Consider the following 43,425-nt stretch of genomic DNA (forward strand, 5'->3'; position numbering starts at 1 on the left):
GTGGTGTACTCCTCGATGCCCTCGGCGCCGCCCTCCCGGCCCAGGCCGGACTCCTTCACGCCGCCGAACGGTGCAGCGGCGTTGGAGATCACACCCACGTTCAGGCCCAGCAGGCCGTACTCGATGCGCTCGCCGATGCGCAGCGCGCGGGAGATGTCCTCAGTGAAGACGTAGGAGGCCAGGCCGTACTCGGTCTTGTTGGCCAGGCGCACGGCGTCGTCCTCGTCCGTGAACGTGATGACGGGAGCCACGGGACCGAAGATCTCCTCGGTGAACACGCGGCACTCCTCGGTCACGCCGGTGAGCAGGGTGGGCTCGAAGAAGTAGCCGGGGCCGTCCACGGCCTTGCCACCGACCTCCGCCTTCGCACCCTTGTCCAGGGCGTCCTGCACGAACTCGGCCACGCTGTCGCGGGCCTTCTTCTCCACCAGGGGGCCCACGGTGGAGTCCTCGTCCAGGCCGTTGCCGGGCTTGAGCGCGGCGAGCTTTGCGGCGAACTTCTGCGAGAACTCCTCAGCCACGGACTCGTGCACCAGGAAGCGGTTGGCCGCGGTGCAGGCCTCGCCCATGTTGCGCATCTTGGCGGCCATGGCGCCGTCCACGGCCTTGTCCAGGTCCGCGTCCTCGAAGACGATGAACGGACCGTTGCCGCCCAGCTCCATGGAGGTGCGCAGCACGTGGTCCGTGGCAGTCTTCATGAGCTGCTTGCCCACGGGGGTGGAGCCCGTGAAGGAGACCTTGCGCAGCCGCGGGTCCGCCATGATGGGCCCGGACACGTTGGACGCGGAGGCCGAGGAGACGACGTTGAGCACACCGTCGGGCAGGCCAGCCTCGACCATGAGCTTCGCGAAGAACTGGGAGGTCAGCGGGGTCAGGCGTGCGGGCTTGAGGACCATGGTGCACCCGGCGGCGACGGCGGGCGCGACCTTGCGCGTGGCCATGGCCAGCGGGAAGTTCCACGGGGTGATCAGCAGGCACGGGCCCACGGGCTTGTGGGTCACGATCATCTTGAGGTTGCCCTCGGGGGTGGACGCGTAGCGGCCGTAGTGGCGCACGGCCTCCTCGGAGAACCAGCGCAGGAACTCGCCGCCGTAGACGACCTCCCCCTGGGCCTCCTTGAAGGGCTTGCCCATCTCCAGGGTCATCAGCAGCGCGAGGTCGTCCTTGTGCTCCTGCACGAGGTCGAATGCGCGGCGCAGGATGTTCGAGCGCTCGCGGGTGCTCGTGCGGGCCCAGGACTCCTGGGCGTCCGCGGCGGCGTCCATGGCCGCGCGCGAGTCGTCCTCCGTGGCCGAGGCCAGGGTCGCGAGCACCTCGCCGGTCGCGGGGTTCTCGACGTCGAACGTCCCGCCGTCTGAGGCGTCGCGCCACTCGCCGTTGATCAGCAGTCCCTTGGGTGTGGCGTCGAGAACTTCCGACACCTTGTCCTTGATGCTCAAATCTCGTTCCTTTCAGAATCCGCGCGCGGTCGGTTCACGTGCGCTCGCGGGGGTGTGCGGACAGACTCCTTCTTGACCATCGTATGCCCGGGGGCAAGGGGCGGTTCAGCGTTCGTGCTTGCGTGACTCGACGGCTCGCACGAGACGGTGCTCGGCGTCCTCCCCGGGAAGGTGCAGCGCGGCGAGCCCCAGGCACAGCACCACCGAGAGGACACCGTTGGCCGTGCCGCCGTGACCCCTGCCCCCGATTCGGTACGGGCGTACCAGCTGCGGCTCGCGCCGGCGCAGCAGCACGAACACGACCGAGACGAGCGGACGGGCCGCGAGGCTCGACGGTCAGCCCGAGTCCACGAGCAGCACGTTGGCCATCACCACGGAGTGGAAGAGCGCGTCGAACGCTTCCGCTGCGGCGATGTCCGCGCCAGCCAGGTCCTCGGCGCTCATCGCGGAGGACGTCGTGAGGATGACCATGGCGTACCAGACGGTCGCGATCAGCACGGAGGTCGCGATCGTCCCGCCGAGCTTGAGCGGCGGCAGGTGCATCTCCTCGCAGACCTGGGGGATCACGTCGAAGCCCACGAAGAGGAACGGCACGACGACGAGCTCCAGGAAGAGGATCACGAAGATCTGCACGGTGGACGCCTGAGTCACACCGCGCAGGTTGATCCCAGTGATGACGACGGCGCTTAGCACGCCCACCAGGGCCCAGGCCAGCTTCGAACCCGGCAGCGGTCCACAGGGGTACGTTGCTCAGGTCCGGGAAGATGTACTCCACCGTGTGGAGCACGGCCACGGCCTCGAGCCCGTCCCCGGCCGGTACGTGCTCTCGCGTCATGGGGTCCCTCCCGGGGCTCTGTGGCGCTGGTCGCGGCGATGTGCTGGTGCGGGGGGGGGGGCGTGACACGTGTGACCTATCGCCCTGCGTGAACGCCCTGTCGAAGCGGTGTGACGCCGCATAGGCTCGCACCATGGCTTACGCAACGATCAACCCCGCCACGGGGGAAACCGTCAAGGAATTCGAGACCGCCTCGGACCAGGAGGTGCGCGACACCGTCGCCCGCTCCGCCGAGGAGTACAAGAGCTGGCGCAACGTGCCGGTGGCGGAGCGCGCCGCCATGATGCACCGCATGGCCGAGCTCTACCGCGAGCGCCAGGACGAGCTGGCCGCTCTGATCACACTGGAGATGGGCAAGCCCGCCCAGCAAGCCGCCGGTGAGGTGCAGATCGCGGCCGCGATCTACGACTACTACGCGGACAACGCGGAGGAGTTCATGAAGGGCCGCACCCTCAACCCGTCCACGGGCGGGGAGGCTCGCGTGGTGCTGGACTCCACGGGCGTGCTGCTGGGGATCATGCCGTGGAACTTCCCCTACTACCAGGTGGCGCGGTTCGCGGCCCCGAACGTGATGCTGGGCAACACGGTCATCCTCAAGCACGCGGGCAATGTCCCGCAGTCCGCGCTCGTGCAGGAGCAGCTCTTCCACGAGGCGGGCTTCCCCGAGGACGTTTACATCAACGTGTTCGCGTCCAACGACCAGGTCGCGGAGATCATCATCCCGGATCCGGCGGTGCAGGGCGTGTCCCTGACCGGTTCGGAGCGGGCGGGCGCGTCCGTCGCGGCCACCGCCGGCAAGAACCTCAAGAAGGTTGTGCTGGAGCTGGGCGGCTCGGACCCGTTCATCGTGCTGGACGACTCCAACGTGGAGCGCACCGTGAAGCAGGCGGTCTCCGGGCGCATGAGCAACAGCGGCCAGGCCTGCACGAACTCCAAGCGCTTCATCGTGCTGGAGGACGCCTACGACACGTTCGTGGAGAACTTCGCGCAGGCCGTGCAGGGCATCACCCCGGGGGATCCCACGGATGAGAAGACCTTCGTGGGCCCGGTGAGCACCGTGGGTGCCCGGGACGAGATCATGGAGCAGGTCCAGGACGCCGTGGCCAAGGGCGCCACCGTGCTGGCCGGTGGCGGAAAGCCCGACAAGCCGGGCGCCTGGATCGAACCCACCCTGCTCGCGGACGTCACCCCCGAGATGCGTGCGTACGCGGAGGAGATCTTCGGTCCCGTGGCCGTGGTCTACAAGGTCAAGGACGTGGACGAGGCTGTGGAGCTCGCCAACTCCTCGCCGTTCGGCCTGGGTGGCTCCGTGTTCGGCGCGGACGAGGCCGCGGCCCTGGAGGTCGCGCAGCGCGTGGACTCCGGCATGGTCTTCGTCAACGCCGTCACTGACACGGCCCCGGACCTGCCCTTCGGCGGCGTCAAGCGCTCCGGCGTGGGCCGTGAGCTCGGCCCGTTCGGCATCGAGGAGTTCGCCAACAAGAAGCTGATCCACACGCCCAAGAAGAAGTAGGGCCCCGGTCGACGATGCCCCCGCACCGTGGTAGGTGCGGGGGCATCGTCGCATTCTGGCGGGACGAGGATCTCGCCGTGAAAGACGCCTCGTGTCACGGGCCAACGAACCCCGGAGGGCCCCATGAACCCGCTCGTTCCGTCACCGATCGCCCAGTTCATGTTCGCCCTGGGTGCGGTAGCCGCGGTCCTGTGGCTCGTGGCGATCTGGACGCCCGCGAAGAACAAGGCCGCGCACGCCCGCTCAGCAGCTGCTGTTGACACTGGCGGCCCGTCATCGGCCCGGCACTGTGGCTGACCGCCGGCCGACGTGCGGGTGCGACGCCTGCAGGTGAGCGCCTGACTGCCCGGCCATGTCCGGCACTGAGCCCCCGCGCGGAAGGCGGGCGACATCGCTCTGTGCCGTGCGCGGGCGACGTCGCCGCGTACGGCGAGCGGGCGGCGTCGCCTCCGAGGACGACGCCGACCGGCGCGGTCTCCGCGCCCGCCTCAGTCCTCGCGCTGGTAGCGGATCTGGGCGCCCACCACGGTGGTGCGCACCGCGGTGTCCCGCACGGCCTGCGCGTCCTCGGCGAAGACGTCCCGGTCCACGCACACGAAGTCCGCGAGCATCCCGGGGGCGAGGCAGCCCTTGAGGTTCTCCTCGTAGGAGGCGCGGGCCACGGCGTGGGTGTAGTAGTCCACGGCCTCGGGGCGCGTGATGGTCTCGTGGGGCTGCCAGCCGCCCTCGGGGAGCCCGTCGCGGGTGCGGGTGATGGCGGCGTGGATGCCGTAAAACGGGTTGGGGTCCTCCACCGGGGCGTCCGAGCCGAAGACGAGCTCGGCTCCGGCCGCGCGCAGACTGTTCCACCCGTAGGCCACGAGGTCCCGGCCCTCCAGGAAGCCGTTCATGGGCATGTCCGAGGTGCAGTGCATGGGCTGCATGGACGCGGTGACCCCGAGCTCCCGCAGCCGGGGGACGTCCCCGCGCTTGATGTACTGCGCGTGCTCGATGCGGTGGCGCAGCCCGAACGCGCGGGAGATGGAGCTGGTGGTGGCGATGGCGTCGAGGGCCTCGCTGGCGGCCTGGTCCCCGATCGCGTGCACCGCCGAGGCGATCCCCGCCGCGGCGGCCAGGTGGATCCAGTGGTCGAGCTCAGCGGGCTCCATGACGCTCATCCCGTGGTCCTGGGTGCCGGGCCACGGCTCGGACATGTGGCACGTGTGGGAGCCCAGGGCGCCGTCCGCGAAGAGTTTGAGGGGGCCCATGGAGATCCACTCGTCACCGGCGCCCGTGCGGATCCCGCGGCGGATGAACTCGTGGATCTGCTCCTGGCGCAGGATCTTGTGCACGCGGATGTCCAGCTCACCGCGCTCGCGGAGCTTGCGGTAGGCGTGGAGGCAGTCCACGCCGTCGATGTCGTGGATGGACGTGATGCCGCGCTTCAGCAGCTCGCGCTGCCCGAGGGGGAGGTAGCTGTCGATGTCCCCGGACACGTCCGACTGCATGAGCCCGTCCCGGATGGGGATGGCCGCGGCCTCGCGCAGCACACCCGTGAGCTCGCCGTCCTCGTAGCGCTCGAACTCGCCGCCGTCCGGGTCCTTCACGGTGCGGTCCAGGCCGAGCTCCTGCAGCGCCTTCGAGTTCAGCCACAGGGTGTGCAGGTCCAGGGAGCTCAGGGCCACGGGAATGTCCGGGGCCACGGTGTCCAGGACATGGCGGTCCGGCAGCTCGGTGGTGGTCCACGCGTTGATGTTCCACTGCCCGCCGAAGATCCAGGTGATCGACTCGTCCGCCATGGCCCGCTCCACGAACGGGCGCAGGACCGCCAGCGCGGAGTCCAGGTCCGTGCAGTGGCGCATGTCCGGCTCGATGAGCGAGCGGGAGTACATGGCGGAGTGGATGTGGCCGTCCCCCATGCCCGGCATCACGAACCCACCGCCCAGGTCCGTGCGCTCCGTGCCCAGCGGCGCCTGGTCCTTCAACTCGCGGTAGTCGCCCACGGCCAGGATGCGGTCCCCGGAGGTCAGCAACGCGTTCGGGTGCGCCATGCTGTGGGACTGCCACTGGCCCTGGGGCGTCCAGCCGGTGGCCGGGTTCATGGCGTGGACCGTGGCGTTGTGGAACAGGCGGTGCATGGTGGGACTCCTCGTGGTGCGCCGAGCACGGCAGCGGCTGGTGGCCGCCGATCGTCACGGACCACCCTACGGCGACCCCGTCGCAGACCCGAGGGGTGCGGTACGCCGCCGTTGCGGGGACAGCTACATGCCGGGCAGCAGCTTCGCCGGGTCCGCGACCACGTGCACCACGGCCGGGACCCGGTCCTCGGTGACGGCGCGCACGGCGTCGGTGATGACGCCCTCGATGTCCTCGTTGCGCTCCAGCCGCGCACCGTGCGCCCCGTAGCCGCGGGCCACCGCGGCGAAGTCCGGGTTGCGCAGCTGCGTGCCGGAGACCCGGCCGGGGTAGTGGCGCTCCTGGTGCGCACGGATGGTGCCGTACTGGCCGTTGTCCACAACCACGATCAGCGGGCGCGCGCCGTACTGCACCGCGGTGGCGAGCTCCTGCGAGTTCATGAGGAACTCGCCGTCCCCGGAGACCGAGAGCACGAAGCGCTCGGGCTGGGCCAGGGAGACGGCGACGGCGGACGGCACGGAGTAGCCCATGGTCCCGTTGCGCACCGAGAAGTGGCACGGGTAGCCGCCCTTGGGCACGTAGCGCTGCGCCCACGCGGTGTGGTTGCCCGAGCCGGTGGTCACGGCGGTGTCCTCGGGCAGGTGGGGCAGCAGCGCCTTCACCACCAGCTCCATGTCCGCGGTCCCGGGAGCGTTGTTCCCGGCGGACGACGGGATGCGCATGTGCTCGCGGTGCGCACTTGCGGCGGGTTCGAGCCAGCCCGTCCAGTCGGGGTGCTCACCGAGTTCCATGCCGGCGACGGCGCTCCCGAAGGCCACGGGGCTCGCCAGGATGTGCCGGGTCACCGCCCCGGAGTGCTGGCGCAGCCCGGCGTCCACGTTGACCACCCAGTTGCGCGCCGAGTGCTGCTGGCGCAGCGTGAAGCCGTCGGTGGGGATGTCCGAGAGGGTGGTGCCCACCACCAGCAGCAGGTCCGCTTCCGTGAGCACACGCACGGTGTCCTCGGTGCGGCTGTAGCCGAGCTCGCCCACGGCCACGGGGGAGTCGGTGCGGATCCTGTCCCCGGCGCGCCAGTCGGAGACCACGGGGATGCCGTGGCGCTCCGCGAAGCCGGTGACCAGCGCGGCGGCCTCGGGGGTCCACCGCGGCCCGCCGAGCATGATGGCCGGCCGTTCGGCCGTCTCCAGTGCGGCTGCCAGCTCGGAGAGCTCCTCCGCGGAGACCGCGCCCTCGGCCACGGGCAGCGGCGGGACCACGGGGGCGTCCGTGCGCTGGGTGATGACGTCCTCCGGCAGTCCCACCACCACGGGGCCGGGGCGCCCGGAGCTCGCGGCGAAGAACGCCTCCGCCACGTACTCGGAGGCCCGGTCCGGGTCGTCCAGGACCATCACCCGCTTGGCCTGGGAGCCGAACCACTGGTGCGGGTCGAACTCCTGGAAAGCCTCCTTCTCCCGGTGCGCCACGGGCACCAGGCCCACGAAGAGCACCAGGGGAGTGGAGTCCTGCCACGCGAGGTGCACGCCCACGAACGCGTTGGACGCGCCCGGTCCGCGGGTCACCATGGCCACGCCCGGGCGGCCGGTCAGCTTGCCGTGGGCCTCCGCCATGTAGGTCACCCCGCCCTCCTGGCGGCACACCACGTTCTGCACGGACGAGTCGTGGAGCCCGTCCAGCACGTCCAGGAAGCTCTCCCCGGGCACGGTGAACACGCGGTCCACGCCGTGGGCCTCGAGGGACTCGACGATCAGGTGGCCGGCCGACTGCTCGGGCATGTCTACTCCTGTGTGTCCTGGTGGGATGGCTCGGGGCACCGGGGTCCCGTCATCCGGGGGCGGGATGACCCGCACCACGTGGGCGGTGGTCCAGCGAGCCTACCGCTGCGCCGTCGAGGCCGGCCGACGGCGCGTGCGCTCACAGGCTCCCGTGGACCACCTCGCCACCGATCACCGTGGCGGTGACCCCGATGTCCTTGATGCTCGTGGGGTCCACCGCGTAGATGTCCTCGGAGAGCACCACGAAGTCCGCGAGCTTGCCCACGCTCAGGGATCCCTTCTCGTGCTCCTGGTGGGAGGCCTGCGCACTGGCCACGGAGTAGGCGTGCAGCGCCTCGTCCACGGTGATGCGCTCCTCCGGGACGAAGTCTGCTCCGGAGGCGGTGCGGCGGTTGACCATGTCGTGGATGTTGGACAGCGGCGGGTAGTCCACGATGGGCGCGTCCGTGGAGGCGGGCACCGTCATGCCGGCCTCCAGCAGGGACTTCATGCGGTAGCAGAACCGGGTGCGCTCGGGCCCGAGCGCACGGGCCATGCCATCGCCGAGCTCGTTGACGAACCTGCCCTGCGGCACGGGGACCACGCCGAGCGACGCCGCGCGTGCCACCTGCTCCTCGCTGGCCACTCCGAAGTGCTCGATGCGGTGGCGGCAGTCCTCGCGCGGGAACCGGCGCTGGGCCTCCTCGATGATGTCCAGGACCACGTCCACGGCGCCGTCGCCGATGGCGTGGACGGCCAGCTGCCAGCCGTTCTCGTGGGCGGCCACGAGTCGGGCCTCGAGCCACTCGCGGGGGAACTGCAGGTATCCGAGGTTCTCCTCCGCGGCGCAGGAGTGGGGCTCGCCCTCCGCGGACAGAGCGTCGTCCGCGGGGGAGGTCTCGGGCTCGTAGCCCACCGTCATCAGCGCGGAGCGCCCGATCAGCGAGCCGTCCGAGAGCACCTTGACCGCGCCGATGCGCAACCACTCGTCGCCCATCCCGGAGCGGATGCCGAGGTCCAGTCCGAACCCCTGGCCCTCGTGCGGGTACGGCTCGGCCACCGTGAGCCCGGTAGGGTCCACGGGGTGCAGGGTTGTGAGGTAGGGCATCACGGTGGCGCGCACGCGCAGCAGCCCCTCGTCCCGGGCGAGCTGGTAGGCGGCGATGTCCGTGGGGGACTGACCCAGGTGCGCGGGGGCCCCGAGCCCCGGTTCGGTGATGGACGTGATTCCCGCGGCCACGGCGACGTCGCCCGCGGCCCCGATCTGCTCGGCCACCGCGCGCGTGGTCTTGGCCGGGAGGTGGTCCGAGACCAGCGCGCGGGCGGTCTCCTCGAGCAGGCCCTGTGCCGAGCCGTCGTCGTCCAGCGGGACGCGGCCGCCCTCCGGGACGGTGAAGCCGGCGCGCCCCGGGTAGCCGGCCACCGCGAAGGCGGCCGAGTTCGCTACCGCCATGTGGCGCGAGTTGTGCCACAGCCACACAGGGTTCAGCGGGGCCACGGCGTCCAGCTCCACAGCCAGCGGGTGGTGGCCGTCCAGGTAGTTCTGGTCGTAGCCCTGGCCCATGACCCACTCGCCCGGCTCCGAGTCTCGCGCGGCCGCGCCGATCCGCTCCAGCAGCTCCGCCATGGTGGGCGCAGCCCGCGGGCTCACGTCCACCTGCACGAGCGCCTCGCCGAGCAGACTCAGGTGGCAGTGCGCGTCGTGGAAGCCCGGGACCACCGTGGCGCCGCGCAGGTTCACCACTCGGTCGAAGGCCTCACGGGGCAGCTGCTCGTCCACGCTCACGATCCTGCCGCCGTGCACCCCCAGCGCGTGCACCAGGGGGTGCCCGGGGTCCTGCGTGTGGATGGAGCCGTTCGTGAAGATCACGTCGAGTGCCATGGTGGTGCCGTCCTCGGGGTCGTGTGCGTGGTCCGCGCACCGGGTTCCGGGCACGACGTCGTGCTCGGGCGAGCGGGCGAGTCCGCCCATCGTCTCGCGCGGGTGTGCCCCGTGTCACGCGACGTCACGGGCCATGACGGGCCGTGACCCGGCGGCGACCGACCGTGACCGGTGACCACGCGCGGCCCCCGGCCCGCTCACCCGGCCCGCGCCCGGGAGGGGCTGACGCAAACCGGGGTCGCCCCCCGCGCGGCGACTACCCTCGAGGCAACGGCATCGGCCACCCCCGCCCCGGGGTGTGGACGGGCCACTGGCCTCCCGCACGGATGTGCCCCACCTCGCACAGCAGGAGAACACCATGCCCTTCGATCCACAGGCCCCGGCCACCGGCCCCATGCCCGTTTTCCACGAGAGGGGGGACCAGGGGTACAAGAAGTCCCTGGGCCACTTCCAGATCCAGATGATCGGCATCGGTGGTGCCATCGGCGTGGGTCTGTTCCTGGGCATCGGCGGGCGCCTCGCGACGGCGGGCCCCGCGCTGGTCGTCTCCTACCTGGTGGTCTCCGCCGTGGTGTACCTGCTCATGCGCGCCCTGGGGGAGCTCGTGATCCACCGCCCCACCACGGGCGCGTGGGTCTCCTACGCGCGCGAGTTCGTGGGCGACCGCTTCGCGTTCATGACGGGGTGGATCTATGTAGCGCTCTCCGCCGTGGCCGGGGTGGGCGAGATCGCCGCGCTCGCGGTGTACGTGCAGTTCTGGTGGCCAGAGATCCCGGGATGGATCCCGTCCCTGGTCGCGGCGATGACGATCGTGGGCTGCAACCTGCTCAGCGTGAAGCTCTACGGGTTCATCGAGACGTGGGCGGCCATGGTCAAGGTGCTCGCGATCCTGCTTTTCCTGGCGGCGGGCCTCGTCCTGGTGGTCGCCGGTGACATCTTCCACGCCCCCACCGCGGCGTCGGTCACCAACCTGTGGAGCGGCGGCTTCGCCACACGGGGAGTGCTCGTGCTGGTGGTCGTGATGACCGGCGTGGTCTTCTCCTTCTCCGCGATCGAGATCGTGGGCGTGTCCGCGGGTGAGGCCAAGGACCCGGAGAAGTCCATGCCCAAGGCCATCAACTCCGTGGTGCTGCGCATCGCCCTGTTCTACATCGGCTCCATCCTGGTGCTTTCCATGCTGCTGCCCACGGACGAGTACTCCGGAGACGAGTCCCCGTTCGTCACCGCGCTCGCCTCCCTGCACATCCCCGCGCTGGCCGGGATCATGAACTTCGTGGTGCTCACGGCGGCGATCTCCGGCGTGAACGCGACCCTCTACGCGAGCGTGCGGCTGCTGCGCAACCTCTCCGCGCACGGCCAGGCGCCCAAGGTGATGGCCTCGGTGGGTCACCGCGGTGTGCCCACGGGGGCGCTGCTGTGCATCTTCGGCTTCGACCTGGTCGGCATCGTGATGATCTACGCGCTGGGCGCCTCGGACGCGTTCGAAGTGGTGCTCAGCGCCTGCTCAATCTTCGTGCTCTTCGGTTGGATCTCCATCTTCGTCTCCCACCTGGGCTACCGGCGCCAGGTCGCCCGCGGGCAGGTCGCGCCCGTTCACTTCAAGATGCCCGGTGCGCCCGTGACCAACTACGTGTGCCTGGTGTTCCTCACGGTGCTCTCCCTCTACATCATGTTCGACTTCAGCAACCCCCACTGGTACTACAGCCTCCTGGCCGGTGTGCTGATCCTGGTGGCCACGAACATCGGCTACGAGATCTCCCGACGCCACGTGCGCCGCAACGGCCTGCCTGACCTCACACCCTCGAACGAGGAGCACGACGACGAGGCAGGGCACCACGACGCCGTGGGGAACGGTGCCGCCGAGGGCGAGGGGCGGGGCCCCGGCACGCGCTGAGCACCGTCGTCCCCCGGACCGTGGACGTGAGCCGCGCCACGGCCCCCGGACCCGCCGGAATCGGTTGCCCTGCCGCTAGGGTGGAGCACTGGTAAATCCGGGGCGCCGCGAAAAGCGGCGGGACCGAGGCTGGAGGAGCACATGGACAACATCAACAACCTGCCGTCCGCGAGCGTGGACGAAATCCCCGCGGGCGCACCCGTGCTGGACGTGCGCGAGCAGGACGAGTGGGATGCCGGGCACATCGAGGGCGCCCAGCACCTGCCGCTCTCGCAGCTCGCCGAGCGTACCGACGAGGTGCCGCTGGACGTGGACGTCTACGTGATCTGCCGCTCCGGCGGTCGGTCACTGCGCGCCACGGCGTACCTCGCGCAGTACGGCTACGACCCCGTGAACGTGCTGGGCGGCATGGGTGCGTGGGCGGACGCAGGCAGACCCATCGTGTCCGAGACCGGGGAAACGGCGCGCGTTCTGTGAACGCGGCGGTCTCCGGCGTGGCCCCGGGTCCCTCGGACCCGGGGCCACGCGCCCGTCGCTACGCGTTCCTCGGTCCTGAGGGCACCTTCACCGAAGCCGCACTGATGCAGGTTCCGGGGGCGTCGGACGCCGAGTGCATCCCCATGAACTCGGTGCCGGCCGCACTCGCCGCGGTGCGCGAGGAGACGGTGGACGCCGCCGTCGTGCCCCTCGAGAACTCGGTGGAGGGCGGGGTGAGCGCCACCCTCGACGACGTCTCCTTCGGCGCCGAGCTGCGGATCTTGCAGGAGATCCTCGTGCCCATCCGCTTCGTGCTCGTGGCACCGGACGGCGTGCGGCTGCAGGACGTCCGCACCGTCTCGACCCACACGCACGCGTGGGCGCAGATCCGTGGCTGGGCCGAGACGAACCTGCCAGGCGTCACGTACGTCCCGGCGCCGTCCACGGCGGCCTCCGCGGTGGCCATGCTCGACGGCCGCGGCGGGGTCAGCACCCAGGGCCTGGGATACGACGCCGGGGTGTGCTCGCCGGTGGTCGTGCAGCGGCACCCGGAGCTGCAGGTGCTCGCGGAGGACATCAGCGACAACGAGAAGGCCGTGACCCGCTTCGTGCTCGTGGCCCGCCCGGACGCCACCATGCCCGCCCCCACCGGCGCGGACAAGACCTCGCTCGTGGTCCCCCTGTGGGAGGACCGCCCCGGGGCGCTGCTGGAGATCCTCGAGCAGTTCGCCACCCGCGGCGTGAACCTCACCCGTATCGAGTCCCGCCCCACCAAGACCCACCTGGGCGACTACTTCTTCTCTGTGGACATCGACGGCCACATCCAGGACGACCGCGTCGCAGACGCCCTCATGGGCGTGCGCCGGATCTGTCCCCGCACCCGTTTCCTCGGCTCCTACCCCCGCGCGGACAGGCGCGAGGTCCGCGTGGCGAAGCACCACAGTGACGCCGCGTTCATCCAGGCCCGCTCGTGGGTCGACAACCTGAAAGGACAGTGACGTCCATGGACATCGAGGGCTGGAGCCAGACGCTCACCGCAGGCCCCCTCCTGCTCATCGCAGCGGCGGCCATTGCCGTGCTGCTGGTGCTCATCATCAAGCTGCGCGTGCACGCGTTCCTGGCACTGATCATCATCTCGGCCCTCACGGCCTTCGCCACCGGGATCCCCACGGACCAGGTGGTCCCCGTGATGCTTGACGGCTTCGGCAAGACGCTCGCGAGCGTTGCGCTGCTCGTGGGCCTCGGCGCGATGCTCGGGCGCCTGCTGGAAACCTCCGGCGGCGCGCAGGTGCTCGCGGACCGGCTGATCCGGGCCTTCGGCGAGAAGCGCGCACCGCTCGCGCTCGGCGTGGCCTCCCTGCTGTTCGGCTTCCCGATCTTCTTCGACGCAGGCCTGGTGGTCATGCTTCCCGTGGTCTTCTCGGTGGCCCGCCGCCTGGGAGGCAGCGTGCTGACCTACGCGCTGCCCGCCGTGGGCGCGTTCTCCGTGATGCACGTGTTCCTGCCACCGCACCCGGGGCCCGTCACCGCGGCCACGTTCTTCGAGGCCAACGTGGGCTACATCATCCTGGTGGGCCTGATCTGTGCGATCCCCGCGTGGTACGTGTCCTCCTACCTTTTCGGCAAGGTGGTCGGACGCCGGATCTCCCTGCCCGTGCCCACGATTTTGGGCGAGGCCGAGGACGTGCGGAACCCGCCGAAGGTGGGCACCGTGGTGGCCATGCTGCTGCTGCCCATGGTGCTGATCTTCCTCAACACCGGTCTGGGAACCCTCGCGAAATCCGGGGCGGTGTCCCAGGAGACCGCATCCCAGACATGGTTCCAGCTGCTGCGCTCCCTCGGCGAGACCCCCCTCGCGCTGACCATCACACTGATCGTGGCCGCGCTGTGCATCGGCCGGGCCCGTGGGCTCAGCGGCACCGCGATCGAGAAGACGTTCGACTCCGCACTGGGTCCCGTGTGCTCGGTCATCCTCATCACCGGCGCCGGCGGGATGTTCGGTGGCGTGCTGCGCACCTCCGGGATCGGTGCCGCCCTCGAGGACGTGCTCGCGGATCTGGGGATCCCCGTGATCCTCGCGGGCTTCCTGATCGCCGCTGTGATGCGCGTGGCGCAGGGCTCGGCCACCGTGGCCCTGACCACTGCGGCGGGGCTGATTTCTCCCGCCGTGCTCGCGGGCGACTTCAACGGCGTGCAGCTGGCCGCGATGGTCGTGGCCGTGGCGGCCGGTTCCGTGGTGCTCTCCCACGTCAACGACTCCGGGTTCTGGCTCGTGGGCCGGTTCCTGGAGATGGACGTGCGCACCACGTTCAAGACGTGGACGGTGCTCGAGACCATCATCGGCGTGCTCGGCTTCGCGCTCGCAGCCCTGCTGTTCGCGGTGGCCGGGGCCTTCTGACCTTGCCCCCGGCGGGGGTGACGACGGCCACGTCGTCGCGTCCCGTTCCGGCCGCGCCCGGCCGCGGTCCCCGGGCGGTGCCCGCGAGCCCCTGACAGGAGGACCCGGCTCTCCCAGGAGAACCGGGTCCTCCTGTCAGCCGGGCTGGGTCAGTCTGCCTGGGAGGGTGGCACGCGGACCCGCAGGGAGCGGTGGTCCACGATGGACTCCAGGGCGGTGATGCTGCCGAGCAGGTCCCCGTCCACCTCGCACTCGATGGGCTCGTGGAACTCCACGCGCACGGACTTGCCGCTGTAGAAGTCGATCACCGGCAGGTCGTGGCGGTGGCGGAAGGCCACCTTGGCCACCATTCCCAGCCAGCCAAGGACCGAGCGCGGGGACATCACCACGAGGTCCAGGTAGCCGTCGTCCAGCTTGGCCTTCGGCACCAGGATCAGCCCGGCGGTGAGCTCGCCGCAGTTGCACACCATGACGGAACGCACCAGGCGGGACTCCCACGGGCCGCCGTCCACGCTGAAGCGCGCCCACCGTGGGTGGCTGAACAGATGGCGCATCCCGGCCTCGCCGTAGGCGGCCCACCCCACGAGGTTCTTGAGGTCGTCCTTGGTGTCCGCCATGATCTGGGCGTCGAAGCCCGCGCCGCCCATGACCAGGAAGCGGTGGTCCTCCGTGCGCCCGTCCTCGGTCTCCAGGTGCATGGTGATGGAGTCGATCGCCTTCTGCGAGCCGAACAGCGCCACGTCCACGGAGTGGTGCGGGTCCGTAAGGTCCGCGTGCAGGTTCCGGGCCAGCAGGTTGCCGGTGCCGAGCGGCACGAGACCCAGGGGAATCTCCCCGCCCACCAGAGACTCGCCCACCGCGCGAATGGTGCCGTCCCCGCCCGCGGCCAGCACGACGTCGGCACCGGACTCCACAGCGCGCCGCGCCATGGAGAATCCGGGGTCGTCGATCTCAGTCTCGTAGATCACCGGGTCTGCCCAGCCGGCCTTGCGGCACGCCACGATCAGCGCATCCCGGGCCACTCCCGCCTGGGCCTTGATCGGGTTGACCACCATGGCCACTCGCTGGGGCTGCCACTTGTTGTCCGGCACTGAGTCCCTTCCGGGGATCGGTTCACGCTGGTTGTCGACAGCGGCAAGTCTACGGGTCCGGCCTCCCCGTTCCCCGGGACACCGCCCGGTTGGATACCCTGGAAGGGTGATCGACATCAACGACCTGCGCGCCGACCCCGAAACCTACCGTGCCTCCCAGACCGCCCGCGGGGCGGACGCGGGGCTCGTGGACCGCATCCTGGAGGCGGACTCCCGGCGTCGCAGTGCGATCACGGACTTCGAGTCCCTGCGCGCGGAGCAGAACGCCTTCGGCAAGAAGGTGGCCAAGGCCCAGGGTGAGGAAAAACAGCAGCTGCTGACCCAGGTCAAGCAGCTTGCCGCGGATGTGAAGACCGCGCAGGCCACCGCGGATGATGCACAGGCCCAGCAGCAGGAGCTCGTGGCACAGTTCCCCAACGTCATCGTGGAGGGCATCCCCTCCGGCGGTGAGGACGACTTCGTGCTGCTGCGCACCGAGGGCACACCCCGGGACTTCGCGGCCGAGGGGTTCGAGCCCCGCGACCACCTGGCGCTCGGGGAGCTGCTGGACGGCATCGACATGGAGCGCGGTGCGAAGGTCTCCGGCTCCCGGTTCTACTTCCTCAAGCGGGACGTCGCCCGCCTGGAGACCGCGCTGCTGATGGCTGCGCAGGACCTCGCCCTGGACAACGGGTTTGTCCCCATGACCACGCCCAATTTGGTGCGCCCGGCCGTCATGAACGGCACGGGCTTCGACGTGGAGCACGACGACGAGATCTACCGCGTGGGCAAGGATGACCTCTACCTGGTGGGCACCTCCGAGGTGGCGCTGGCCGGGTACCACCAGGACGAGATCCTGAACCTCTCCGACGGCCCGCTGCGCTACGCCGGGTGGTCCTCGTGCTACCGACGCGAGGCCGGTTCCGCGGGCAAGGACACCCGCGGCATCATCCGCGTGCACCAGTTCAACAAACTGGAGATGTTCGTCTACTGCCGTCCGGAGGACGCCGCCGCCGAGCACGAGAAGCTGCTCGCGTGGGAGGAGCAGATGCTGCAGGCCTGCGGTCTGAGCTACCGTGTGATTGACACCGCCGCGGGGGACCTCGGCACCTCCGCCGCCCGCAAGTTCGACTGCGAGGCCTGGATCCCCACGCAGGGCAAGTACCGCGAGCTGACCTCCACCTCCAACTGCACCACCTACCAGGCGCGCCGGCTCAACATCCGCGAGCGGCTGCCCGAGACCACGGACGCTAACGGCAAGGTTAAGAAGGGCGGCACGCGCGCCGTCGCCACCCTCAACGGTACGCTCGCCACCACCCGCTGGCTCGTGGCGCTGCTCGAGACCCACCAGCAGACGGACGGCTCCGTGACGATCCCGCAGATCCTGCGCCCGTACATGCGCGGCCAGGAGGTCATGCGCCCCGTCGCGTGAGCAGCCGCGCCCCCCGCCCGACGACGCTGCTCTCCGACGATGTCGCCCGCCCGCCGTGCCCGCGCACGGTGCGCGGGCGTCGTCGTTTGCCGCCCCGTGGCCCGGACGTCACCCGCAGGTCACCGGGGCGTCCACCGCAGGACGTGCCGCCATGGTGATGTGACACCATGACTGTCATGACTGATACCCGAACCGGCATCGACGACCGGCACACCGACGAGCGCGCGAAGAGCGCGGCCGACGCCTTCGCGCCCCTGAAGGTCCAGACCCCTCGCACCAGCTCCTGGACCCGCGAGGAGGGCGCACGCTACCTCGTGGCCCTGGACGTGGACGGCACCCTCGTGGACCACGACGGCCGGATGTCCCGCGGCGTGAAGGACGCCCTGCGCGCCGTGGTGGCCGCCGGGCACCACGTGGTGATCTCCACCGGCCGCTCCATGGGCGCCACCCTGCCCGTGATCCGCCAGGCGCACATCGACTCCGGCTTCGCCGTGTGCTCCAACGGCGGCGTGACCCTGCGCCTGGACCCCGAGCTGCCCGAGCACTACGAGGTCACCGACCGCGTGAGCTTCGACCCCGCCCACGCACTGGAGGCGCTCGCGAGCACGCTGCCCACCGCCAAGTTCGCGCTCGAGGGCGCGGACGGGAAGTTCTACTCCACGGAGCGCTTCCAGGACGCCTCCTTCGGCATCGAGGCCGTGCCCGTGGACCTGCACGAACTCGCCCAAATCCCCGCCGTGCGCCTGGTGGTCTACAGCGCCACGGACGCTCCCGGGGACTTCGCGGACGCCATCGAGCGTGCCGGGCTGCACGGCGTGGCCTACTCCGTGGGCTGGTCCTCGTGGCTGGACGTGGCCGCGAACGGCGTGTCCAAGGCGAGCGCGCTGGAGCAGATCCGCCAGCACCTGGACGTGGACCCCGCTCACACCGTGGCCATGGGGGACGGACGCAACGACATCGAGATGCTGCAGTGGGCCGCACGCGGGGTGGCCATGGGCCAGGCCCCGGACGAGGTCGCCGCCGTGAGCCGCGAGGTCACGGACAGCGTCTACGACGACGGCGCTGCGGCAGTCCTGCGCTCGCTGCTCTGAGCCGCGCGGCTCTGCGGCATCCCCCGGGGGCTCCGCGGGCCTGGTATCCGGGGACCTCTGCGGCCGGAGCACCGTTGACCAGGGCGCCGTCCTCAGGAATGCCGTGGCCCGGGGCTCCGAGGTCAGGCACCGTGGTCGGGCACTGCGCCCGGGCGCCGCGTCTGGCACGCGGGCGGTGCTGCCCGTGAAATGGCATGGAACTGCGATACTGGGACCGTGTTCGTCCTGACCCTGACCCAGCGCGTGGCGGACGCCTCCCGTCCTGATCCCGCCACGGACCGCGAGGTGTGCCGGCTGCTGAGCGGGCTGTCCGTGCGCGCACCCTTCCAGCCGTCGGCGGCGGGGGTCGTGCGCGGGCTCACCGAGGACGCAGACGTTGCAGTGACCGCCGCGATGGTGGCCCTGCGCGACGACGCCTACGCCGTGGGGATCGGGGTGGGGGACGTGTTCCTCACGCCCGTCGACCAGGAGGACGGCCGGGTGGCCGTCACGGCGGAAGGTCCCGGCATGGGTTTCGGGCACGACGCCGCCCAGCACACCCGCAGCACGGAGCGCGTGGCCGTGCGGGTCAGCGCGGCGGACCCGGAGGCGGCAGAGCAGGCGGAGGCCGTGCTGCGACTCGTGGGCCACATTGTGAGCGTGCGCAGCGACGCCGAGTGGCGTGTGGTGGACCTCCTGGTTCCCGGCGCCCGCGGCCAGCAGAAGACCGTGGCCCGGCAGCTGGGCATCACCCCGCAGGCGGTGTCCAAGGCCGTGGTGCGCTCCCTGTGGCACGAGGAGTGGCGGGCCCGCCCCGCGGCGGCCACGCTGCTGCGGCTGTGCGAGTCCGGCGGCCTGCAGGGCTGAGCCTCGTCACCACCAGGTGTCCACCGTGTACCCGGCGGCTGCGAGATCCGTCTCCAGCACGGGCAGGCACTCTGCGGGCAGACGCAGGGAGCCCGCGACGTCCCGGGCGTCGAAGTAGCCCGTGAGCCACGTGAACGCCGGGTGGTCCCGGGCGAGGGACTCGCACCGGGTGACGATGCGCCTGGTCTCGGCCTCCGGTGAGAAGACCCAGAAGGACTCCAGGTCCGTCAGCTGGAACAGACCCACCCCGTGGTGCCCCCGGGGAGCGGGAAGCCCTCCGGTCCCGGTTCCGGCACCCGCGGCGGGATCTCCCCAGCCCTGCGCGGGGCTGCGGACCCATCCCCCGGAGGCCGCCGGTCCCAGCGCGGGAGCGAGCGGGTCCAGCTCCCAGCGGGGTGCGCGGAGCAGCCAGTCCGGTGGACTGGGCGGGAAGAGTGCTCCGTCCGGCGAGTCCGGCCACTGCTCGCGCCACGTGGCCCAGCTGCCTGCCTCAACGCGGTCCCAGAAGCGCTGCGCACCGATCTCCACGGAGAGGTCCGACACCGTGCTGTGCTGGCGTGCCCAGCTGCCGCCGGACCCACCGGGATCCTGACCGGCCTCGGCGGTGAACGGGCGCAGGGTGATGTCCGGGTGCAGCGGGGGTCCCGGGGCAGCCGCCGTCCCCGCGGCCGTCAGCAGCCCTCGCACCCGGCCCATGAGGTGCTCGGGACCCAGCACCTGGGTGGAGTCCGTGCCGTGGAAGACGTACACGCGCTCCACGTCGCTCGACTGCGCATCAAACACGGGCACCACCTCCGGGGATACGGCGGGCGGTGACGGTTTCACCACCCGCGCAACGGGCTGCGATCATCCCACCACGTCCCGGCGACAGGCATAAGGGACGGGTTCTGAACGGGCGATCCCCGCCGCCGGAGGGGTGCTCCGAGGGCGGGGATCTGCATCACGCGGTGAGTGCGGGAGCTCAGTCGTCCTGCTCCGCCTCCGCGGCGGTGTCGTACTGGGACTGCTGGAAGCGCTCCTGTGCCTCGACGATCAGGCGCTCGGCGGTCTCCTTGCCCTCCCAGCCCTCGCCCTTGACCCACTTGTTGGGCTCGAGGTCCTTGTAGCGCTCGAAGAAGTGCTGGATCTCCTTCTGCAGGAACTCGTTGACGTCCTCGAGGCCCTGGATCCCGTCGTAGCGCTTGTCCGTGGATACGCACAGCACCTTGGCGTCTCCGCCGGCCTCGTCGGTCATGTTGAAGACGGCGATGGGGCGGGCCTCCAGGATCACACCGGGCATGATGTCGACGTCCATGATGACCATGGCGTCCAGGGGGTCGCCGTCCTCGCCCAGGGTGTCCTCGAAGTAGCCGTAGTGAGTGGGGTACTGCATGGAGGTGAAGAGCACGCGGTCCAGGCGGATCCGGCCGGTCTCGTGGTCGATCTCGTACTTGACGCGCGAGCCGCGCGGGATCTCGATGGTGACGTCCAACTCCATGGTGAAACTCCTTGGTTCGTAGTGGTGCGCGCCGCGGTGGATTGCCCCGGGGCGTCGCACACGGCGGCGCTCCGACGGCGCGCGTCCGAGCTGATGCGTCCCACGATACCGGCCTCCCCCGCGGCCGGCCCGCATCGGTGGCGGTCTCCGCGCGGGCCCCGGCACGAGGACTGCGGCGTCAGGGGCCATGGCAACGTGGGTTCTGCGGGGTGGTGGTGTCGCGGCGTCGTGAGGTTGTCCGCGTCGGAGCGGCACGGAAGAATCGGCTCATGCCCGCAACCCCGCACAAGACCCCGGCGCGCCACCTCGTGTGGCCCGTCGTGTGCGTGCTGCTCGTCGTCGCGCTGGTGGTTGCGTCGGTCGTCGCGGTGCCCGCGGCGCTGGCGGAGGTCGCACCCGGCTCCGGCGCGAGCACCGGCACCGGTTCTGGCGCCGTCGACGGCTCGGGCGCCACTGCGGCCGCGAACCCGTCGGTGGCGGGGGACTCGGAGGAGGCGCCCCCGGTGGACGCGGATGCCGTGCAGCGCGCCCTGGACGGGGTGCTGGACGGTGCCCCGGGAACGGCGGGTGCCGCCGTTCTCGCGGTGGACTCGGACGATGTCGTGGCGGGGGAGTCCCCGGAGCGGGCCGTGGTTCCCGCCTCGAACCAGAAGCTGGTGACTGCGCTGAGCCTCGCTGAGCACCTGGACCCGCACGAACGTCTGCGGACCACGGTGGTCACGGGGGAGGACCCTGGCAAGCTCACCCTGGTGGCGGGAGGGGACACGCTGCTCTCACCCGGGGACGGGGACCCGGAGGCTGTCAACGGCCGTGCCGGTCTCGGGACGCTCGCCCGGCGCACCGCGGACGCCCTGCGCGAGCGGGCTCCAGAAGCCGCTTCGAACGGTGTGACCGTGGCCGTGGACACGAGCCTGTTCACGGGGGCGGACCTGAACCCGGACTGGGACCCGGAGGACATAGAGTCCGGGGAGATCACCCGGGTGGCGCCCATCGCCCTGTACTCGCACCGGGTGCCCACGGCGGACGGTGCGGACCCCGGTTCCCAGGGCAGCCGCCCCTCGGACCCCGCGGCAGCCGCCGCGCAGGCGTTCGCGGGCCGGCTCTCCGAGCAGTTGGGAGGCGCCCGCGTGTCCGTCAAGGGGACCGCCGCGGCACCGCAGGACGCCGAGGAGCTCGCGGCCGTGGAGTCCGCACCCGTGCACGAGCAGAGCGCCTACATGCTCGCCCACTCGGACAACTCCCTCGCGGAGACCCTCGCCCGGGTCGCTGCTGTCGCCTCGGGGCGCGAGGGCAGCGTGGCCGGTGTGCAGGAGATGCTGCCGGAGGCCCTGCAGGAGCAGGGCATTGCCACCGACGGCCTCGCGGTCAAGGACGCGAGCGGCATGGCCGCGGCAGACCGGCTCACGCCGCTGGTCCTCGCGCGCACCGTCCGCGCGCTGGTCACGGAGCAGCGCTTCGCCCCCTACGGGCGGGGACTGCCCGTGGGCGGCGGCGCGGGAACACTGGCCCAGCGCTTCGACGACTCCTCGGAAGCGGCCGCCCGAGGACGCACCCGCGCCAAGACGGGCACACTGCTGGACGTGGCATCGCTCTCCGGCTACGTCCAGTGCGAGGACGGCAACGTGCTCGTCTACTCCCTGGTGCTCAACGGCGTGAAGGGGAAGACGGACCGCGCCCGGAACACCGTGGACACCGCCGTGGCCGCCCTGACTGGTGCCGCCTGACGCAACGGCGACCACCCACCCGCCTGGCAGCCCACGCGCTCACCCGGCCACGCCCCCCCCAGGCGGGCACCCCACCAGCCAAGCACCGGACAGCGCAGTCACCTGACCGCCCGGTGGCTGGCCGCCCGACACCACGGCAACGGCTCGAGCACAGCACGGCCGACTCCCGCGCACCGCACTGCGGCCGTGCAGGAAGCCGTCGGGGACTTGCCAGGAGGTGGGGCGGGAAACCCCCAACGCGGCGTCGGGGCCGTGTGGTTGAGTGGGCGCATGAGCCAAGAACTGACGCAGCGTTCGCTCGTCGACTGGGATGCAGCCGCGCAGCTAGCCGCCAAGATGACTCCTCCGGGACCCACCCCGGCCCCGCGCGAGATGTCCAAGGCCGTGGAGTCCCTGCGCTACTTCGCGCACGAGTCTGTGCACCACGTGCACACGATCACCCGCCTGGACGCAGCCGAGAACCTGCGGGACTCCACCGTTCTGGTGGTGGACCGCGCGGGCTGGGCGAAGGCGAACACCCAGACGTTCTCCGTGCTGATGCAGCCCGTCTTCGACCGGCTGCGCGCCAAGGACCCCCAGAAGTTCGACGCCGCCAGGCGCGGTGTGGCACCCACGGCCACCGCCGCGGAGATGGCTGCGTTCGTGGGCTTCCTGTCCTCGAAGGTGCTCGGCCAGTACGACCCCTACGCGGGGCTCGTCTCCGAGACCGCGGCCCGCTCCCACCCCGGTGGCCGCCTGATGTTCGTGGCGCCCAACGTGCTGTGGACGGAGAAGGAGCTCAACGTGGCATCGGAGGACTTCCGGCTGTGGGTGTGCCTGCACGAGCAGACCCACCGCGTGCAGTTTGCCGCCGCGCCGTGGCTGCGGGACCACATGCTGGAGCAGATCACGAGCCTCGGCTCCCTGGACGCCTCCGTGTGGGACCGGGTGCGTGCGCTGGCGTCATCCGTCACGGGCCGTTCGCGCGGTGAGCGCCCGGACGCGGGTCTTGGCCCGCTGACCCACCTGCTCACCGCGCAGGAGCGGGCCACGGTCTCCCACGTCACCGCGGTGATGTCCTTGCTGGAAGGTCATGCGAACGCGGTCATGGACGCCGTGGACGCGAGGATCGTGCCCACCGTGAAGACCATCCGTCGGCGCTTCGACAACCGTTCCGCGGACCACGGTGTGGTGGACCGCTTCATCCGTTCGGTGCTGGGCATGGACGCCAAGATGCGTCAGTACAGCAACGGCCAGAAGTTCGTGGAGCACATTGTGGAGCGCGAGGGCATGGACCGCTTCAACACCGTGTGGAGCTCCCCGCAGACATTGCCCACCGAGGCGGAGATCCACGACCCCCGGGCGTGGGTGGAGCGGGTCCTGCGCTGAGTCCGCACCCGCCAGGTGATCGTTCAGACGGGTATGTCAAGATGACCCCGTGAGCTCTGAAAACATTGAACAACAGGTACGGCTGTACGGACAGCCGTTGTCAGAGCGTTTTCGCGCCGTGGTGGGGGCCTACGGTATTACGCAGCGTCGGCTGGCCCAGGTTCTGGGTCTGTCGGCGCCCATGCTCTCCCAACTCATCAGCGGCAGACGCATCAAAATCGGAAATCCGGCGGTCTACGAACGCCTGGTCATGCTCGAGGACAGCGTGAGCACCTCGGACCGGGAGGCCGTTCTGACCAGGGTGGAGGCATCCCAGCCGGTGCTCTCCACGTCCCAGATCCGCACCGGGATCGCCACGAACACGGACGCCGTGAGCGCGCTGGCCTCCGTGGTTCCGGTGGGGGAACTGGAACGCGCGCTGGTCATGCTCGGGGAGAGCACGCCGGTGCTGTCCAAGGTGCTGGCCATGGCGGAGGAGACCGCGCAGCGCTCCGGGCACGCACGGGGCTGAGGGGTGCAGCAGGGGCGCTTCGGGCGGCTGAACCCCGTGGTCGCGCGGGCGCGGCGGGCTGTTGCCCGCGGTGTGTCCGGACTGGACACCGCGGGATCTGCACCACCGCTCGTGCTCGTGGGGTGCAGCGGTGGCGCGGACTCGCTCGCGCTGGCCGCCGCGGCACTGCACCTGCAGCGCCGCGGCGGCCTGCGGGTGGGGGCCGTCGTGGTCGACCACCAGCTCCAGGACGGGTCCCAGGAGGTCGCGCGGCGCACCGCTGAGGTGCTGCGAGTTGCGGGAGCGGATCCCGTGCTCGTGGAGCGGGTCACCGTCTCGCAGCGCGGGCACGGCCCGGAGATGGCCGCCCGTCTCGCCCGCTACGCCGCATTCCAGCGCGCTGTGGCTCGCACGGGAGCGGCGGCGGTGCTGCTCGGCCACACGCGGGACGACCAGGCGGAGACCGTGCTGCTCGGCCTCACGCGGGGCTCAGGCACGCGCTCGCTGGCGGGAATGTCCGAGCGCCACGTCCTGGACGGTGTGACGTATCTGCGACCGTTCCTGTGGCTCACCCGCACGGAGACCGAGACGGTCTGCGCCGCGGAGGGCCTGGACCCGTGGCTCGACCCCACCAACCGGGACACCACGCTGACCCGCTCGCGGATCCGCCACGACGTCCTGCCGCACCTCGAGCGCGAGCTCGGACCAGGCGTCGCCAAGGCGCTGGCCCGCACCGCCTCGGTGCTCGGCGCGGACGCCGACTACTTGGACGAGCAGGCTCTCGCCGCGCTCGCCGCCGCCCTGGTTCAGCCCGGCACGGCTCGGCAGCGCACACCGCAGTCCGCTCCCGAACAGGATCCCAGACCGGCCCATCTGTCTCCTGGGCCCCGCGCCCAGCGGGAACCGGAGCGCCCGGGGGGCGCCGCGCCGTCGTCCGTGGTCCTGGACGCCGCCACGGTGCAGGCGACACCACCCGCGCTGCGACGCCGTCTGCTAGCGCGCGCCTGCGCGCTCGCCGGAGGGGAGACGCCCACGTTCGAGCGGCTCGCCGCGCTCGAGGACTTCGCGCTCGGCCACGGCGCCGCTGGACCCGTCCAGCTGGCGGGTAAGGTGACTGCGTGGCGGCACCGCGCGGACGCCGAGCACGCGCGGGGGTGCCTGGAGCTGCGAGGCGGTTCCGGGAGCACGCCCCAGCAGACGACGCCCACCCAGAACAACCCCGGGAGTGCCCAGTGAAGCCGGAACACGTCAGCGAGGACCTCAGCAGCATCCTGTTCACCAAGGAGCAGATCGCCGAGAAGGTCCACGACCTCGCGCAGCAGATCGACCGTGACTACGAGGGCCGGCAGGTGCTGCTCGTGGGTGTGCTCAAGGGCGCGGTGATGGTCATGGCGGACCTCATGCGCGAACTCGAGGGCCAGTACCCCATGGACTGGATGGCGGTGTCCTCGTACGGTTCCGGCACCAAGTCCTCCGGTGTGGTGCGCATCCTCAAGGACCTCGACACGGACCTGCACGGCAAGGACGTGCTGATCGTGGAGGACATCATCGACTCCGGCCTCACACTCTCGTGGCTGCGCACCAACCTGGAGTCCCGCGGGCCCAACTCCGTGGAGATCTGCACGCTGCTGCGCAAGCCGGAGGCCATGAAGACGAGCATCGACGTCCGCTACGTGGGTTGGGACATCCCCAACGAGTTCGTGGTGGGCTACGGCCTGGACTTCGCCGAGCAGTACCGCACGCTGGACTGCATCGCCACGCTCGCGCCGCACGTCTACTCCTGAGCCCGCCCGCGCGCAGCGGCGGTGGAGAATGTGGTGCCCCGAACCGTGGTCCGCGCCGGCACCTCGCGACCGCCGAGAACCAGGCATCCCCGACGACGACGCCGCGCTGCGGGGCCACGCGCGTCTCCCGGCGGCGTCGTGCCCGCTCCCAGTCAACGCCGGGACGGGCGGGGTAGCGTGAGCCGATCGTGTGCGCTGTAAAAGAACGGACCGCACTCGAGACGAACTGGCGCCACACGAGACGATAGATTGTGGCACACGCGTCACGGCCATCGGATTCCTGGCACTCCACCCGGAGGGCCACCCGCAGGGAACGGGCCGCGCTCGGCAACGTGTCACGTCCACGGGAGGATCAACGGCTTGGCCACGGCAAAAAAACCCACAAGTTTCTTCAAGGGACCGCTCTTCTGGATCCTGCTCGCCATCGTGGTCCTGGTGCCCGTGGGCGCCATGATGTTCAGCCCCACCTCCTCCCGCGTGGACACCAACGTGGGTCTGCAGCTGCTGCACGACGGCAAGGTCAACGAGGCCAAGATCTACGACGGTGAGCAGAAGGTCGAACTCTCCCTCAAGGACGACCTCAACCAGAATGACCAGAACCTCGGCAAGGACGTCGAGTTCTTCTACGTGCAGCCGCGTGCGGAGGAGGTCGTCAAGAGCATGGACGACGCCCACCTCAGCGGGTTCACGGACCAGCCGGTGGAGAACAACTGGTTCCTCTCCCTGGTGCGCTTCATGCTCCCGTTCCTCATCATCCTGGGGATCTTCTGGTTCGTGTTCTCCCGCATGCAGACCGGCGGGCAGGCCATGAAGTTCGGCCGCTCCAAGGCCAAGATGTTCAACAAGGAGAACTCCGAGGTCACGTTCGCGGACGTGGCGGGCGCGGACGAGGCCGTCCAGGAGCTCGACGAGATCAAACAGTTCCTGGTGGAGCACGACCGCTTCACCGCCGTGGGCGCCAAGGTCCCCAAGGGCGTGCTGCTCTACGGGCCTCCGGGCACCGGCAAGACCCTGCTGGCCAAGGCCGTGGCGGGCGAGGCGGGCGTGCCGTTCTACTCGATCTCCGGCTCGGACTTCGTGGAGATGTTCGTGGGCGTGGGCGCGTCCCGTGTGCGTGACCTGTTCCAGCAGGCCAAGGAGAACTCCCCGGCCATCATCTTCGTGGACGAGATCGACGCCGTGGGCCGCCAGCGCGGCGCAGGCATGGGCGGCGGCAACGACGAGCGCGAGCAGACCCTGAACCAGCTCCTGGTGGAGATGGACGGCTTTGACGCCAACACCAACGTGATCCTGATCGCGGCCACCAACCGTCCGGACGTGCTGGACCCCGCACTGCTGCGCCCGGGTCGCTTCGACCGTCAGATCGGCGTGGACGCCCCGGACATGAAGGGTCGCGAGCAGATCCTGCGCGTGCACTCGAAGAACAAGCCGCTCGCGGACAACGTGGACCTCGCGTCCGTGGCCAAGCGGACCCCGGGCTTCACCGGCGCGGAGCTCGCCAACGTGATGAACGAGGCGGCCCTGCTGACCGCCCGTTCCCACGCCCAGCTGATCGACGACCGCGCGGTGGACGAGGCGATCGACCGCGTGATCGCCGGCCCGCAGAAGCGTTCGCGCGTCATGAAGGAGCTCGAGCGCAAGGTCACGGCGTACCACGAGGGCGGTCACGCGCTCGTCGCCGCTGCACTGCGCAACACGGACCCCGTCACCAAGATCACGATCCTGCCGCGCGGCCGCGCCCTGGGCTACACCATGGTGATGCCCACGGACGACAAGTACTCGACCACCCGCAACGAGCTGCTGGACCAGATGGCCTACGCCATGGGCGGGCGAGCCGCGGAGGAGATCGTCTTCCACGACCCCTCCACCGGTGCCTCCAACGACATCCAGAAGGCCACGGACACGGCCCGGAAGATGGTCACGCAGTACGGCATGAGCTCGAAGATCGGCTCCGTGAAGATCGGCGGGGACAACTCGGACCCGTTCGTGGGCCGTGAAATGGGCTCCGGAGGCAAGGAGTACTCGGACCGCACGTTGGCCGTGGTGGACGACGAGGTGCGTCTGCTGCTCGAGCAGGCCCACGACGAGGCCCACCAGATCCTGCTGCAGAACCGGGCCGTGCTGGACCGCCTGGCGCTGGAGCTGCTGGAGAAGGAGACCCTCAACGAGGCCCAGATCCGCGAGATCTTCCGGGACGTCACCCTGCGGGACGTGCGCCCGGTGTGGCAGTCCGGTGAGGAGCGTGAGGTCTCGTACACCCCGCCGGTCGTCACCGCGGCCGAGCGCGAGGAGGCCCGTCGCAAGAACCTTCAGGACCCCAGCACCATGGCCCCGCAGGACCAGGCGGTGGGCGCCAAGCCGGAGCACCCCCTCGAGGTGCCCGAGCACCAGGACCCCCGGCCGGGCGGCGAGGACCAGTCCGGCCCGGGCGGTTCCGCGACCGGTGGCTCCACGGCCGGCGAGCCCGGCCAGGAACCGGGCGGTGTCCGGCGGGAGAGCCGCTGAATGACGTCCGCTGATCAGCACGGTGTCCCCGAGCCGGTCTCGGGATCCTACGAGGAGTTGGCCGCGGTCGCGTCGGCGTCCCCCGCCGTGGACCAGCCCCGCATCGCGGCGGCGGTCCGGGAGATCCTGCTGGCCGTGGGGGAGGACCCGGACCGCAGCGGACTGGAGGACACCCCTGAGCGGGTGGCGCGGGCCTACGCGGAGATCTTCGCGGGCCTGCACGAGGACCCGGCGAAGCTGCTCGCCACCTCGTTCGACATCGGGCACTCCGAGATGGTGCTCGTGAAGGACATCCCGTTCTACTCCACGTGCGAGCACCACCTGGTGCCGTTCCACGGCGTGGCCCACGTGGGCTACATCCCGGGTCCGGAGGGCAAGGTCACCGGCCTGTCCAAGCTCGCACGGCTCGTGGACCTCTTTGCGAAGCGGCCCCAGGTGCAGGAACGGCTCACCACACAGGTGGTCGAGGCGCTGGTGACGCACCTGAACCCGGCGGGCGCGATCGTCGTGGTCGAGTGCGAGCACCTGTGCATGTCCATGCGCGGAGTCCGCAAGCCGGGCGCCCGCACCGTGACCTCGGCCGTGCGTGGGCAGCTGCGCGACCCCGCCACCCGCGCGGAGGCCATGAACCTGATCGCCGCGGAGCACCGGCGGTGAACGGCGCGCACGACGCCGCTGTGCTCCACCCGGGTGCCCCGCGGCCGGTCTCCGGCGACACCGGACCGCAGGATGCCCTCGGCTGGGGCTCCTTCGCGGCCCTGCCCACCGGGCGGACCCTGGTCATGGGTATCCTCAACGTCACGCCGGACTCCTTCAGCGACGGCGGCCACCACGACACCGAGTCCGCCGCGGTAGAGCACGGGCTGCGGCTCGCGCGGGCCGGTGCGGACATCGTGGACGTGGGCGGTGAGTCCACCCGCCCGCACAGCACGCGCGTGGCACCGCAGGAGGAGCAGCGCCGCATCCTCACGGTGATCCGCGAACTAAGCCGCCGTGGCGTCGTCGTCAGCGTGGACACCTTCCACGCGGAGACGGCCGAGGCTGCACTGGCGGCCGGCGCCCACTTGGTCAACGACGTCTCCGGGACGAACGTCAGCCCCGAGATGGTCGAGCTGGCCGGTCGCAGCGGCGCACCCTACGTTCTCACGCACTCGCGGGGGACGCCCGAGACCATGACCACCCTGACCCACTACGACGACACCGTTGCGGACGTGCTCCGCGAGCTCGCCGGGGTCCGAGACCGCCTGCTCGCCGCGGGCGTGCACCCAGAACGGCTGATCGTGGACCCGGGGCTCGGATTCGCCAAGGCCGGCGGGCAGGACTGGGAGTTGCTCCGGGCCCTGCCGCGGCTGCGGGAGATGGGCCACAAGGTCCTCGTGGCGGCGTCGCGCAAGCGGTTCCTGGGCGCCCTGCTGGCCGAGGGCGGGGAACCCCGCCCGGCCACGGGACGCGACGGCGCCACGGCAGCCATCAGCGCACTGGCCGCGTTCGGGGGAGCCTGGGCAGTGCGAGTCCACGACGTCGCGGCCACCGTGGACGCGGTCACCACCGCGCACGCGTGGCTGGGCGTCGAACCACCCGCCCTGCACCCCCGGGATCCTGGAAGCTGAACCCGTCATGAACAAGATCGTCCCCGTCGCGAACCACTGCGACCGCATCACGCTCACCGGCCTGGGGGCCGTGGGCTACCACGGCGTCTTCGAGAAGGAGCGCCGCAGCGGGCAGCCCTTCTTCGTGGACCTCGTGCTCTACGTGGACCTGCGCCCGTCCGGTGCCACGGACGAGCTCACGCTCACCGTGCACTACGGGGAGGTCGCGGAGATGGTGCGGGAGATCATCATCGGCACGCGCTTCCAGCTCATCGAGGCGCTCGCGGAGGAGATCGCCCGCTGCCTGCTGCAGCGCTTCACCGCCGTGCGCGCCCTGGACGTGACCGTCCACAAGCCCAAGGCGCCCATTGACGTCACCTTCTCGGACGTGGCGGTGAGCATCTTCCGCTCCCGCGCAGGGGAGGACACCCCCGTGGCGCCGGAGGGCGGTCGCTGATGGCGTCCCGGTGCGTCGTCGCCCTGGGGGCGAACCTCGGCGACCGAGCGGCCGTGCTGCGCGACGCAGTGGCGGCCCTGGACGCCGTTCCCCGCACGCGCGTGCAGGCGTGCTCGCCCGTGGTCGAGACCCGCCCTGTGGGCGGACCCGCGAACTCGCCGGACTACCTCAACGCCGTGGTGGAGCTGGCCACGCAGCTCGGTCCGGACGAGGTGCTCAGCGCGTGCCAGCGCATCGAGAACGCGCACGGGCGCACCCGCGAGGTGCGCTGGGGTCCCCGCACCCTGGACCTGGACGTCGTGTGCTTCGAGGGCGTGCGCAGCGATGACCCGCGGCTGATCCTGCCGCACCCGCGTGCCGCCGAGCGCGCGTTCGTGCTCGAGCCCTGGGCGCTCATGGACCCCGCCGCGGTGCTGGAGGGGCGTTCCGTGCGCGAGCTCGCGGACACAGCACCGGACCGCGCGGACCTGACCGTGACCGACGTCGTCCTGTGCTTGCCCGAACAGGAGGGAGAGGCCCCGTGCGCTACCTGAACCCGTGGACCCTCGTGGTGGTGGCGGCCGTGTCCGCCGCCGTGGGCTGGAGCATCAACCACGTGGTCAGCGGTGCCCACCAGGCGCTGCTGATCCTGCCGTGGGTGAGTCTCGTGGCGGAGCTGGGGGCGGGGATCGTCGTCGGCTACCTCGGGCTGCGGCTGCGGGCCTACCGGGACCCGGAGAGGGAGGGCGCGCGGCGCAGGGACCAGGCCCGTCGCAAGCCGTACGACCCGGTGTGGGCCGTCGGCACTGCCGCAGCGGCGCAGGCCATCGCGTACTACGGGGCGCTGTGCGCGGGCTGGCACACGGGGATCGGCGGGGACCAGCTGAGCCTGCTCGCGGTGCGCTCCACCCAGGAGCCGCTGTGGCAGTGCGTGGCCCAGGTGGTGGCCGGTCTGCTGCTCGTGGTGCTCGGGTGGATCGTGGAGAAATCCTGCCGCCTGCCACCGGATGACCCGGACGCGGGGGAGGAAACCCCCTACGGTGGACGGCAAGACCCGTACGCGACAGGAGAGGGAGGGTATGCCCGCCACGAATGACCCCCATGAGCTCTCCCCCGCGGAGCTGACGTGGCACCGCGTGTCCCCGCGCTACGTCACGGCGCGGCTGCTGAACAGGATGGTGACCACGGTGATCTGGACGGCCATCGTCTCGGTCCCGGTCCTCCTGGCGCTGCTCGGCGTCTGGAGCGGCGGGGTGCAGTGGTGGCTGTGGTTGCCCCCGGCGGTCGTGCTCGCGTGGGGCGTGGTGCAACTGTGCCTGACCCCGCGCCGGGTGCGCGCCATCGGCTACGCGCAGGCACCCACCGAGCTGTGGCTGCGCAAGGGTCTCTTCTTCCGCACCGTGACTGTGGTGCCGTACGGGCGCATGCAGTACGTGGAGATCAGCACGGGGCCGGTCCTCAACGCCTTCGGGCTGGCCTCGGTCACGCTGCACACGGCCTCCGCGGGCACCGACGCAGTGCTGCCCGGACTGCCCCGCGAGGAGGCGGACCGGCTGCGGGAGCAGCTCACGGAGCGCGGTGAAGCCCACATGGTGGGCCTGTGATGGCGTGCGCAACCCCCGGTGGCCAGCCCTTCGGGGACCAGCCTGCAGGGGGCCAGCCCTTCGTCGACCAGCCGTGGGCAGACACCGCGGACACGACGTCGCCCGGCCGCAGCGGGGGCCTGGAGCCCCTCCAGCCGGACGCCCCGGACGTGTGGCACCGCGTGCACCCCCTCACGCCGTTCGTGCGCAGCTGGCTCCTGCTCGTGGCGCTCGTCTGGGGCATCGGCCACACGTTCGTGGAGGACATCGTCTCTGCCCTGATCAAGGGCGAGCCCATCAGCGTGGACGTGGGCGGCCCCGTCCAGGTGGTGGGAGCTGGACTGTTCATCGCCCTTTTGTGCGGTGTGCTGGGCCTGCTGATCGGTCTGGGGCTGCTCTCGTGGTGGTTCACGCGCTACCAGATCACGCGGGAGCACGTCCGCTTCCGGAGCGGGTGGTTCTTCCGCACCCAGCGCCAGGCGCGGCTGGATCGCGTCCAGGGCATCGACATCGAGCGCAAGTTCCTGCCCCGGATCCTGGGTCTGGCGGCTCTGAAGTTCGACGTGGCCGACGGCGGGTCCAGCGTCCTCGAGCTCTCCTACCTGGGCCGCGACCACGCCCGGCTGCTGCGGAAGCAGCTGCTCGTGGCTTCCCACGAGGCCGCCGACGACGCACTCGCCGTCTCCCGCGGGCAGCGCACGGGGGACTCGGCCATCCTCGCGCAGGGCACCGTCGAATCGGCCGCGTCCGCAGACGGCAGCGTCGTCGGCCAGGCAGGCGGAACCTCCGGGAAGGTGGCGGCGTCCGAGGGTGGGGCTCTCCCGACCGGCGGCGCAGCGGCGCATACGGCTCCCTGGGACAGTTCGGGCACGGCCGCCGCACCGGCGGCCGGGACGGGAGCTGTGCGCGGTGCCCCCGGCGAGGCGAGCATTCCGCCGGGTGCCGCAGTGGAGGAAGCGGGGACGGCCTCGTCGTCGATGCCCGACCGTGACGGCGTGGACGTGCGCGTGGCCCGGAAGTACGGGCTGCTCACGGAGAAGGACGAGCTGCGGCAGGTCTTCACCGTGCCCACAGGAAGGGTTCTGCTGAGCCTCGTGTGCTCGGTGCCCGCGGTGCTGCTGGCCCTGGTGCTGGTGGCTGCCGCCGTGGCGTGGGTGGTCTACCCGGACGCGCTGCTCGTGCTGGTGCCCACCGCCGTCCCGATGCTGCTGGGCGTGGTCTCCGGGCTCTACGGGCGGCTCGAGAAGAGCTGGGGTTTCACGCTCAGCGAGGTTCCCAGCGGTGTCCGGTCCCGAGCGGGGCTGTTCAACGAGCGCTCCTCGACCATCCCCACCGGCCGGGTGCAGGCGCTGGAGGTGACGCGGCCCGCCCTGTGGCGCATCTTCGGCGGTCACCGGGTGGTCGTGACCACCGCGGGCAAGGGTGGTGCGGAGGCGGCCGAGGGACTGGGCTCGCTCGTGCTCCCCGTGGGCACGGCCGAGCAGGTGCGCGTGATCCTGGCCCTGCTCCTGCCCCTGCCGGACGACCCGGAACCGCTCGTGACCGAGGGCCTCGACGGCGTGGGGGACGGCGGCCGGTTCACCACCAGTCCGCGGCGTGCCCGGTGGTTCGACCCGGTCACGTGGCGGCGCACCGGCTTCGCGATGGACGACTCCTCCCTGGTGCTGCGCCGTGGCCGGCTCAGTCGGCACGCGAGCGTGGTCCCGCACCACAAGACGCAGTCCGTCGCGCTCTCGCAGGGGCCGCTGGAGCGTCGCCTGCGGCTCGCGAGCTTTGCTGTGCACGTGACGGCCGGAAGCGTGACGACGTCCGTGGACCACCTGGACGTGGACCGCGCCCGCGAGGCGCAGTGGCGCCAGAGCGAGCTCGCGCGAGCCGCGCGCGAGCGGGTCGGCGCGCACCGCGGGAACGCCGGGGCCGTCACCTCGGACACCCGAGGCAGCGACGTCGCGGTTGACATCCCGCGTGCCGGCGGACCCGTCCCGCTTCGCCCCTGACCGCCCCATGTTCCCCGCACCGGCGTGCGCTAGCCTGTGGGTGCCATCGTCCCTCCCGAGGAGTTCTCCGTGCCCCAGCCCAGTCACCGCCCAGGCCGTCTCGGTGTGGGCGTCATCAGTGCAGGGAAGGTGGGGGCCGTACTCGGTGCCGCCCTGCGAGCGGCGGGACACGCCGTCGTCGGTGTCCACGCGTCCTCGTCCGAGAGCCGGGAACGAGCCGCCGCCCTGCTGCCGGACGTGCCCGTGCTGGACGTCCCCACCATCGTGGAGCGCAGCGAGCTCGTTCTGCTCGCCGTCCCGGACGACCAGCTGCCGGGGCTCGTGAGCGGCCTCGCGCAGACCGGTGCGTGGCAGCCCGGCCAGCTCGTGGTGCACACGGCGGGCCGCTACGGCACGGACGTGCTGGAACCGGTGCGTGCCGCGGGCGGGATCGGCCTGGCCATCCACCCCGCGATGACCTTCACGGGACTGAGCCTGGACCTGCAGCGGCTCGTGGACTGCAGCTTCGGGGTCACCGCCGCGGCACCCGTGCTCCCCATCGCCCAGGCGCTCGTGGTGGAGATGGGAGCCGATCCGGTGGTGGTCGCCGAGGCGGACCGCCCGCTCTACCATGCGGCCCTCGCCCACGGATCGAACCACGTCATGACGCTGCTCGGTGAGTCCATGCAGCTGCTCGGGGAGATCGGGGTCGAGCGCCCGGACCGCGTCCTCGGCCCGCTCGTACGCGCCACGGTGGACAACGCACTGGCCTCCGGGGAGAACGCGCTCACGGGCCCGGTGGCGCGCGGGGACGTGGCCACCGTCGAGGCGCACGTGGCCGCCCTGCGGGAGCTGGCGGGCGGCGCTGCGGCCACGGGCCCCGACACTGGGCCCCAGCTGCTGACCGGTTATCTGGCCCTGGGACGGCAGACGGCCGAACGGGCCCGCGTGTCCGGCAGACTGGACGAGACGACGTACCGCGCGGTGCTGACCGCGCTCGAGGAAGGGGAACGGCCGTGACGGAACCGGCGGTGTGCACCACCGTGGCGCAGCTGCGCGATGAGGTGGCCGCGCGCACCGCGGCCGGCGCGGCGAGCGTGGGGCTGCTGCCCACCATGGGCGCGCTGCACCCGGGGCACCTGCAGATTGCGCGCCGCACGCGGGCGGAGAACGACGTCGCCGTCGTCTCGGTCTTCGTGAACCCCCTGCAGTTCGGCCCGGGGGAGGACTTCGAGAGCTACCCGCGGCAGCTGGTGCAGGACGTCCGGGTGCTCGCGCAGGAGGGCGTGGACCTCGTGTTCGCCCCCTCGGTGGAGGAGATGTACCCGGGTGGCACACCGGTGGTGTCCGTGACGTCGGGTGCGGCCGGTGCCGTGCTGGAGGGGGCCACGCGCCCCGGTCACTTCGACGGCGCGCTGACCGTGGTGAACAAGCTGCTCACCATCGTGGACCCCGGCCCGCGGATCCCGTTCCGGGCCTACTTCGGTGAGAAGGACGCCCAGCAGCTGCTGCTCATGCAGCGCATGGTGCGTGACTTCAACCTCCGCGTGGAGATCCGCCCGGTGCCCATCGTCCGCTCCGAGCAGGGCCTTGCGCTGTCATCCCGCAACCAGTACCTCTCACCGGAGCAGGCCGGGCACGCGCTCGTGCTCAACGGCACCCTGCGGGCCCTGGCCGCCGGGGAGCTCACTCTGGACGAGGCCCGACGCCGCGTGGCCGCAGAACCGGAGGTCTCCCTCGACTACCTCGTGACCGTGGATCCCGACACGCTTGCGGTCACGGAACCCCGCCCCGGCGCGCTCGCACTGGTGGCGGCGTGGGTGGGCCCCACCCGACTGATCGACAACATGCGGATACCCGCGTGAACGGTATCCTGGTCGACTGTGACCGAACAGCCTGAAACCACCGTTCCCGCAGCGTCCCCCAGCTTCGACCCCGAGCTGAGCGCACACGAGCTCAACGACCAGATGCTGGTGCGCGCCGAGAAGCGCCAGGCGGCTTCGGACGCCGGGATGGCACCGTACCCGGTGGGTGTGAACCGTACCGCCACCCTGGCCGAGGTGCGCGAGCAGTTCGGCCACCTGGAGTCCGGCCAGGAGACCGAGCACGTGGTCACCGTGGCCGGGCGCGTGGTGCACGTGCGCAACACGGGCAAGCTGTGCTTCGGAACCCTCCAGGAGGGGGACGGCACCCGCCTGCAGGTCATGCTCTCCAAGGCGAACGTGGGGGACGAGCCCCTCGCGCAGTGGAAGGCCCTCGTGGACCTGGGCGACTTCGTGGCCGTCACGGGCCGCGTGATCAGCTCCCGCCGCGGCGAGCTCTCCGTGATGGCTGACTCCTGGACGATGGCGTCCAAGGCCCTGCGCCCTTTGCCCACCATGCACAAGGAGCTCAACGAGGAGACCAGGGTGCGCCAGCGCTACCTGGACCTGATCGTGCGCCAGGAGGCGCGCGACGTTGTGCTCACCCGCTCCGCGATCATCCGCACCGTGCGTCGCGTGATGGAGGAGCAGGGCTACGTGGAGATCGAGACCCCCATGCTCCAGCTGGTTCACGGCGGTGCCGCCGCGCGCCCGTTCGAGACGCACCTCAACGCGTTCGACCAGGACATGACCCTGCGCATCGCCACCGAGCTCTACCTCAAGCGCGCCGTGGTGGGCGGGATCGAGCGCGTGTTCGAGATCGGGCGCGTGTTTCGCAATGAGGGCGTGGACTCCTCCCACAGTCCCGAGTTCACCACTCTGGAGGCCTACGAGGCCTACGGGGACCAGTTCACGATGGCCGATCGCATCAGGACGATCATCCAGGAGTGCGCCCGCGTGCTGGGCGTCGAGGGCGTGGACACCCCCCAGGGCCGGATCGAGCTGTTCGGCGAGTGGAAGTGGCTCTCCGTGTACCCGGCGCTGTCCGAGGCCGTGGGGCGCGAGATCACCCCGGACACCCCCGCGGAGGTGCTGCGCACGGCCGCGGCCGAGCGCGAGATCCCGGTCAACCCCGCCTGGGACGCGCAGAAGCTCGTGATCGAGCTCTTCGGAGAGATCGTGGAGCCCACCCTGCTGCAGCCCACGTTCGTGTGCGACTACCCGCCGGCCGCTCAGCCGCTGGCGCGCCAGCACCGCTCGGAGCCCGGCCTGATCGAGGCCTGGGACCTGATCATCGGCGGCATGGAGCGCGGCACTGCGTTCTCCGAGCTGGTGGACCCCGTGGTGCAGCGCGAACGCCTCGTGGCGCAGTCCCGCCTGGCCGCGGCCGGGGACGACGAGGCCATGCAGCTGGACGAGGACTTCCTGCGCGCCCTGGAACACGGAGCGCCGCCCATGGGCGGACTCGGACTCGGTCTGGACCGTCTCATCATGCTTTTCACGAACCTCGGAATCCGGGAGACCATTCTCTTCCCACTCATGAAGCCCGAGTGATTCGACCCGCAGTACACTCGCGCACAGCAATCGCACAGACCCCCGGAGGATGATCACCCGCATGGATTACCTGGCCGTATTTCTCCCCTCGCTGGGCGTGGGTGTGGTGTTCTACCTGGTGATGCGCTGGCTGTTCCGCGGGGATCGGGCCGAGCGCAGTGCGCAGACACGGGCGCAGCAGGACGCCGAGCGCTGGTACCGCGAGGTGCGGGAGCGTGAGGGGGACGCAGCGCCCTTTGGACACGAGCAGGAAACGCAGCGGCCGCAGCGCGGACTGGCCCTGCGCAACAGCATTCCTATTCGTGAATCACCGGAAGACCCCGGGCGCGCGGAATAGGCTGTCATGACAATTGACGAATTGCGTGCAATGATGGGGCATGTGATTCGGGGAAATCGGCGCGCGTTCGATTTACACTCCGCCCGCAATGTCATGAATGTACTGCAGCGCATGCTGGGCGCGTGGGCGGATTCGGGGACGGGCGGCGTATTCTGCGGTTCACCCCACACCTTTCGTTCACCACAGCAAAGCAAAAGAACTATTCTGCCCGCGGGCACTTGGAGGAGATGACATGGCTCAGACCGTGAAGATCATTCTTGAGGACGACATCGACGGCGGCGAGGCCAACGAGACGGTGCGCTTCGGTCTGGACGGGGGCCAGTACGAGATCGACCTCAGCTCCGCGAATGCGACCAAGCTGCGCGACGCCATGCGGCCGTACGTGACCGCAGGGCGCCGCGCCACCGCCAAGAGCGGGCGCACCACCACCGCCACCACTCGTCCCAACCGCTCCGGCAACCCGGAGACCCCCAAGATCCGCGCGTGGGCCAAGGAGAAGGGCCTGCAGGTCTCGGACCGCGGCCGGATCCACCAGGACATCCAGGACCAGTACTACGCCGAGAACGGCAACTGATCCGCCACGGTCTGCCACCCGGGACCCCTCCCGGGCAGCTGCGGACCGTGCGGTGCCGTGGGAGAGTCACGTGCTGACCCGCGGCACCACCCGGCAACGGCCGGAACACGCCAGCACTGACGTGTTCCGGCCGTCGTCGTCGGTGGGGAAAGCGGCGGGGCGCGCATGCGCGCGCGGCACCGGGGGAGGAATTTTGCTGAGGGCTGGATACCGTGCGCCAGTGGCGAACAGTGCCCGGAGCGGCGACTCAGGTGCCTAGCATCGTGGGCAGAGATCAATGAAGGAGTATCCATGTTCGAACGCTTCACCGACCGTGCCCGCAGGGTCGTCGTGCTGGCCCAGGAAGAGGCCAGGATGCTCAACCACAACTACATCGGGACCGAGCACCTGCTGCTCGGCCTGATCCATGAAGGCGAGGGTGTTGCCGCCAAGGCCCTCGAGTCCATGGGCATCACGTTGAGCGCCGCGCGCGAGCAGGTCCAGGACATCATCGGTCCGGGCCAGCAGGCGCCGTCGGGCCACATCCCGTTCACGCCCCGCGCCAAGAAGGTGCTGGAGCACTCGCTGCGCGAGGCCCTGCAGCTGGGGCACAACTACATCGGCACCGAGCACATCCTGCTCGGCATCATTCGTGCCGGCGAGGGCGTGGCCTCCCAGGTGCTCGTCAAGCTCGGGGCGGATCCCGCCAAGGTGCGTGCCACCGTGCTGGAGCTCATCTCGGGCTACCAGTCCGGCAGCGGTGGCGGCGAGAAGGAGGCCGCCGGCGTCGGCTCCGGTGGTCGTGCGGAGGGAACCCCCGCAGGCTCCGCCGTGCTGGACCAGTTCGGCCGCAACCTCACCGCGGCCGCCCGCGAGTCTCAGCTGGACCCTGTGATTGGACGCTACCGCGAGATGGAGCGCGTCATGCAGGTGCTCTCGCGGCGCACCAAGAACAACCCTGTGCTGATCGGCGAGCCCGGCGTCGGCAAGACCGCCGTGGTGGAGGGCCTGGCCCAGGCAATCGTGCGCGGGGACGTGCCCGAGACGCTGAAGGACAAGCAGCTCTACACGCTGGACCTCGGTTCCCTGGTGGCGGGTTCGCGCTACCGCGGCGACTTCGAGGAACGGCTCAAGAAGGTCCTCAAGGAGATCCGCACGCGCGGTGACATCATCCTGTTCATCGACGAGATCCACACCCTGGTGGGTGCCGGTGCCGCTGAGGGCGCGATCGATGCCGCCTCCATCCTCAAGCCCATGCTGGCGCGGGGCGAGCTGCAGACCATCGGCGCCACCACGCTGGACGAGTACCGCAAGCACATCGAGAAGGACGCCGCCCTGGAGCGCCGCTTCCAGCCCATCCAGGTGGACGAGCCCTCCGAGGCCCACGCTGTGGAGATCCTCAAGGGCCTGCGGGACAAGTACGAGGCGCACCACCGCGTGTCCATCTCGGACGACGCCCTGGACGCCGCCGTGCACATGTCCGCGCGCTACATCTCGGACCGTTTCCTGCCGGACAAGGCCATCGACCTGATCGACGAGGCCGGTGCCCGCCTGCGCATCAAGCGCATGACGGCACCGCCGGAGATCAAGGCCCTGGATGAGAAGATCGCGGAGACCAAGCAGGGCAAGGAAGCCGCGATCGACGGCCAGGACTACGAGAAGGCCGCGGCCCTGCGTGACACCGAGCAGAAGCTCATCGCGGAGCGGGACCAGAAGGACAAGGCCTGGCGAGAGGGGGACGAGCAGATCTCGGAGGTGACCCCGGAGGTCATCTCGGACGTGCTCTCAGCCTCCACGGGAGTGCCGGTGTACAAGCTCTCCGAGGAGGAGTCCGGACGGCTCCTGCACATGGAGGACGAGCTGCACAAGCGCGTCATCGGGCAGGACGAGGCCATCAAGGCACTGTCCCGCTCGATCCGCCGCACCCGCGCGGGTCTGAAGGATCCCCGTCGCCCCGGTGGCTCGTTCATCTTCGCCGGACCCACCGGCGTGGGCAAGACCGAGCTGGCCAAGGCGCTCGCGGAGTTCCTGTTCGGCGACGAGGACGCCCTGATCACGCTGGACATGTCCGAGTACCAGGAGAAGCACACGGTCTCGCGGCTCTTCGGTGCCCCTCCGGGCTACGTGGGCTACGAGGAGGGCGGCCAGCTGACCGAGAAGGTCCGCCGCAAGCCGTTCTCCGTGGTGCTCTTCGACGAGGTCGAGAAGGCGCACCAGGACCTGTTCAACTCGCTGCTGCAGATCCTCGAGGACGGTCGTCTGACCGACTCGCAGGGCCGCGTGGTGGACTTCAAGAACACGGTGATCATCATGACCACCAACCTGGGCACCCGGGACATCTCCCGCACGGTTCCCGTGGGCTTCCAGGCCAGCGGGGACGCGGCGACGTCCTACGACCGCATGCAGGCCAAGGTGCAGGAGGAGCTCAAGGAGCACTTCCGCCCCGAGTTCCTCAACCGGGTGGACGAGATCATCGTGTTCCCGCAGCTGAGCGAGTCCGAGATCGTGCAGATCGTGGACCTGTTCGTGGCGCGGCTGCAGCAGCGGCTGCGCGAGCAGGACATGTCGATCACGCTCACGGACGAGGCCAAGAAGCTCGTGGCCAAGCGCGGCTACGACCCCTCCATGGGTGCGCGTCCGCTGCGCCGGACCATGCAGCGCGAGATCGAGGACCAGCTCTCGGAGCGGATCCTGTTCGGTGAGATCGCCTCCGGCGAGAAGATCACCGTGGGTGTCGAGGGAGAGGGCGACGACGCCGCCTTCACCTTCTCCTCCACGCCCATGTCCGAGCTCTCGGCCGAGGAGCTGCAGGAGATCGAGGACACGCCGAGCCTCACGGACGGGGACGACAGCCAGTCCGGCAAGGACGTCCCGCGCTCGCCCCACACCGGTGGCGACACCGGCGGGGGAGCGGCGCAGGCCCAGGCCTGAGCCTGACGGGCCGTGCCGGGAGACCGGCACGGACCCCCTGACGCGAGCGGGCGGCGTCGTGGACCACAGCGGTTCACGACGCCGCCCGCTCGCGTTGTCGTGTCCGGTCCCCGCTCCGCGTTGCCGGGCAGGCACCTCTCCGCGTTGCCTGGTCGGCTCCGAGCCGGTCGTTGGCGGCGGGCCACCGCGTACAGTCGGGGCCATGACAGAGATCCGCATCCGCCCCGCCCGGACCACCGACGTCCACGGGATCAAGGAGCTCGTGGCGCCCATGGCGGCCGAGCGCATCCTGATCACCAAGGACACGGTCACCTACTACGAGAGCATCCAGGAGTTCGTGGTCGCGGAGGACGGCGAGGGGACCCTGGTGGGGTGCGGTGCGCTGCACGTGATGTGGGAGGACCTCGCGGAGGTGCGCACGCTCGCCACGTCCCCGGCGGCGCGCGGGCACGGCGTGGGCGGGGGCATGATCCGGGAGCTGCTGGCGCGGGCCTCCCGGCTGGGGGTGAGCCGGGTCTTCTGCCTCACGTTCGAGGTGGACTTCTTCGCGGCGCACGGCTTCGAGGTCATGGCGAACCAGGAGACCATCCCGCCGGAGGTGTTCGCGGAGCTGCTGCGCTCCCACGACGAGGGTGTGGCCGAGTACCTGGACCTCGCCCGGGTGAAGCCGAACACGCTGGGCAACACCCGGATGATCCGTTCCGTCACACCGGAAGGCACCGCCATATCGGAAGGCGCCGTCACACCGGGAATCGCCACCACACCGGGCGGCGCCGTCACACCGGAAGGCTGAGCCCGCCGTCGGACTCGGCGGCCAGGCCGTCCGCGAGCAGCCCGGCCAGGGCGCGTTCGCGCTGCTCGGCCGGGGCGGGCAGCCGCCACAGGGCGGTGAGACCGTCCACGACCACCTGCGGCGGCGCCCCGTGCTCCGTGGCGAGCTGCTCTGCGGAGGAGGCGTCCGCGAGCAGCAGGCGGCGGGGCACCGGTTCCTCCGCGGCACGCAGCACGGCCATGAGTGCACCGCGCACCTGCCGGTCGGTTCCGTGCCACGCCTGCCCGCGCGGCACGTCCTCGGCCGGGGGGCTGCCCGCGGCCAGCCACGCGCAGTCCTCCCGCACCGGGCAGTCGGAGCAGCGCGGAGAACGTGCCGTGCAGACCAGGGCGCCAAGCTCCATGACGGCCTGGTTCCACGCGACGGACTCGGGGACGCCCCGGGGCAGCAGCTCCTCGGCGAGCCGCGTCTCGGCGGCCGTGAGGGAACGGGAGGGCAGCGCTCGCCCCGTGAACAGCCGGGCCTCCACGCGCCGGATGTTGGTGTCCACCACCGCGTGGCGCTGGCCGAACGCGAAGACAGCCACCGCGGCGGCGGTGTACGCCCCGATCCCGGGCAGCGCGAGCAGCTCGGAGTGCCTGCTCGGCACCCGCCCGCCGTGCTCGTCACGGATGCTCTGGGCGGCAGCGTGCAGCCGCAGGGCGCGGCGGGGGTAGCCGAGCCGATCCCAGGCGCGGACGACGTCCGCCGGGGAGGCCTCCGCCAGGTCCCGGGGCTCCGGCCACTGCTGCATCCAGCGCCGCCACACGGGCAGCACGCGCACCACGGGGGTCTGCTGCAGCATGATCTCGCTGACGAGCACCTGCCACGGGGTGCGCTCCGGTGCCCGCCAGGGGAGGTCCCGGGCGGCGCGCGCGTACCACTCGATCACGGCGCGGTGGATGCCCTGGTGGTCGTCCTGCTGGGGGTCTTCCGCGGCGGGACCGGCGCTCGAGTTCATAACTCCCCACGGTAACCTGGAGACCATGGCTTCCCACGGTTCCGAGCGTCACGATCCCCCCGCGCACCCCTCCGACGACGGGGGCTCGGAGGCCCGGCTCCCGGACCACGTCTACCGGCGACGCCGCCTGGTGGCGCTGTCCGTGCTGGTGCTCCTCGCCCTGTTCCTCGTCGGGGGTGTCACCATGGGCGTCCGTGCCGTGACCTCCTCGGAGTCCGGGGACGAGGACCCGGCCCCGGCCGCCGCGTCGACCGCGAGCACCCAGGTCACCGCCAACCCGGACCAGAAGTTCGCCGACTTCACGCCCCGGCCCAACCCCTCGGGCCCGGGGAGCGCGGCGCCGTCGTCCTCACCCAGTGCGAGCAGCACACCCCAGGCGTGCGGAACGAACCTCACGGTCACGGCCTCCACCGACAAGGAGACCTACGCCGCCAAGGAGCAGCCCGCGCTCGTGATGACCCTGGAGAACACCGGGGACAACCAGTGCACCGTGAACGCCGGCAGCAAGCAGATGGCGTTCGTGGTGACCTCCGGCTCGGACACCGTGTTCGACTCGCGCCACTGCGCCGCCCCGGGCGAGGACAAGACGGTCACGCTCGACGCGGGGCAGAAGGAGACGTCGCGGCTGACCTGGAACCGCGTCCGCACCGCAGAGGGCTGCCCCGCCGGTCAGGCGGAAGCGCTCGCGGGGTACTACAACCTCACGGCCTCCCTGGGCGAGGACAGCAGCCCCCAGGTGGC

The 43,425-nt window shown here is 70.8% G+C and carries 39 protein-coding genes and 1 pseudogene; 30 read left to right on the forward strand and 10 right to left on the reverse strand.

The genetic code is table 11. The features are described from left to right. The 3 genes from B3G12_RS09670 to B3G12_RS09680 form a co-directional block, all read right to left on the reverse strand. Positions 1 to 1,439: NAD-dependent succinate-semialdehyde dehydrogenase (locus tag B3G12_RS09670; RefSeq protein WP_290500110.1), on the reverse strand; the 1,439-nt coding region annotated here is incomplete at its 3' end. 105 nt (positions 1,440 to 1,544) lie between these two features. Next, a complete protein-coding gene (locus tag B3G12_RS09675; protein WP_290500112.1) occupies positions 1,545 to 1,739 on the reverse strand; it encodes a hypothetical protein in 195 nt (64 codons plus the stop codon). Between the two features lie 36 nt (positions 1,740 to 1,775). Then, a complete protein-coding gene (locus B3G12_RS09680; protein WP_290500114.1) occupies positions 1,776 to 2,090 on the reverse strand; it encodes a hypothetical protein in 315 nt (104 codons plus the stop codon). Positions 2,091 to 2,407: 317 nt separating this feature from the next. Here B3G12_RS09680 and B3G12_RS09685 point away from each other — a divergent pair, with 317 nt between their 5' ends. Both B3G12_RS09685 and B3G12_RS09690 read left to right on the forward strand, forming a co-directional pair. Further along, positions 2,408 to 3,787: an NAD-dependent succinate-semialdehyde dehydrogenase gene (locus tag B3G12_RS09685; protein WP_144943075.1), complete on the forward strand. Its 1,380-nt coding sequence runs from the start codon at positions 2,408 to 2,410 to the stop codon at positions 3,785 to 3,787. A 123-nt stretch (positions 3,788 to 3,910) separates the two neighbouring features. After that, positions 3,911 to 4,084: a hypothetical protein gene (locus tag B3G12_RS09690; RefSeq protein WP_186366754.1), complete on the forward strand. Its 174-nt coding sequence runs from the start codon at positions 3,911 to 3,913 to the stop codon at positions 4,082 to 4,084. Between the two features lie 191 nt (positions 4,085 to 4,275). Here B3G12_RS09690 and B3G12_RS09695 read toward each other — a convergent pair whose 3' ends face one another. From B3G12_RS09695 to B3G12_RS09705, 3 genes are all read right to left on the reverse strand, one after another. Continuing rightward, positions 4,276 to 5,904, reverse strand: coding sequence for an amidohydrolase (locus B3G12_RS09695; protein ID WP_290500117.1), 1,629 nt, complete (start codon positions 5,902 to 5,904; stop codon positions 4,276 to 4,278). Between the two features lie 123 nt (positions 5,905 to 6,027). Further along, complete coding sequence (locus tag B3G12_RS09700) at positions 6,028 to 7,674, reverse strand: thiamine pyrophosphate-dependent enzyme (protein WP_290500119.1); 1,647 nt, start codon at positions 7,672 to 7,674, stop codon at positions 6,028 to 6,030. 139 nt (positions 7,675 to 7,813) lie between these two features. Continuing rightward, positions 7,814 to 9,589: an amidohydrolase gene (locus B3G12_RS09705; RefSeq protein ID WP_290500121.1), complete on the reverse strand. Its 1,776-nt coding sequence runs from the start codon at positions 9,587 to 9,589 to the stop codon at positions 7,814 to 7,816. Between the two features lie 304 nt (positions 9,590 to 9,893). On the opposite strand from B3G12_RS09705, the gene B3G12_RS09710 reads away from it, so the two are divergent. From B3G12_RS09710 to B3G12_RS09725, 4 genes are all read left to right on the forward strand, one after another. Continuing rightward, positions 9,894 to 11,429 (forward strand): amino acid permease, encoded by a 1,536-nt coding sequence (locus B3G12_RS09710; RefSeq protein WP_290500123.1) that lies wholly within the window; start codon positions 9,894 to 9,896, stop codon positions 11,427 to 11,429. A gap of 141 nt (positions 11,430 to 11,570) precedes the next feature. Continuing rightward, positions 11,571 to 11,906 carry a rhodanese-like domain-containing protein gene (locus tag B3G12_RS09715; protein WP_068471077.1) on the forward strand — a complete coding sequence of 112 codons (336 nt, stop codon included), beginning with the start codon at positions 11,571 to 11,573 and terminating at the stop codon, positions 11,904 to 11,906. Next, entirely contained in the window at positions 11,903 to 12,904 is a 1,002-nt protein-coding gene (gene pheA / locus B3G12_RS09720; protein ID WP_290500124.1) for a prephenate dehydratase, read from the forward strand. Before B3G12_RS09715 ends, pheA begins: the two co-directional genes overlap by 4 nt. Positions 12,905 to 12,909: 5 nt before the next feature. Continuing rightward, positions 12,910 to 14,304, forward strand: coding sequence for a GntP family permease (locus tag B3G12_RS09725; RefSeq protein ID WP_290500127.1), 1,395 nt, complete (start codon positions 12,910 to 12,912; stop codon positions 14,302 to 14,304). A gap of 149 nt (positions 14,305 to 14,453) precedes the next feature. On the opposite strand, the gene B3G12_RS09730 is transcribed toward B3G12_RS09725, so the two are convergent. Then, complete coding sequence (locus B3G12_RS09730) at positions 14,454 to 15,395, reverse strand: diacylglycerol/lipid kinase family protein (protein ID WP_244944873.1); 942 nt, start codon at positions 15,393 to 15,395, stop codon at positions 14,454 to 14,456. Between the two features lie 106 nt (positions 15,396 to 15,501). Between B3G12_RS09730 and serS the strand changes: the two genes are divergently transcribed. The 3 genes from serS to B3G12_RS09745 all read left to right on the forward strand — a co-directional run bounded on the left by serS (position 15,502) and on the right by B3G12_RS09745 (position 18,743). Next, positions 15,502 to 16,806 (forward strand): serine--tRNA ligase, encoded by a 1,305-nt coding sequence (gene serS / locus B3G12_RS09735; RefSeq protein WP_144943080.1) that lies wholly within the window; start codon positions 15,502 to 15,504, stop codon positions 16,804 to 16,806. 176 nt (positions 16,807 to 16,982) lie between these two features. Then, complete coding sequence (locus B3G12_RS09740; protein ID WP_174233428.1) at positions 16,983 to 17,897, forward strand: HAD family hydrolase; 915 nt, start codon at positions 16,983 to 16,985, stop codon at positions 17,895 to 17,897. A 216-nt stretch (positions 17,898 to 18,113) separates the two neighbouring features. Beyond that, positions 18,114 to 18,743 (forward strand): hypothetical protein, encoded by a 630-nt coding sequence (locus B3G12_RS09745; protein WP_055082561.1) that lies wholly within the window; start codon positions 18,114 to 18,116, stop codon positions 18,741 to 18,743. A gap of 6 nt (positions 18,744 to 18,749) precedes the next feature. Here the strand turns inward: B3G12_RS09745 and B3G12_RS09750 are convergent, their stop codons facing one another. Then, complete coding sequence (locus B3G12_RS09750) at positions 18,750 to 19,526, reverse strand: hypothetical protein (protein WP_244944872.1); 777 nt, start codon at positions 19,524 to 19,526, stop codon at positions 18,750 to 18,752. 178 nt (positions 19,527 to 19,704) lie between these two features. Beyond that, on the reverse strand, positions 19,705 to 20,220 hold the full coding sequence (locus tag B3G12_RS09755) for an inorganic diphosphatase (protein WP_055082557.1): 516 nt from the start codon (positions 20,218 to 20,220) through the stop codon (positions 19,705 to 19,707). 269 nt (positions 20,221 to 20,489) lie between these two features. On the opposite strand from B3G12_RS09755, the gene dacB reads away from it, so the two are divergent. The 20 genes and pseudogenes from dacB to B3G12_RS09855 all read left to right on the forward strand — a co-directional run. Further along, positions 20,490 to 21,944, forward strand: a complete 1,455-nt coding sequence (gene dacB, locus B3G12_RS09760; protein WP_144943082.1) for a D-alanyl-D-alanine carboxypeptidase/D-alanyl-D-alanine endopeptidase — start codon at positions 20,490 to 20,492, stop codon at positions 21,942 to 21,944. A gap of 270 nt (positions 21,945 to 22,214) precedes the next feature. Further along, entirely contained in the window at positions 22,215 to 23,312 is a 1,098-nt protein-coding gene (locus B3G12_RS09765) for a zinc-dependent metalloprotease (protein WP_144943083.1), read from the forward strand. A 49-nt stretch (positions 23,313 to 23,361) separates the two neighbouring features. Next, the gene (locus B3G12_RS09770; protein ID WP_290500133.1) at positions 23,362 to 23,823 is read left to right on the forward strand and encodes a helix-turn-helix domain-containing protein; all 462 of its coding nucleotides are present in this window, start codon (positions 23,362 to 23,364) and stop codon (positions 23,821 to 23,823) included. A gap of 3 nt (positions 23,824 to 23,826) precedes the next feature. Next, a complete protein-coding gene (gene tilS, locus B3G12_RS09775) occupies positions 23,827 to 25,038 on the forward strand; it encodes a tRNA lysidine(34) synthetase TilS (RefSeq protein ID WP_144943084.1) in 1,212 nt (403 codons plus the stop codon). Beyond that, the gene (hpt, locus tag B3G12_RS09780; protein WP_055082547.1) at positions 25,035 to 25,586 is read left to right on the forward strand and encodes a hypoxanthine phosphoribosyltransferase; all 552 of its coding nucleotides are present in this window, start codon (positions 25,035 to 25,037) and stop codon (positions 25,584 to 25,586) included. Before tilS ends, hpt begins: the two co-directional genes overlap by 4 nt. A gap of 360 nt (positions 25,587 to 25,946) precedes the next feature. Continuing rightward, positions 25,947 to 28,091 (forward strand): ATP-dependent zinc metalloprotease FtsH, encoded by a 2,145-nt coding sequence (ftsH, locus tag B3G12_RS09785; protein ID WP_144943085.1) that lies wholly within the window; start codon positions 25,947 to 25,949, stop codon positions 28,089 to 28,091. Then, positions 28,092 to 28,748, forward strand: a complete 657-nt coding sequence (gene folE / locus B3G12_RS09790; protein WP_144943086.1) for a GTP cyclohydrolase I FolE — start codon at positions 28,092 to 28,094, stop codon at positions 28,746 to 28,748. It abuts the gene before it with no gap. Beyond that, positions 28,745 to 29,701, forward strand: coding sequence for a dihydropteroate synthase (folP, locus tag B3G12_RS09795; RefSeq protein WP_414672748.1), 957 nt, complete (start codon positions 28,745 to 28,747; stop codon positions 29,699 to 29,701). Before folE ends, folP begins: the two co-directional genes overlap by 4 nt. 7 nt (positions 29,702 to 29,708) lie before the next feature. Beyond that, a complete protein-coding gene (folB, locus tag B3G12_RS09800) occupies positions 29,709 to 30,137 on the forward strand; it encodes a dihydroneopterin aldolase (RefSeq protein ID WP_055082543.1) in 429 nt (142 codons plus the stop codon). Further along, a complete protein-coding gene (gene folK / locus B3G12_RS09805; protein WP_144943087.1) occupies positions 30,137 to 30,670 on the forward strand; it encodes a 2-amino-4-hydroxy-6-hydroxymethyldihydropteridine diphosphokinase in 534 nt (177 codons plus the stop codon). Before folB ends, folK begins: the two co-directional genes overlap by 1 nt. Then, positions 30,658 to 31,212 carry a DUF3180 domain-containing protein gene (locus B3G12_RS09810; protein ID WP_144943088.1) on the forward strand — a complete coding sequence of 185 codons (555 nt, stop codon included), beginning with the start codon at positions 30,658 to 30,660 and terminating at the stop codon, positions 31,210 to 31,212. The genes folK and B3G12_RS09810 overlap by 13 nt, the downstream gene beginning before the upstream one ends. Then, entirely contained in the window at positions 31,196 to 31,720 is a 525-nt protein-coding gene (locus B3G12_RS09815; RefSeq protein ID WP_144943089.1) for a PH domain-containing protein, read from the forward strand. The genes B3G12_RS09810 and B3G12_RS09815 overlap by 17 nt, the downstream gene beginning before the upstream one ends. Next, positions 31,720 to 33,696, forward strand: a complete 1,977-nt coding sequence (locus tag B3G12_RS09820; protein ID WP_144943090.1) for a PH domain-containing protein — start codon at positions 31,720 to 31,722, stop codon at positions 33,694 to 33,696. Before B3G12_RS09815 ends, B3G12_RS09820 begins: the two co-directional genes overlap by 1 nt. 69 nt (positions 33,697 to 33,765) lie before the next feature. After that, positions 33,766 to 34,695 (forward strand): Rossmann-like and DUF2520 domain-containing protein, encoded by a 930-nt coding sequence (locus B3G12_RS09825; protein WP_144943091.1) that lies wholly within the window; start codon positions 33,766 to 33,768, stop codon positions 34,693 to 34,695. Next, positions 34,692 to 35,540, forward strand: coding sequence for a pantoate--beta-alanine ligase (gene panC / locus B3G12_RS09830; RefSeq protein WP_144943092.1), 849 nt, complete (start codon positions 34,692 to 34,694; stop codon positions 35,538 to 35,540). The genes B3G12_RS09825 and panC overlap by 4 nt, the downstream gene beginning before the upstream one ends. A gap of 18 nt (positions 35,541 to 35,558) precedes the next feature. Next, positions 35,559 to 37,091 (forward strand): lysine--tRNA ligase, encoded by a 1,533-nt coding sequence (gene lysS, locus B3G12_RS09835; protein WP_144943093.1) that lies wholly within the window; start codon positions 35,559 to 35,561, stop codon positions 37,089 to 37,091. Between the two features lie 61 nt (positions 37,092 to 37,152). Further along, the gene (locus tag B3G12_RS09840) at positions 37,153 to 37,428 is read left to right on the forward strand and encodes a hypothetical protein (protein WP_244944871.1); all 276 of its coding nucleotides are present in this window, start codon (positions 37,153 to 37,155) and stop codon (positions 37,426 to 37,428) included. Between the two features lie 232 nt (positions 37,429 to 37,660). Further along, positions 37,661 to 38,002, forward strand: a complete 342-nt coding sequence (locus tag B3G12_RS09845; protein WP_144943095.1) for a histone-like nucleoid-structuring protein Lsr2 — start codon at positions 37,661 to 37,663, stop codon at positions 38,000 to 38,002. A gap of 291 nt (positions 38,003 to 38,293) precedes the next feature. Then, positions 38,294 to 40,912: an ATP-dependent Clp protease ATP-binding subunit gene (locus tag B3G12_RS09850; protein WP_144943096.1), complete on the forward strand. Its 2,619-nt coding sequence runs from the start codon at positions 38,294 to 38,296 to the stop codon at positions 40,910 to 40,912. Positions 40,913 to 41,114: 202 nt separating this feature from the next. Beyond that, positions 41,115 to 41,618 (forward strand): annotated as a pseudogene (locus B3G12_RS09855) (amino-acid N-acetyltransferase); the annotation flags it as partial. Positions 41,619 to 41,688: 70 nt separating this feature from the next. On the opposite strand, the gene B3G12_RS09860 reads toward B3G12_RS09855, so the two are convergent. Continuing rightward, complete coding sequence (locus tag B3G12_RS09860; RefSeq protein ID WP_244944870.1) at positions 41,689 to 42,684, reverse strand: A/G-specific adenine glycosylase; 996 nt, start codon at positions 42,682 to 42,684, stop codon at positions 41,689 to 41,691. Between the two features lie 25 nt (positions 42,685 to 42,709). On the opposite strand from B3G12_RS09860, the gene B3G12_RS09865 reads away from it, so the two are divergent. Beyond that, the coding region (locus B3G12_RS09865; protein WP_290500147.1) for a hypothetical protein at positions 42,710 to 43,425 on the forward strand (716 nt) is incomplete at its 3' end.

This window comes from Kocuria sp. UBA5001, from assembly GCF_002398425.1.
Classification (GTDB): Bacteria; Actinomycetota; Actinomycetes; order Actinomycetales; family Micrococcaceae; genus Kocuria; species Kocuria salsicia.

Excerpts from the sequence above, each read along its gene's own strand:
- B3G12_RS09685 (WP_144943075.1), top strand. The coding sequence starts at position 2,408 with ATGGCTTACGCAACGATCAACCCCGCCACGGGGGAAACCGTCAAGGAA.
- B3G12_RS09690 (WP_186366754.1), top strand. The coding sequence starts at position 3,911 with ATGAACCCGCTCGTTCCGTCACCGATCGCCCAGTTCATGTTCGCCCTG.
- B3G12_RS09695 (WP_290500117.1), bottom strand. The coding sequence starts at position 5,904 with ATGCACCGCCTGTTCCACAACGCCACGGTCCACGCCATGAACCCGGCC.
- B3G12_RS09700 (WP_290500119.1), bottom strand. The coding sequence starts at position 7,674 with ATGCCCGAGCAGTCGGCCGGCCACCTGATCGTCGAGTCCCTCGAGGCC.
- B3G12_RS09710 (WP_290500123.1), top strand. The coding sequence starts at position 9,894 with ATGCCCTTCGATCCACAGGCCCCGGCCACCGGCCCCATGCCCGTTTTC.
- B3G12_RS09715 (WP_068471077.1), top strand. The coding sequence starts at position 11,571 with ATGGACAACATCAACAACCTGCCGTCCGCGAGCGTGGACGAAATCCCC.
- B3G12_RS09725 (WP_290500127.1), top strand. The coding sequence starts at position 12,910 with ATGGACATCGAGGGCTGGAGCCAGACGCTCACCGCAGGCCCCCTCCTG.
- B3G12_RS09740 (WP_174233428.1), top strand. The coding sequence starts at position 16,983 with ATGACTGATACCCGAACCGGCATCGACGACCGGCACACCGACGAGCGC.
- B3G12_RS09755 (WP_055082557.1), bottom strand. The coding sequence starts at position 20,220 with ATGGAGTTGGACGTCACCATCGAGATCCCGCGCGGCTCGCGCGTCAAG.
- dacB (WP_144943082.1), top strand. The coding sequence starts at position 20,490 with ATGCCCGCAACCCCGCACAAGACCCCGGCGCGCCACCTCGTGTGGCCC.
- B3G12_RS09765 (WP_144943083.1), top strand. The coding sequence starts at position 22,215 with ATGAGCCAAGAACTGACGCAGCGTTCGCTCGTCGACTGGGATGCAGCC.
- folE (WP_144943086.1), top strand. The coding sequence starts at position 28,092 with ATGACGTCCGCTGATCAGCACGGTGTCCCCGAGCCGGTCTCGGGATCC.
- folB (WP_055082543.1), top strand. The coding sequence starts at position 29,709 with ATGAACAAGATCGTCCCCGTCGCGAACCACTGCGACCGCATCACGCTC.
- folK (WP_144943087.1), top strand. The coding sequence starts at position 30,137 with ATGGCGTCCCGGTGCGTCGTCGCCCTGGGGGCGAACCTCGGCGACCGA.
- B3G12_RS09815 (WP_144943089.1), top strand. The coding sequence starts at position 31,196 with ATGCCCGCCACGAATGACCCCCATGAGCTCTCCCCCGCGGAGCTGACG.
- B3G12_RS09820 (WP_144943090.1), top strand. The coding sequence starts at position 31,720 with ATGGCGTGCGCAACCCCCGGTGGCCAGCCCTTCGGGGACCAGCCTGCA.
- B3G12_RS09840 (WP_244944871.1), top strand. The coding sequence starts at position 37,153 with ATGGATTACCTGGCCGTATTTCTCCCCTCGCTGGGCGTGGGTGTGGTG.
- B3G12_RS09845 (WP_144943095.1), top strand. The coding sequence starts at position 37,661 with ATGGCTCAGACCGTGAAGATCATTCTTGAGGACGACATCGACGGCGGC.
- B3G12_RS09850 (WP_144943096.1), top strand. The coding sequence starts at position 38,294 with ATGTTCGAACGCTTCACCGACCGTGCCCGCAGGGTCGTCGTGCTGGCC.
- B3G12_RS09860 (WP_244944870.1), bottom strand. The coding sequence starts at position 42,684 with ATGAACTCGAGCGCCGGTCCCGCCGCGGAAGACCCCCAGCAGGACGAC.